Annotated in this window: 54 protein-coding genes and 1 tRNA gene (2 of these 55 running past the window's edge); 28 read left to right on the top strand and 27 right to left on the bottom strand. The window is 69.3% G+C overall.

The annotated features are described in order from the left end of the window. On the bottom strand, positions 1-315 hold the start of the coding sequence (secD, locus tag MHZ35_RS08610; RefSeq protein ID WP_239435225.1) for a protein translocase subunit SecD. Its footprint begins 1278 nt before the window's first position; the window shows 315 of its 1593 coding nt (coding positions 1-315); the start codon lies at positions 313-315; its stop codon lies beyond the left edge, outside the window. Continuing rightward, positions 315-656, bottom strand: coding sequence for a preprotein translocase subunit YajC (yajC, locus tag MHZ35_RS08615; RefSeq protein ID WP_129340154.1), 342 nt, complete (start codon positions 654-656; stop codon positions 315-317). The genes secD and yajC overlap by 1 nt, the downstream gene beginning before the upstream one ends. Before the next feature lie 144 nt (positions 657-800). Here yajC and MHZ35_RS08620 point away from each other — a divergent pair. Further along, positions 801-877, top strand: a tRNA-Pro gene (locus MHZ35_RS08620). Between the two features lie 129 nt (positions 878-1006). On the opposite strand, the gene MHZ35_RS08625 is transcribed toward MHZ35_RS08620, so the two are convergent. The 3 genes from MHZ35_RS08625 to MHZ35_RS08635 all read right to left on the bottom strand — a co-directional run bounded on the left by MHZ35_RS08625 (position 1007) and on the right by MHZ35_RS08635 (position 8289). Then, on the bottom strand, positions 1007-3895 hold the full coding sequence (locus MHZ35_RS08625; protein ID WP_239435226.1) for a PAS domain S-box protein: 2889 nt from the start codon (positions 3893-3895) through the stop codon (positions 1007-1009). 243 nt (positions 3896-4138) lie between these two features. Then, positions 4139-5452 carry a M20/M25/M40 family metallo-hydrolase gene (locus MHZ35_RS08630; protein ID WP_446741034.1) on the bottom strand — a complete coding sequence of 438 codons (1314 nt, stop codon included), beginning with the start codon at positions 5450-5452 and terminating at the stop codon, positions 4139-4141. 5 nt (positions 5453-5457) lie between these two features. Next, complete coding sequence (locus tag MHZ35_RS08635) at positions 5458-8289, bottom strand: TonB-dependent receptor (RefSeq protein ID WP_239435227.1); 2832 nt, start codon at positions 8287-8289, stop codon at positions 5458-5460. A 91-nt stretch (positions 8290-8380) separates the two neighbouring features. On the opposite strand from MHZ35_RS08635, the gene MHZ35_RS08640 reads away from it, so the two are divergent. Together MHZ35_RS08640 and MHZ35_RS08645 are read left to right on the top strand one after the other, a co-directional pair. After that, entirely contained in the window at positions 8381-9385 is a 1005-nt protein-coding gene (locus MHZ35_RS08640; RefSeq protein WP_239435228.1) for a cyanophycinase, read from the top strand. A gap of 2 nt (positions 9386-9387) precedes the next feature. Further along, positions 9388-9819 (top strand): Lrp/AsnC family transcriptional regulator, encoded by a 432-nt coding sequence (locus tag MHZ35_RS08645; RefSeq protein ID WP_125959929.1) that lies wholly within the window; start codon positions 9388-9390, stop codon positions 9817-9819. A gap of 1 nt (position 9820) precedes the next feature. On the opposite strand, the gene MHZ35_RS08650 is transcribed toward MHZ35_RS08645, so the two are convergent. Next, positions 9821-10732, bottom strand: coding sequence for a LysR substrate-binding domain-containing protein (locus tag MHZ35_RS08650; protein WP_239435229.1), 912 nt, complete (start codon positions 10730-10732; stop codon positions 9821-9823). A gap of 78 nt (positions 10733-10810) precedes the next feature. On the opposite strand from MHZ35_RS08650, the gene MHZ35_RS08655 reads away from it, so the two are divergent. The 7 genes from MHZ35_RS08655 to MHZ35_RS08685 all read left to right on the top strand — a co-directional run bounded on the left by MHZ35_RS08655 (position 10811) and on the right by MHZ35_RS08685 (position 19513). Beyond that, positions 10811-11830, top strand: a complete 1020-nt coding sequence (locus tag MHZ35_RS08655) for a 2-oxoadipate dioxygenase/decarboxylase family protein (protein WP_239435230.1) — start codon at positions 10811-10813, stop codon at positions 11828-11830. Further along, complete coding sequence (locus MHZ35_RS08660; RefSeq protein WP_239435231.1) at positions 11827-13251, top strand: FAD-binding oxidoreductase; 1425 nt, start codon at positions 11827-11829, stop codon at positions 13249-13251. Before MHZ35_RS08655 ends, MHZ35_RS08660 begins: the two co-directional genes overlap by 4 nt. Beyond that, positions 13248-14444 carry an aspartate aminotransferase family protein gene (locus tag MHZ35_RS08665; RefSeq protein ID WP_239435232.1) on the top strand — a complete coding sequence of 399 codons (1197 nt, stop codon included), beginning with the start codon at positions 13248-13250 and terminating at the stop codon, positions 14442-14444. Before MHZ35_RS08660 ends, MHZ35_RS08665 begins: the two co-directional genes overlap by 4 nt. Continuing rightward, positions 14444-15448 (top strand): arginine N-succinyltransferase, encoded by a 1005-nt coding sequence (locus MHZ35_RS08670; protein ID WP_239435233.1) that lies wholly within the window; start codon positions 14444-14446, stop codon positions 15446-15448. The genes MHZ35_RS08665 and MHZ35_RS08670 overlap by 1 nt, the downstream gene beginning before the upstream one ends. Beyond that, entirely contained in the window at positions 15448-16848 is a 1401-nt protein-coding gene (gene astD, locus MHZ35_RS08675) for a succinylglutamate-semialdehyde dehydrogenase (protein ID WP_239435234.1), read from the top strand. The genes MHZ35_RS08670 and astD overlap by 1 nt, the downstream gene beginning before the upstream one ends. Positions 16849-17124: 276 nt before the next feature. Next, entirely contained in the window at positions 17125-18093 is a 969-nt protein-coding gene (locus tag MHZ35_RS08680) for an alpha/beta hydrolase (protein WP_239435235.1), read from the top strand. A 112-nt stretch (positions 18094-18205) separates the two neighbouring features. Beyond that, the gene (locus tag MHZ35_RS08685) at positions 18206-19513 is read left to right on the top strand and encodes an Nramp family divalent metal transporter (RefSeq protein WP_239435236.1); all 1308 of its coding nucleotides are present in this window, start codon (positions 18206-18208) and stop codon (positions 19511-19513) included. Between the two features lie 7 nt (positions 19514-19520). Here the strand turns inward: MHZ35_RS08685 and MHZ35_RS08690 are convergent, their stop codons facing one another. Continuing rightward, positions 19521-20144: a DJ-1/PfpI family protein gene (locus MHZ35_RS08690; RefSeq protein WP_239435237.1), complete on the bottom strand. Its 624-nt coding sequence runs from the start codon at positions 20142-20144 to the stop codon at positions 19521-19523. A gap of 72 nt (positions 20145-20216) precedes the next feature. Continuing rightward, on the bottom strand, positions 20217-21056 hold the full coding sequence (locus tag MHZ35_RS08695) for an aspartyl protease family protein (RefSeq protein WP_239435238.1): 840 nt from the start codon (positions 21054-21056) through the stop codon (positions 20217-20219). A 254-nt stretch (positions 21057-21310) separates the two neighbouring features. On the opposite strand from MHZ35_RS08695, the gene MHZ35_RS08700 reads away from it, so the two are divergent. The 4 genes from MHZ35_RS08700 (at position 21311) to hslU (ending at position 24577) form a co-directional block, all read left to right on the top strand. Beyond that, positions 21311-21850, top strand: coding sequence for a glycoside hydrolase family 108 protein (locus MHZ35_RS08700; protein ID WP_239435239.1), 540 nt, complete (start codon positions 21311-21313; stop codon positions 21848-21850). Positions 21851-21895: 45 nt separating this feature from the next. Further along, the gene (locus tag MHZ35_RS08705) at positions 21896-22309 is read left to right on the top strand and encodes a holin family protein (protein WP_125961618.1); all 414 of its coding nucleotides are present in this window, start codon (positions 21896-21898) and stop codon (positions 22307-22309) included. 270 nt (positions 22310-22579) lie between these two features. Then, positions 22580-23128 (top strand): ATP-dependent protease subunit HslV, encoded by a 549-nt coding sequence (hslV, locus tag MHZ35_RS08710; protein ID WP_229360589.1) that lies wholly within the window; start codon positions 22580-22582, stop codon positions 23126-23128. 153 nt (positions 23129-23281) lie between these two features. Next, positions 23282-24577 carry an ATP-dependent protease ATPase subunit HslU gene (gene hslU / locus MHZ35_RS08715; protein WP_239435240.1) on the top strand — a complete coding sequence of 432 codons (1296 nt, stop codon included), beginning with the start codon at positions 23282-23284 and terminating at the stop codon, positions 24575-24577. Positions 24578-24613: 36 nt separating this feature from the next. Here the strand turns inward: hslU and MHZ35_RS08720 are convergent, their stop codons facing one another. The 3 genes from MHZ35_RS08720 to MHZ35_RS08730 are packed head-to-tail and all read right to left on the bottom strand — an operon-like array spanning position 24614 to position 26239. Then, positions 24614-25018, bottom strand: coding sequence for a hypothetical protein (locus MHZ35_RS08720; RefSeq protein ID WP_239435241.1), 405 nt, complete (start codon positions 25016-25018; stop codon positions 24614-24616). Between the two features lie 40 nt (positions 25019-25058). Continuing rightward, entirely contained in the window at positions 25059-25802 is a 744-nt protein-coding gene (gloB, locus tag MHZ35_RS08725; protein WP_239435242.1) for a hydroxyacylglutathione hydrolase, read from the bottom strand. Continuing rightward, positions 25802-26239 (bottom strand): VOC family protein, encoded by a 438-nt coding sequence (locus MHZ35_RS08730; RefSeq protein WP_239435243.1) that lies wholly within the window; start codon positions 26237-26239, stop codon positions 25802-25804. Before MHZ35_RS08730 ends, gloB begins: the two co-directional genes overlap by 1 nt. A gap of 86 nt (positions 26240-26325) precedes the next feature. Here MHZ35_RS08730 and MHZ35_RS08735 point away from each other — a divergent pair, with 86 nt between their 5' ends. Further along, positions 26326-27045 carry an SIMPL domain-containing protein gene (locus tag MHZ35_RS08735; protein WP_239435244.1) on the top strand — a complete coding sequence of 240 codons (720 nt, stop codon included), beginning with the start codon at positions 26326-26328 and terminating at the stop codon, positions 27043-27045. Here MHZ35_RS08735 and MHZ35_RS08740 read toward each other — a convergent pair. From MHZ35_RS08740 to MHZ35_RS08765, 6 genes are all read right to left on the bottom strand, one after another. Further along, positions 27033-27797: a tetratricopeptide repeat protein gene (locus MHZ35_RS08740; protein ID WP_239435245.1), complete on the bottom strand. Its 765-nt coding sequence runs from the start codon at positions 27795-27797 to the stop codon at positions 27033-27035. The genes MHZ35_RS08735 and MHZ35_RS08740 overlap by 13 nt on opposite strands. After that, positions 27797-28525, bottom strand: coding sequence for an alpha/beta fold hydrolase (locus tag MHZ35_RS08745; protein ID WP_239435246.1), 729 nt, complete (start codon positions 28523-28525; stop codon positions 27797-27799). Before MHZ35_RS08745 ends, MHZ35_RS08740 begins: the two co-directional genes overlap by 1 nt. Positions 28526-29164: 639 nt before the next feature. Next, positions 29165-30181, bottom strand: coding sequence for a hypothetical protein (locus MHZ35_RS08750; protein ID WP_239435247.1), 1017 nt, complete (start codon positions 30179-30181; stop codon positions 29165-29167). Between the two features lie 235 nt (positions 30182-30416). Next, entirely contained in the window at positions 30417-30626 is a 210-nt protein-coding gene (locus MHZ35_RS08755) for a helix-turn-helix transcriptional regulator (protein WP_132883082.1), read from the bottom strand. Further along, positions 30623-31039, bottom strand: coding sequence for a hypothetical protein (locus tag MHZ35_RS08760; protein WP_239435248.1), 417 nt, complete (start codon positions 31037-31039; stop codon positions 30623-30625). The genes MHZ35_RS08755 and MHZ35_RS08760 overlap by 4 nt, the downstream gene beginning before the upstream one ends. An 88-nt stretch (positions 31040-31127) precedes the next feature. Then, complete coding sequence (locus tag MHZ35_RS08765) at positions 31128-32525, bottom strand: glutamate ligase domain-containing protein (protein ID WP_239435249.1); 1398 nt, start codon at positions 32523-32525, stop codon at positions 31128-31130. Positions 32526-32610: 85 nt separating this feature from the next. Between MHZ35_RS08765 and MHZ35_RS08770 the strand changes: the two genes are divergently transcribed. Then, positions 32611-33423 carry an LD-carboxypeptidase gene (locus tag MHZ35_RS08770; RefSeq protein WP_239435250.1) on the top strand — a complete coding sequence of 271 codons (813 nt, stop codon included), beginning with the start codon at positions 32611-32613 and terminating at the stop codon, positions 33421-33423. Positions 33424-33528: 105 nt separating this feature from the next. On the opposite strand, the gene MHZ35_RS08775 is transcribed toward MHZ35_RS08770, so the two are convergent. Continuing rightward, a complete protein-coding gene (locus tag MHZ35_RS08775; protein WP_239435251.1) occupies positions 33529-34596 on the bottom strand; it encodes an NAD(P)-dependent alcohol dehydrogenase in 1068 nt (355 codons plus the stop codon). Positions 34597-34768: 172 nt separating this feature from the next. On the opposite strand from MHZ35_RS08775, the gene thrS reads away from it, so the two are divergent. The 3 genes from thrS to MHZ35_RS08790 all read left to right on the top strand — a co-directional run bounded on the left by thrS (position 34769) and on the right by MHZ35_RS08790 (position 38843). Beyond that, positions 34769-36781: a threonine--tRNA ligase gene (gene thrS / locus MHZ35_RS08780; protein WP_239435252.1), complete on the top strand. Its 2013-nt coding sequence runs from the start codon at positions 34769-34771 to the stop codon at positions 36779-36781. Between the two features lie 157 nt (positions 36782-36938). Next, positions 36939-37472, top strand: coding sequence for a translation initiation factor IF-3 (gene infC, locus MHZ35_RS08785; protein ID WP_125961602.1), 534 nt, complete (start codon positions 36939-36941; stop codon positions 37470-37472). Positions 37473-37709: 237 nt separating this feature from the next. Beyond that, entirely contained in the window at positions 37710-38843 is a 1134-nt protein-coding gene (locus MHZ35_RS08790; RefSeq protein ID WP_239435253.1) for a hypothetical protein, read from the top strand. 159 nt (positions 38844-39002) lie between these two features. On the opposite strand, the gene MHZ35_RS08795 is transcribed toward MHZ35_RS08790, so the two are convergent. The 4 genes from MHZ35_RS08795 to MHZ35_RS08810 form a co-directional block, all read right to left on the bottom strand. Further along, positions 39003-41777 (bottom strand): [protein-PII] uridylyltransferase, encoded by a 2775-nt coding sequence (locus MHZ35_RS08795; protein WP_239435254.1) that lies wholly within the window; start codon positions 41775-41777, stop codon positions 39003-39005. Between the two features lie 30 nt (positions 41778-41807). After that, a complete protein-coding gene (gene grpE / locus MHZ35_RS08800) occupies positions 41808-42365 on the bottom strand; it encodes a nucleotide exchange factor GrpE (protein ID WP_239435255.1) in 558 nt (185 codons plus the stop codon). A 16-nt stretch (positions 42366-42381) separates the two neighbouring features. After that, entirely contained in the window at positions 42382-43422 is a 1041-nt protein-coding gene (hrcA, locus tag MHZ35_RS08805) for a heat-inducible transcriptional repressor HrcA (RefSeq protein WP_125961640.1), read from the bottom strand. Between the two features lie 340 nt (positions 43423-43762). Next, positions 43763-44290, bottom strand: a complete 528-nt coding sequence (locus MHZ35_RS08810; RefSeq protein ID WP_239435256.1) for a DUF6438 domain-containing protein — start codon at positions 44288-44290, stop codon at positions 43763-43765. A gap of 84 nt (positions 44291-44374) precedes the next feature. Between MHZ35_RS08810 and rph the strand changes: the two genes are divergently transcribed. The 3 genes from rph to MHZ35_RS08825 all read left to right on the top strand — a co-directional run bounded on the left by rph (position 44375) and on the right by MHZ35_RS08825 (position 46480). Then, a complete protein-coding gene (gene rph / locus MHZ35_RS08815; RefSeq protein ID WP_239435257.1) occupies positions 44375-45091 on the top strand; it encodes a ribonuclease PH in 717 nt (238 codons plus the stop codon). Further along, positions 45088-45717 carry an RdgB/HAM1 family non-canonical purine NTP pyrophosphatase gene (gene rdgB, locus MHZ35_RS08820; protein ID WP_239435258.1) on the top strand — a complete coding sequence of 210 codons (630 nt, stop codon included), beginning with the start codon at positions 45088-45090 and terminating at the stop codon, positions 45715-45717. The genes rph and rdgB overlap by 4 nt, the downstream gene beginning before the upstream one ends. A gap of 292 nt (positions 45718-46009) precedes the next feature. After that, positions 46010-46480: a GAF domain-containing protein gene (locus MHZ35_RS08825; RefSeq protein WP_164521315.1), complete on the top strand. Its 471-nt coding sequence runs from the start codon at positions 46010-46012 to the stop codon at positions 46478-46480. Positions 46481-46501: 21 nt separating this feature from the next. Here MHZ35_RS08825 and MHZ35_RS08830 read toward each other — a convergent pair whose 3' ends face one another. The 3 genes from MHZ35_RS08830 to MHZ35_RS08840 form a co-directional block, all read right to left on the bottom strand. Continuing rightward, positions 46502-46900, bottom strand: coding sequence for a response regulator (locus tag MHZ35_RS08830; RefSeq protein WP_239435259.1), 399 nt, complete (start codon positions 46898-46900; stop codon positions 46502-46504). A 10-nt stretch (positions 46901-46910) separates the two neighbouring features. Further along, a complete protein-coding gene (locus MHZ35_RS08835; RefSeq protein WP_239435260.1) occupies positions 46911-48020 on the bottom strand; it encodes a histidine kinase dimerization/phosphoacceptor domain -containing protein in 1110 nt (369 codons plus the stop codon). A gap of 85 nt (positions 48021-48105) precedes the next feature. Further along, positions 48106-48669 (bottom strand): CAP domain-containing protein, encoded by a 564-nt coding sequence (locus MHZ35_RS08840; protein ID WP_239435261.1) that lies wholly within the window; start codon positions 48667-48669, stop codon positions 48106-48108. Positions 48670-48689: 20 nt separating this feature from the next. On the opposite strand from MHZ35_RS08840, the gene hemW reads away from it, so the two are divergent. Further along, the gene (gene hemW / locus MHZ35_RS08845) at positions 48690-49853 is read left to right on the top strand and encodes a radical SAM family heme chaperone HemW (protein ID WP_239435262.1); all 1164 of its coding nucleotides are present in this window, start codon (positions 48690-48692) and stop codon (positions 49851-49853) included. A 118-nt stretch (positions 49854-49971) separates the two neighbouring features. Here the strand turns inward: hemW and MHZ35_RS08850 are convergent, their stop codons facing one another. After that, positions 49972-51171: a penicillin-binding protein activator gene (locus MHZ35_RS08850; RefSeq protein ID WP_239435263.1), complete on the bottom strand. Its 1200-nt coding sequence runs from the start codon at positions 51169-51171 to the stop codon at positions 49972-49974. 12 nt (positions 51172-51183) lie between these two features. On the opposite strand from MHZ35_RS08850, the gene rsmI reads away from it, so the two are divergent. The 4 genes from rsmI (at position 51184) to MHZ35_RS08870 (ending at position 54217) form a co-directional block, all read left to right on the top strand. Beyond that, complete coding sequence (gene rsmI / locus MHZ35_RS08855; RefSeq protein WP_239435264.1) at positions 51184-52020, top strand: 16S rRNA (cytidine(1402)-2'-O)-methyltransferase; 837 nt, start codon at positions 51184-51186, stop codon at positions 52018-52020. After that, positions 52017-52370: a YraN family protein gene (locus MHZ35_RS08860; RefSeq protein ID WP_239435265.1), complete on the top strand. Its 354-nt coding sequence runs from the start codon at positions 52017-52019 to the stop codon at positions 52368-52370. The genes rsmI and MHZ35_RS08860 overlap by 4 nt, the downstream gene beginning before the upstream one ends. Positions 52371-52615: 245 nt before the next feature. Continuing rightward, positions 52616-53572, top strand: coding sequence for a glutathione synthase (gshB, locus tag MHZ35_RS08865; RefSeq protein WP_239435266.1), 957 nt, complete (start codon positions 52616-52618; stop codon positions 53570-53572). Between the two features lie 39 nt (positions 53573-53611). Beyond that, on the top strand, positions 53612-54217 hold the full coding sequence (locus tag MHZ35_RS08870; protein WP_239435267.1) for a DedA family protein: 606 nt from the start codon (positions 53612-53614) through the stop codon (positions 54215-54217). Positions 54218-54375: 158 nt separating this feature from the next. Here the strand turns inward: MHZ35_RS08870 and MHZ35_RS08875 are convergent, their stop codons facing one another. Next, positions 54376-55293, bottom strand: a complete 918-nt coding sequence (locus MHZ35_RS08875) for a tyrosine recombinase XerC (RefSeq protein ID WP_239435268.1) — start codon at positions 55291-55293, stop codon at positions 54376-54378. 57 nt (positions 55294-55350) lie between these two features. Here MHZ35_RS08875 and MHZ35_RS08880 point away from each other — a divergent pair, with 57 nt between their 5' ends. Beyond that, positions 55351-55537, top strand: partial view of a diguanylate cyclase domain-containing protein gene (locus tag MHZ35_RS08880; protein ID WP_239435269.1) — the 5' end (the start) only. Its footprint extends 1286 nt past the window's final position; 187 of the gene's 1473 nt are visible here — the first part of the coding sequence; its start codon is at positions 55351-55353; its stop codon lies beyond the right edge, outside the window.

A 55537-nucleotide genomic window follows, 5' to 3' on the forward strand; every position in this document is an offset into this window, starting at 1 on the left:
GCGCACCATGAACGACAGGCGCCCGCCGCGCGTAGAGATGTCGCCGATCTGGACGCGCGGGGCGCGCCGCATCTCGGTCGAAACCTGTTCCCGCATCTGCTCCAGCCGCGTGGTCGCGACGTCGGAGGTCTTGGCCTCCAGCAGGATGTAGCTGCCGCCGGCCAGGTCGAGACCCAGGTTGATCGTCGGCGTCGGCACCCAGCCCGGCAGCTGGGCGCGCGTGCGCTCCGGCAGCAGGCTCGGCACCGCGAGCAGCACCATGATGAGGACCCCGAGCCAGATGGCCCGGACCTTCCAGCGCGGGAAGTCGAGCATCAGTCGTTCGCGGGCTTGGCGCCGGCCGGCGGCGTCACCTCGGCGATGGTCGCCTTGACGACGCGCACGCGGGTGTTGGGCGCGATCTCGACCTCGACCACGGCGTCCTCGACGCGCGTCACGCGACCCAGCAGGCCGCCTGCCGTCACGACCTGGTCGCCCTTCTTCACGTTCGCGATCGCCGTCTGCAGCGTCTTCATCCGCTTCTGCTGCGGGCGAATCATCAGGAAGTAGAAGACCACGAAGATCAGGATCAGCGGCGCGATCGATACGAACGACGCAAGGGCACCGCCCTGGGCGGCCGATCCGGCGGACTGGGCAAAAGCTTTGGGAACGAGCATGGGTGCTTGGAAACCTGATGAAAAAAGGCCGCGGACGCCGGGCCGTTCAAGGGGCGCGCGCTATCATGCGCGTGCCTCTGTGGCAACCGGCCGTCCTTAGCGCTTGCAAGCGGCGCGCGACGCGCATAGAGGGCAGCGCTCGGTCGGGGCGTAGCGCAGCCTGGTAGCGCATCACACTGGGGGTGTGGGGGTCGCAGGTTCGAATCCTGTCGCCCCGACCAACAAGATCAAGCGGCGGGTCGAGTCTCTCCCCACCGCCGGCGGGCATCCCGCCCCACCCGCGACTTCACAGCATCGAAGATCCATGGGAACGTGCCGGCCCGCTGCCGGCAGGCGCGGCGACGCTCCCCTCAGCGTCGCCGGGAAACCTTCTGCAGGGCCCGCGACAGCGTATCGATCGAATAGGGCTTGTGCACGAGTTCGAAGCCGTGCGTTCCGTTCTGCGCCAGCACTTCGCTGTATCCGCTGGTCAGGACGACCGGCAGCGCCGGGTAGAGGCGGGCGATCTCCTGGCCAAGCTCGATGCCGGACATGCCCGGCATCATCACGTCGGAGAAGACGACGTCGAAGCGGCCGGCCTCGGCCGCCAGTTCCGCCAGCGCCTTGCGCCCGTCCATCGCCCACACCGTCTCATAGCCGAGCTCCGCCAGCGCCTGGGTCGCGAACATGCCGACTTCGGCATTGTCCTCGACCACCAGCACACAGGCCCCCTCGCCAAGCGGCAGGGAATTGTCGCCGGCTGCGGCCGGGACGCCCGCCGTTCCTTCGACCCGCGGCAGATACAGGGTGAAGGTCGCCCCCTCCCCTTCCTCGCTCGTGACGATGATGCCGCCGCCAGACTGTTTCACGAATCCGAACACCTGGCTCAGCCCCAGTCCGGTTCCCTCGCCCACCCCCTTGGTGGTGAAGAACGGCTCGAAGATGCGGTCGATGTTGTCGGCCGGGATACCGGGCCCGCTGTCGGTCAGCGAGACGGCCACGAACTCCCCTGGCGTCGCCGGATGTGCCCGGATGGCCGGCATCTCGGACGTGGTGCAAACCGACAGGATCAGCTCGCCCTCGCCCTTCATCGCGTCGCGCGCGTTGACGGCCATGTTGACGATCGCGGTGTCGAACTGGCTGCGGTCCGCGTCGATGTAGCAGGGTTCAGACGGCAGCCTCAGCGACACCTTCACCCTCGATCCCGTCAGCGTCCGCACCATGTCGCTGACGGTCCGAACGCTCTCGGTGACGTCGAAGACTTCGGGCTTCAGCGACTGGCGGCGCGCGAACGCGAGCAGCTGGTTGGTGAGCTTGGTCGCGCGATCGGCGGTGTCGGAGATCGCGTCGATGTAGCGCTGGCGCCGATCGTCGGAGAGGCCGGGGCGACGCAGCAGGTCGACCGACCCGCGGATGACGGTCAGCAGGTTGTTGAAATCATGCGCGACCCCGCCGGTAAGCTGCCCGATCGCCTCGACCTTCTGCGACTGGCGCAAGGCGTCCTCGGCCTCCACCAGGTCCGCCGTCCGTTGCGCGACCCGCTGCTCCAGCGTCTCGTTGAGCGCGCGCAGGTCCGCAAGCGCACGGTCGCGCTCCGCCTCGATGGTGCGCCGCTCCTGAACGTCGATCAGGACGCCCGGAAAGCTCAGCGGCGTCCCGTCGCGCCCATGCTCGACCCGTCCGTTCGCCTCGATCCAATAATAGCGGCCGTCGCACCGTCGCACGCGATACTGGTGGGCATAGGGACCGCCGCGTGCGATCACCTCGGCGATGGCCTCCTCCAGGCCCCGCCGGTCGTCCGGGTGAACCGTGGCCGTGATCTGCGCCAGCGGGATGCCCTTGCGGCCAAGCGCCGGGTCCAGGCCAAAGGTGCGCGCGAACGCGTCGTCGACGGTGAACTGGTCGCTCGGCAGATCCCAGTGCCAGGTGCCGATGATGGCGCCGGCCTCCAGGGCAAGCTGCACCCGCTCCGCATTCTCCCGCGCACTCGCCTCGCTGACCCGCAGGCGCTCCTCCGCCTCCCGCCGGGCGGTCACATCGTTGAAGATGATCGCGATCTGGCGGTCGGCAGGGTCGCCTACCCGCACCGCGCGCACATCGAACCAGCGCTGGAACGCCTCGGCATAATTTTCGAAGTTCGTCGGCTCTCCGGTCTTGGCCACATGCCCGTAGATCTGGAACCAGAACGGCTCCAGGTCCGGTGCATATTCGGTTACCCACTTGCCGCGCAGGTCCACGCCGGACTGACGCGCAAAGGCGGGATTCGCCTCGACGAAGCGATAGTTGATCGGCTCGTCATTCTCGTCGAACTTGACTTGGACGATGGCGAACGCCGCCTCCACCGTGTCGAAGATCGTCTGGAACCGCTCCTGCGCCTGGCGCAGCGCGATGCCGGCGAGGTGCTCCTCGGTGCGATCGCGCAGGATCTTCACGAAGCCGACATGCTGCCCGACCCGATCGCGCAGCGGAGACAGCTCGCCGCTCGCCCAGAATCGCGCGCCGCCCTTTCGCACGTGCCAGCGCTCGTCGATCGCCCGGCCTTCTTCCAGGGCGCACTGCATCTCGCGATCCGGCACCCCGGCTGCGCGATCCTCGTCGATGAAGAACAGCGATGCGCTCTGCCCCACCGCCTCGCGTTCCGACCAGCCGAGCACACGCTCCGCGCCGTAGCTCCACTCCACGATCGTGCCGTCCAGGTCCATGGCGATGATCGCAAAATCCTGGGCGCTGTCCACGATCGCCCCCTGGCGCGCCTCGGACGTCGCTGCGCGCTCGGTGGCAAGCCGTTGCTCCAGCTGCACCATGACCTGGCGGGCGAGAACGCGGATCGCGCGCTCCTGCACTCCGGTGAGGGTCCGGGGGCGAACGTCGAGCACGGACAGGGTGCCGATCGGCAGCCCTTCGGGCGACTTCAGGATCGCCCCCGCATAGAAGCGCAGGTGCGGCGCACCCGTGACCAGCGGGTTGCAGGCAAAGCGCGGGTCCGCGGCCGCGTCGGGAACAAGAAGGAAATCCTCCTCCAGGATCGCCTGGGCACAGAAGGATGTGTCCAGCGGCATCTCCCGCACGCCCAGGCCGACCTCGGCCTTGAAGAACTGGCGGCCGTCCGCGATCAGGTTCACGATCGCCATCGGCGCCTCGCAGATCGCGGCGGCCAGTTCGGCGATCTCGTCGAACGCCTCCTCGGGGGGCGTGTCCACGATCTTATATTGTGCAAGCGCAGCCAGCCGCTGCCCCTCGCGTCCAGAGAGATCCGTCATCGTCTTCCATGCTCAGGTATTGATCGCGCCTTTAGCACCGACGACGGCCGTCCCGCCACGGTCGCGTGCCAGTCGCGGGACGCGAATGCCCCCTTCCCGACCTGGCATGATACAGCTCTGCGCTGCCGCACGGCTGGAGGGCGACCGCGTCGGCTCGATCGTGTTTACGAATCGCGTGGCCGTTCCCTTGCGGCCGTGCAGCCACATCCCCCCCCCCCGGCCACGCGATTCGCCTCCGCTGGGCTAGCGTCCGGACCCCTCCCGTCCGTTCGCCAGCCGGGAGATCAGGATCGCCGCGCGCTTGGCCTGGCGGCGGATGCTCGCCAGGTCGACCGTTTCGCCGGGCGCATGGTCGCCGCTGCTGTCGGTCCCCAGCCCCGCCAGACTGTCGACGTCGTTTGCCACGAACGAGATGTCGCCCGCCCCGCGCTTGAGCGGATCGAGCGGCGGCATCTCGGGCAGCTTCAGGTCGCGGTTGACCGCATTGAGCGCCGCCAGCAGCGCCGTGTTCCCCGCGGTCGGGGCCATCGCCGGATAGCCCTCGCCGAACTCGATCTTGGCATCGGTGCCGGGCGCATGGGACGCGACGATCGCCTCCATCTTGCCGCGCACCCGCGCCGTCTGCTCCTCGCTCAGCGTGCGGAAGTCACCGGTCGCAACCGCCGTCCGCGCGATGATGTTGGTCTTGCCGGCGGCCACCGCATTGCCGCTCTCATCGATGCTCGCCGCCGCCCCGCCGGCGATCACGCCCGGGTTGAAGGTCAGGTTCGGCTCGGGCAGTTCCTCGCGGAACGCCGCCAGGATGCGGACCAGCTCGTGGATCGCCCCGTCGCCCAGATCGGGCGTGAAGATCAGCGAGGAGTGGCCGGTCTTCCCTGTGGCGGTAATCCGCCAGTCGGTGACCGAACGCCGGGCGATCGAACCCATGTCGTGCCCGCCCTCCGTCACCAGCCCCTCGAAGTCGAGCGCCACGTCGGCGCGCTTGCCGGCCGCGATCAGGTCCGCGCGGGAGATGCGGTGCGGGCTCCCGGCATCCTCCTCGTCGCCGGTCAGCACGATCTCGATGTTGGCGTCCTTCAGCGTGCCCGCCGCCTGCATCGCGCGCAGCGCCGCCACGATCACGACCATGCCGCCCTTGTCGTCACCCGCGCCCGGCCCCTCGGCCTTGTCGCCCTTGCGCACGAACTTCTGGAAGGGCGAGCTCGGCTCGAACACCGTGTCCAGGTGGCCGATCAGCAGGATGCGCTTGCCGCCCGGCTTGCCGGCATGCACCGCCACCAGATGGCCGGCGCGCTGCACCGCCGCCATCGGCTTCCACTGGACGGTGAAGCCCAGCGGCTCCAGCTCGGCGCGCATCATCGCGCCGACCTTAGTCACCCCTTCCAGGTTGAGCGTGCCGCTGTTCTGGTCCACCAGCCGGCCGAGCAGCGCCACCGAGCGCTCATATTCGGCGTCGACCGTCTGCCCCATCACCGTCTCGGCACGCGACAGCCCCTGGGCGAGGGCCGGCGCCGACACCGCCAGGAACAGCGCGCCGCCAAGCGCCATCGCCCGCATCCGCATCACAGCTTCGCACCCCCCATCTTGTAAGTCAGCTGTGCATAGAAGCTGCGGCCGACCGAATCGAACCACGAAATGTCGTAGTACGGATAGGCGCCATAAGTCGGGTCCTTGATCGGATCCTGGTCGAACAGGTTGTTGATCGTCCCCGACAGGCGCAGCCGGTCGGTGAAGCTGTACTGCGCCGACAGATTGAACAGGTAGCTCGCCTTGATGTACGCGTCCTGGTCGTAGTTGGGCAGCTTGCCCAGCCGCTGGCCCGTCAGCGTCGTCGAGAAGCGCTCGAGATCCCAGGTCAGGCTCGCCGTGCCCTTGTCGCGCGGGATGTCATAGTCGCTGTCATAGTCGAGCTTGCTGATCTTCGGATCGCCCGGATACTGCCGGATCGTGTGGTTGAACACATAGGTGTAGTTCACCCGCAGCGAGAAATTGCCTGCCTGTGCGGTCGGCACGCGGATGTGCGCGGCCACGTCGATGCCGTCGGTGGTCTCCTCCGCGACGTTGATCGGGTTGATGGTGACGCCCTGCAGCTGGCCATCGAGCGCGCCGCCCGAATAGCGCTCGACCCGCGCCAGGGCGTCGAGGCAGGTCGGCGAATTGCCGTCCACCGGCGATCCGGCCGCGGTCTGGCCGATCCGGCAGTCCGCCTCGTCGCGCAGCAGATTGTCGATGCTCATGTCGAGCACCTGGTTCTTCATCGCGACCCGGAAATAGTCGACGGACATGTCGAACCAGCGCCGCGGCTGCCACATCACGCCGGCGTTCAGCGACTTGGAGGTTTCGGGCTTCAGATTGCGATTGCCCGAACGGTGGGAAACGATGCCCTCGTCGGCATAGTCGCAGTCGGAGATCTCCTCCGGCTGGTCCGGGTCGGTCCGGCACAGATAATAATCGGTCGCCGACGGGTGGGTGTTGCCGGGTCCCCGGAACACATAGTTGAGGTCCGGCGCGCGGAAGCCGGTGCCATAGGCGCTGCGCAGCACCAGCGTGCTCGTCGGTCGCACCACCGCGCCCAGGTTGTAGGTGAACTTGCCGAAGCCGTTGCCCGCAAAGGAATAATGGTCGTAGCGGCCGGCAAGGTCGAGCTCCACGAACGACAGCACCGGCAGCCGCAGCTCGCCGCCCGTGCCCCAGTGGCTGCGCTTGCCCCGGCCGTCGGAATCCACCAGCCCGACGTAGTATTGGGTCAGCGCCAGCGGATCTGGGCGCAGGTTGTAGCCTTGGCTTCCGGCCTCCGCGGTGAACGCAAAGCCCGCGGCACCACCCGGCAGGCGGAACAGCTCGGTGGTGTTCACCGTCGTCGCGACGTTGGTCACCCAGGACTTCGGCCGATAGATCGAGTTTGCGGTGATCGAGCGATATTCGGCCGGCGTCAGCGGCGTGTAGAGCCGCGTCGGATCGGCATCGAACTCGGCATAGCCCGTCTCCGGGTCCACACCCACCTGCGGGCCCAGGAAGAAGGCGTTGGCCTTGTCGATCACCACCTGCGGGAACGACACGCGCGACTGATATTCGGCGTGGTTGACGCTGAACTCATAGCCCCATTTGTTGTCGGCGAACCGGCCCTTGATGCCCGGCGTCACGTTGAAGGTGGTGGAGCGGTTGCGCGTCATGCCGGCGCTCAGCCCGCCCATTTCCTCGGGCGTGAACTGGCGCGTCCAATTGTCCAGCTGCAGCCCGCTATAGGTCTGGTCGGGGCTCAGGTGGTTCGGGTTGAAGAAGGTGCCCTCCTCATTCCCGTCGGGCGCCACATAATACCAGTCGAGCACGTCGCGAAACAGGCTGAGCTTGGAATAGCTCGCCTGGAAATCCAGGAACAGCTCGGCTTCGTCGTTGAGCGTATAACCCATCGATCCATAGGCGCTGATCGAGCGCCGCTTGGACTGGATCGTGCCATAGCCGATCGAGGTATCGCTGCCGCAGAAATAGCCGTCGCCGTCGATCGTGTCCCGGCCCGGTCGCATGGCGTAGTAGGTGCTGCCGCCGTTCAGCCCCGACAGCCGGTCGCACGTCGCCTTGCCCGGATCGATGTAGTAGAGATATTCGTCGGCGCGCAGGAAGGTGCGGCGCGCGAGCGGCCCGGTGGGATCGTCCTGCGTCGAATCCTGGATCTTGCGATCGTATGCCCACAGCGGCTTCTGATCGAGCGCCTCGATCCCCAACACGCCGTGGAAGCCCCCCGTCTCCCAGCCGGTGGTCACGCTCAGGCGGTGCGAAGACCCGCCGCCGTGCTCGGTCGTCCCATAGCGATAGTCGATCCGCGTCCCGTCCGGCTTGGACTTGAGCTGGAAGTTCACCACGCCCGAGATCGCGTCCGAACCATAGATGGCCGACGCGCTGCCGCTCAGGATCTCGACCCGCTCGATCAACCCCACGGGGATGTTCGAGATGTCGGTGAAGTTGCTGTTGCCGTTGAACGGCAGCGGGAAGTCGGCGATGCGGCGGCCGTTCACCAGCACCAGCGTGTGGTTCGGTCCCAGCCCGCGCAGGTCGACCTGCTGCCCGCCCGGCGTGAAGTCCGCACCCGACGCGCTCTGCTGGCTCTGGGTCTCGCCGCCGTTCTGGGTGATCGCACGCAGTACGTCCGGCACGCTCTGGTAGCCGTTGCGCAGGATGTCCTCGGCGGTGATCGTCGTCACCGGCGCCGGCCCGTCCCCTGACACGCGCGGGATGCGCGATCCCAGCACCACCACTTCCCCCTCGGGCGCCGTGTCATCGGTCGCCGCCGGAAGGCTCTGCTCGCTCGTCATCGTCTGCGCCGACGCCATCCCCGGCAGCGCCCAGGCGCTTGCCCCCGCAAGCGCGAGCGCGATCCCCTTACGTGTACGCATCATTTGACCCCCCGTATTCCCGAAGACATATTGGCAGCAGAACCAGTCAAAATGGAACAATAAAAATGCAGTATGTTCGGCAGGAGCGAACGAATTGAAAAGCGGGGCGTGGGGGGCGTGGTTCCGGATCGCACTTGCGCTGCTGGCGCTGCTGCTGCCGGTGTCCGCCTGGGCGGCACCCGGCGGCTACAGCTATTATGAGATCGGCGACCGGTCGGCGAAGACGCCCGCGGCCACCGCGCCCGCGCTGATGCTGGTCGGCGGCGGCGACTGGGACTATCGCGCCTTCCGCTGGTTCGCCGAGCGCGCCGGCCACGGCCACATCGTCGTGCTGCGCGCCTCGGGAGAGGCGGAAGCCGGCGAGGAGATCTTCAACCAGGTCGGCGGCGTCGCCTCGGTCCAGACGCTCGTCTTCCGCAGCCGCGTCGCCGCCAGCGATGCGCGCGTGCTCGACATCCTGGCGCGCGCCGACGGCATCTTCATCGCAGGCGGAGACCAGGCCAACTACGTCCGCTTCTGGAAGGACACCCCCGTCGCCCGCGCACTCGACGCCCATGTCCGCAAGGGCCGCCCGATCGGCGGCACCAGCGCCGGCCTCGCGATCCTGGGCGGCACCGCCTATGGCGCGATGGACGGCGGCAGCATCGACAGCCACGAGGCGCTTACCGATCCCGCCGGCCCCGCCGTCACGCTGGTGACCGGCTTCCTCCACATGCCGCGCCTCGCCCATGTCGTCACCGACACCCACTTCGCCCGCCGCGACCGGCTGGGCCGCCTGTTCGCCTTCGTCGCCAAGGCACGGCAGAAGGACCCGAAAGCCGTCGGCCTCGGCGTCGACGAGGGCGCTGCGCTCTGCGTGGAGGCGGACGGTACCGCCCGCCTGCTGTCGCCCCCCGGCGGCCATGGCTGGCTGATCCAGCCGACCACCCGCCCCACGCTCCAGCCGGGCCAGCCGCTCGACTGGGCCGGCGTCCGCGTGACCGGCATCGGCCCCGACAGCGTGCTCGACCTCGACACGCTGCAGGTCACCGCCCCCGCCTTCGACGGCATCGCCCGCGTCGAGCGCGGCGTGCTGCGCGACGCACCCGGCCCGCGCTGACCATGCGGCCCGAGGAAATCGACCCGCAGCTCCTGGCACTCCTGCGCGAGGACGCCCGCCGCAACGTCTCCGAACTGGCGGCGGCGCTCGGCGTCTCGCGCACCGCCGTCTACAGCAGCATCGAGCGGCTGGAGCGGGAGGGCACGATCCTCGGCTACACCGTCCGCCTGGGCGAGGATTACGACCGCCGCCTGATCCGCGCCCATGTCATGATCAAGCTCTTCCCCAAGGCGACCCACGCCACCCAGGACCGGCTCGTCACCATGCCGGAGGTCGCCGGCCTCTACGCGATCTCGGGCGAATACGACCTGATCGCCATCGTCGAGGCGCCGCACGTCAACCGCCTCAACGACCTGCTCGACGCCATCGGCGAGCTGGAGGGTGTCGAGCGCACCACCTCCTCCGTCATCCTCGCCACCAAGCTCCAGCGTTGATTCACGCCGCGTCCGCCCCCCGCGCCTCCTCCACGATCCAGTCGCAGAACCGCTCCAGCGCCGGGTTCTCCACGCCTTCCGCCCGCACCAGATAATAGGCGTCGTCGCTGGTGAGCGGGATCGAGAGCGGGCACACCAGGCTGCCGCTTTCCAGCTCGGGCCCGATCAGGAAGCTCGGCACCAGCGCCGCGCCAGCCCCCGCCGCCGCCGCCTGCGCCAGCATCAGGAAATGCTCGAAGCTCGGTCCCGACGGCACCGGCGGCGCCTCCACCCCCGCCACCCGCAGCCACTGGTCCCACGCCCCGCGGCGTGAGGTCTGGAACAGCAGCGGCTTGCCCAGGAAGTCGGCCGGCTCGCGGATCGGGTTCTTCTCCAGCCACGCCGGCGCACACACCGGGATCGCCGCCTCGCGGAACAGCAGCTCGTGCACCATCCCCGGCCACGCCGGCCGACCGAAGTCGATCGCGGCGTCGAACCGCTCCTCGACCATCTCCAGCGGATAGGTGCGCGCCGCCAGGTTCACCACCAGCTCCGGATGGCGCGCGGTCAGCCGCGGCAGCCGCGGTGCCAGCCAGCGCATGCCGAAGCTCGGCAGCGTGGCGATGTCGAGCGTGTTGGTCGGCCGCCCGCCCGCAACCCGCGCCGTTGCCCGCCGGATGCGCTCCAGCGCCGGCGCGATCTCCGCGGCATAGGCGCGCCCCTGCGCGTTCAGCGTCACCCGCCGCCCCGCCCGGTCGAACAGCGGCGCCTGCACCCAGTCCTCCAGCAGCGCTACCTGCCGGCTGACCGCGCTCTGGGTCAGCCCCACCGCCTCGCCCGCGCGGGAGAAGCCGCCCAGCCGCGCCGCCGCCGCAAAGCTGTTCAGCGCGGCCATCGGCGGCAGCAGCCGGCGACCCTCATTCCCATCGCTCATCAGCACATGACTCCTTTGCGTTTGCGCTAGCACGGCTCCGGCGTAGAGGTGAACGCTTGGCTGGAGCGAGGAACGTTCATGCGCATTGAGAATGATAGCGTGCTGGCGCGGCTGGTCCGCAACGTGCTGGGCGATCGCACCGAGGCGGCGTTCGACGCCCTCGTCATCCCGGCCGAACTGGCCGAGGTCGCCGGCGATCGCGCGCCCCGCGCCGTCTTCGCCATGGCGCTCGCGACTGTGCTGTTCGACGACCTGCTCGCCCGCGTGCCGAGCGGCGCCCGCTATGTCGCGGACCGCCGCGCCGCCGGCGGGCACATCCTGTTCGACCATGGTGCGCTGCGCACCATCCGCTTCCCGCAAGGCCCGACCGGCGCGCTTCCCGCCGGCCAGGACGCCTTCGCCCGCATCCTCGAACCGCTCGGCTATGCCGTCGCCAGCCTCTACCCGCTGCCGGCGCTCAAGATGACCGGCCACGCCTATTGCCATCGCGACCTGCCCGAGGCGATCCCGCAGTATTTCGTGAGCGAACTCCACGTCGAGCGCTTCGACGACGCGTTCGCCGAGGCCGCCGCCCGCGTGTTCGGCACCTCCATCGATCCGCTCACCCCCGCCGATGTCGCCGTGCTCGACGGCTTCGCCCGCGATGGCGCGGTCGCCTATGCCGATGCCGAGCCCGCACTCCCGCGCATCGCCGCCGCCTTCGATCGCCAGCACGGGGACGTCACCGTCGCCGACTATGAAGCGCTGCTCGCCCAATCCGGCGAAGCCGCCTGGATCGCGACCGAGGGCAATGCCTTCAACCACGCGACCGACCGCGTCGCCGATGTCGAGGCGCTGTCCGATACGCTGCGCGACGGCGGCTGGCCGATCAAGGAGCGCGTCGAGATCTCCGCCAGCGGCCGCGTCCGCCAGACCGCGTTCCGTGCCGATCCCGTCGAGCGCCTGTTCGTAGATGCCGACGGCCAGCAAATCCGCCGCACCGTGCCGGGCTCCTTCTACGAGTTCATCACCCGCCACGCGAAGGACGACGGCAGCCTCGACCTCGCGTTCGACAGCGCCAACGCGACCGGCATCTTCGCCATGACCCGGGCCGCATGAACGACGCGCTCGCCCGGGCACTTCGCGACGCGGTCGGCCCCGCCCACCTGCTGACCGACCCGGGCGACCTCGCCGGCTATGCGAGCGACGGCCGCGGCGTGACCGGCCAGCCGCTCGGCGTAGTGCGTCCGGCCTCGGCGCAGGAGGTCGCGGCCGTGCTGCGCGCCGCCCATGCCGCGGGCGTACGGGTGGTGCCGCAGGGCGCCCGCACCGGCCTGGTCGCAGCCGGCATTCCGGGCGCGGACGCGGACCTGCTCGTCCTCAACCTCGATCGGCTCGCCCGCGCCCCCGCGATCGATCCCGTCAATCGTACGGCCGAGGTCGACGCCGGCGTGCGCCTCTCCGCGCTCAACGCCGCCGCCCTGCCGCATGGCCTGAGCTTCCCGATCGATCTCGGCGCGGATCCGTCGATCGGCGGCATGATCGGCGCCAACACCGGCGGCGCGCGGCTGCTCCGCTATGGCGACGTCCGCCGCAACCTGCTCGCGCTCGAGGTGGTGACGTCGGAAGCCGAGCCCCGCGTGCTCCAGCTCGGCGCACCCTTGTGGAAGAACAACACGGGCATCGACCTGAAGCAGCTGCTCGTCGGCAGCTCCGGCGCGCTCGGCGTCGTCACCCGCGCCACCCTCGCGCTCTCGCCGCTCGCCCCCACCCGCGTCACTGCGATGCTCGCGCTCGACCGCGACGAAACCGCCGTCGACCTGCTGCTCGCACTCGAAGCGAGCTTCGGCACGCTGCTGACCGCGTTCGAGGGCATTTCCGCCCCCGCGCTCGACGCCGCCCTCACTCATGTCCCGCGCCTGCGCGACCCGTTCGCCGGGCAGCGCCCTGCCTATGCCGTGCTGGTCGAGCTGTCCGCCGGTGCCGCTTTCGACGTCGAATGGCTGGAGGAGCGCCTCGGCGACACCCTCGCCCCCTGGATGGACCGCGGCGCGGTCATCGATGCGATGCTCGACCGCCGCGACGATCTCTGGGCGATCCGCCACGCCGTGCCGGAGGGGCTGCGCGCCTCGGGCAAGGTCGTCGCTTGCGACATCGCGCTGCGCCGTGGCGATGTCATGCGCTTCCGCCGTGACGTGGCCGCACGGGTGGAGGCGATCGCACCCCAGCTGCGCCTCCACGACTTCGGCCATGTCGGCGACGGCGGGCTGCACTTTAACCTGGTGTGGCCGCCGGAAGCCGGTCCCTTCGATCCCGCCGTGGCAGAGGCCGCCCGCGCCACCGTCTTCCGCGCCGTGGTTGGGGAATATGGCGGCAGCTTCAGCGCCGAACACGGCATCGGGCCCTCCAACGCCGCCTGGTACACCGAACTGGTGCCCGAACCGGTGCGCAGTCTTTCCGGCGCCGTCCAGCGCCTCCTCGCCCCCGTGCCCGTCGGCCGGGTGGACTTCCACGATCCCGTTCAAGGAGACAGGGCATGACCGACCACCTCATGGGCGTCTATAATCGCGCACCGCTCAGCGTCGCGCGCGGCCAGGGCGCCTGGCTGTGGGATACCGAGGGTCGCCAGTATCTCGATTGCGTCGCCGGCATCGCCACCAACGCGCTCGGCCATTGCCATCCCAAGCTCGTCGCTGCGCTCACCGAGCAGGCGAACACCCTCTGGCACGTCTCCAACATCTTTCGCGTGCCCGGCCAGGAAGCGCTCGCCGAGCGGCTGACCGCCGCCACCTTCGCCGACGTCGTCTTCTTCGCCAGCACCGGCACCGAGAGCGTCGAATGCGCGCTCAAGACCGCGCGCCGCTATCACTATGCCAAGGGCGCGCCGGAGCGGATCGATGTGATCGGCTTTGCCGGCTCCTTCCACGGCCGCACCTATGGCGCGATCAACGCCGCCGGAAACCCGTCCTATACCGAGGGCTTCGGCCCGCGCCTGCCGGGCTATGTCCAGCTCACCCTGGATGACGCGGCCGGTCTGGCCGAAGCCATCGCCCGCCCCACCACCGCCGCCGTGATCGTGGAGCCCGTGCAGGGCGAAGGCGGCGCCCGCGCGCTCACCGGCGAATGGCTAACCGAACTGCGCCGCCTGTGCACCGCCCACGGCGTGCTGCTCATCTATGACGAGGTGCAGAGCGGCATGGGCCGCACCGGCCGCCTGTTCGCCCACCAGTGGTTCGAGGGCGCCGAGCCCGACATCATGTGCGTCGCAAAGGCGCTGGGCGGCGGCTATCCCGTCGCTGCGTGCCTCGCCACCGCAGACGCCGCCAGCGGCATGGTCGCCGGCGTCCACGGCACCACTTTCGGCGGCAGCCCGCTCGCCATGGCCGTGGCGCTCGCCGCATTCGACGAGATTTCCAATCCCGGCACCCTCGCCCACGCCCGCGACGTGGCGGAGGCTCTGCGGCGCCAGCTGATCGACCTCGCCGGCCGCTACCCGGACGTGATCCAGGACGTGCGCGGCAAGGGGCTTCTCATCGGCCTGCGCATGATCCCCAACAATCGCGAGTTCATGGGGATTGCCCGCGACCACGGCCTGCTGGTCGCCGGCGGCGGCGAGAATTGCGTGCGCCTGCTGCCGCCGCTCACCCTCAGCCATGAAGAGGCGGCGGAGGCGGTGACCCGACTCGCGCTTGCCTGCGAGACCGTCCGTGCACAGGTGGCACAGGCGGCCTGATGCTGGTGGTACGACCCGCCGGACCGGCGGATTTGATTGCGTTGAAGGAACTCGCGGTCCTGTCCGGCCGCGGCTTCACCAGCCTGCCCGAAAATGACGACGTGCTCGCCGAGCGATTGGCGCTGGCGGAGGAGAGCTTCGCCGGCACCGTCGCCCCGGCCGAGGCCTGGTACACGCTGATGCTGGAGGAAAGCGACACGGGCGAGGTGCTCGGCGTCGCCGGCGTGCGTGCGGCCGTGGGGCTCACCCGCCCGCACTTCTCCTTCCGCATCGTCACCCTCGCGCAATATTCGCCGGCGGCACGCACCCGCTTCGATCACCAGGCGCTGGTGCTGGTCAACGAATGCGGCGGCTGGACCGAGGTCGGCTCGCTGTTCGTCCACCCGCGGCTGCGCGGCGACGGCGCCGGCAGCCTGCTCGCCCGCGCCCGCTACATGCTGATCGGCGCAGAGCCGATCCGCTTCTCGCACACGGTGATGGCGGAGCTGCGCGGCTGGTTCGACGCCGACGACACCTCGCCCTTCTGGGAGGGGGTCTCGAGCAAATTCTACCGCCTGCCGTTCGAACAGGCCGACCATATGGTCACCGCCACCGACGGCCAGTTCATCCTGGACCTGGCGCCCCGCCACCCCATCTATGTCGAGTTGATCGACCGCGCCGCCTCCGACGCCATCGGCCGCGTCCACCGCGACGGCGAAGCGGCGCTGGCGCTGCTGGAACGCGAGGGCTTCGAGCGGTCCGGCCTGGTCGACATCTTCGACGGCGGCCCGACCGTCACCTGCGCGCGCGACACGCTGGCGACGGTGCGCAGCGGCCGGACCTGCCGCGTGAAGTTCGGCGACGTCGGCAGCGCACCCGCAGCGCTGCTCTCGACCGCCACGATTGCCGATTTCCGCGCCACCCGCGCGGCCGCTCGCGTCGATGGCGACACGCTGGCGATCGCCCCTGCCACTGCCGACGCGCTCCGCCTGCGCGAAGGCGACCTGATCCGGATGAGTGCCTGATGACAACGTTCCGCTCGATCGATCCCGCTTCCGGTGCCACCGTCTGGGAAGGCGCCGCCGCCACGCCCGCGGAGTGCGCGGCCGCCGTCGCCCGCGCCCGCGCCGCGCTCCCCGCCTGGCGCAACGCGCCCCTTGAGGACCGCATCGCCGTCGTCCGCCGCTATGCCGAGGTGCTGGAGGCCGACCGCGAGGTCTTCGCCGCCCTCCTCTCCCGCGAGACCGGCAAGCTGCTGTGGGAAACCCGTGCCGAGGTCGGCTCGATGATCGGCAAGGTCGCCGTCTCGATTGCCGCCCAGGCCGAGCGTGCCGGCGAGCGCGCGAGCGAAACCGCCTTCGGCCGCGCCGTGCTGCGCCACCGCGCCCATGGCGTCATGGCGGTGCTCGGGCCGTACAACTTCCCCGGCCACCTTCCCAACGGCCACATCGTCCCCGCGCTGCTCGCGGGCAACACGATCGTGTTCAAGCCGTCCGAGGTCACCCCCGCCGTCGGCGCGCACATGGTCGCGCTGTGGGAGAAGGCCGGGCTACCAGCCGGCGTCCTCACCTGCGTCCAGGGCGCGCGCGAGACCGGCGAGGCGCTGGTCGCCTGCGACATCGACGGCCTCTTGTTCACCGGCTCGGCCGGTGCCGGCGCCGCGCTCAAGCGCGCGACCATCGACCGGCCGCACCTCATCCTCGCGCTCGAACTCGGCGGCAACAACCCGCTGATCGTCTGGGATTCGCCCGAGGAAGCCGCCTCGATCATCGTCCACTCCGCCTTTGTCACCACCGGCCAGCGCTGCTCCTGCGCCCGCCGCCTGATCGTGCCGCAGGGTACGATGGGCGACGCCATCGTCGACGCCCTCGACGCACTCACCGCCCGCATCCGCATCGCCGCCTGGGACGAGGAAGGCGACGCCTTCATGGGCCCGCTGGTCTCCGCCACCGCCGCCGCCGGCGCGCACGCCGCCGTCGACCGCCTCGTCGCCACCGGCGCCCGCACGATTCGCCCGTTCGAACGCGTGGAGGGTCGCAGCGACGCCTTTGTCACCCCCTCGATCCTCGACGTGACCGGCGTGGCCGTGCCCGATGCGGAGGTGTTCGCCCCCGTGCTCCAGGTCACCCGCGTGGCCGATTTCGGGGCCGCGATCGCCGCCGCCAACGCCACCGCCTTTGGCCTCTCCGCCGGGCTCGTCAGCAGCGACCCGGGCCAGTGGCAGGCGTTCCTCGACGCTTCGCGCGCGGGCATCGTCAACCGCAACCGGCCCACCACGGGCGCTGCCGCCAACATGCCGTTCGGCGGCCTCGGCGCCTCGGGCAACCACCGCCCCAGCGCCTATTACGCCGCCGACTATTGCGCCTACCCGATCGGCAGCTTCGAAGCGGACACCGTCCAGCCGCTCCCCGTCCCCGGCGCCTGACGCCCACGGCCTCACGGGCGGTTCGACAAAAGGAACCGCCCGCGACTTGGCATCACCCGTCTTGCCTGTACGATGCTCGGGACAAGTTCAGGAGCGAATCCGGGCGAGTACAGGCAAGTTCGTGGAAGTTGAGAAACAATCCCAACATCTACAATAAACAACTTAGTTTCGCATCAGAGTTCCGGCAGCGCCGCTGTTCTTCTCCAGATGCAACGCTGACCTGTCCCGCCCGGATGAAAGCTTGATCGCACGTCCAAAAACAGGGAGAGGGATGCCATGACGACGACAAGGAACACCCGTTGGGCGCGCGCCATCGGCCGCGCGTATCTGCGACCGGCCGCCGTGGCGCTCGCCGCCGCCTGCCTGCTCGCGGCGCCGGCCCAGGCGCAGGAGGACCGGATGACTCCGATCCCCATCCCGGCCCAGCCCAATGCGATCCCGCTCAAGACCGGCCCGCTGCCCGGCGCCAAGGCCAAGGAATCCTGGCACAGCCAGTACAACAGCGTCTTCGCCCGCAACGTGACGGAGGCGACGCTCACCCCCTTCCTCCCCGATCCGGCAAAGGCGACCGGTGCTGCCGTGATCGTGACCCCGGGCGGCGGCTTCCGCACCCTGTCGATGGAGAACGAGGGCTGGGACGTCGCCCGCGCGCTCGCCGCCCAGGGCGTCGCCGCCTTCGTCCTGAAGTATCGCCTCAACCAGACGCCGGCGGACATGCCCGCCTTCGAACGCTCGATGGCGGAGATGTTCTCGGCCACCGCCGCGCGTCCGCCCCGGCCGAACCCCGCGGACGCGATGGCCGCCCTCGCCCCGCAGATCGCCGATGCCCGCGCCGCCTTCGCCCTGATCCGCCAGCGCGCGCCCGAATGGCGCATCGACCGCGACCGGATCGGCATGGTCGGCTTTTCCGCCGGTGCGATGCTCACGCTCGCCACCACGCTTTCGGCGCAGGATACCAAGCCTGCCTTCATCGGCCTCATCTACGGCCCGCTCTCGCAAGTGACCGTCCCCGCCGACGCACCGCCGATGTTCGTGGCGCTCGCCGCCGACGATCCCTTCTTCGCCAACAGCGGCTTCGGCCTGATCGAAAGCTGGAAGGCCGCCAAGCGCCCGGTCGAGTTCCACCTCTATGAACAGGGGGGCCACGGCTTCGGCATGTACCAGAAGAGCACCACCAGCACCGGCTGGTTCTCCGCCTTCTCCAACTGGCTCGGCATGCACGGCATGCTCAAGCCGCGCGGCTGATGCCCACGCTGGGATCGGAGCGCCCCTCCGGTCCCGGCGCCTTTCTCGCCTCCCGCGGTGAACCGCGCCCGCGCTGAACGGTTGACGCTCGCCAGCCACTGACGAGCCGAACGTGATCGAACCCATCCGCGAACCTCTCGAAGCCGATACGCAGGTCCACGCCCCCCCGCCGCCCGCGGGCATGATGAAGCTGGTCGGCGCGGGCGTGGTGACCGGCGCCGCGGACGACGACCCTTCCGCTATCGGCACCTATGCGAGTGCCGGCGCGCGCTTCGGCCTGGGCTTCCTCTGGATCGCCCCGGTCCTGCTGCCGATGATGTACGTCGTCACCTATCTGTCGGCGAAGATCGGCCAGGTGTACGGCAAGGGCCTGTTCGCCTGCATCCGTGACCAGTTCCCCCGCTGGGTGCTCTACCCGATGGTGACGCTCGCCTTCCTGGGCAACATCATCGAGGCGGCGGCGGACCTGGGCGGCATCGGCGCCGCGCTCAACCTGCTCGTGCCCATCCCCGTGCCGCTCATCGTGCTGGGCGCGGCCGTCATCATCTTCGCCGTCCAGTATTTCGGCTCCTACACCCTGATCCGCCGGGTATTCCGCTGGCTGGCGCTGATCCTCTTCGCCTATGTCGCCGCCGCGATCCTGGCGCGGCCCGATCCGCTGGAGATCCTGCGCGCGACCTTCCTGCCCAGCATCACGTTCAGCGCCGAATTCATCGCGCTGGTGGTCGCCTGCATCGGCACCTCGCTCTCCGCCTATGTCTACACCTGGCAGTCGAACCAGGAGGTGGAAGAGCAGATCGCGATCGGCCGCCGCCGCCTGTGGCAGCGCAAGGGCGCGACCCGGCGCGAGATGAAGCGCACCAGCCGCGACGTGCTGGTCGGCATGATCTTCTCCAACCTGATCCTCTACTTCATCATCATGTCGACCGGCCTCACCCTGCATCCCGCCGGCCAGACCGAGATCGACAGCGCCGCCCAGGCCGCGGCCGCGCTGGAGCCGCTCGCGGGAGAGGGCGCGAAATATCTCTTCGCCGCCGGCGTCGTCGGCGTCGGCTTCCTGGCGGTGCCGATCATGACGACGGGCGCCGCCTATGACGTGGTGCAGGGCATCGGGCGCGAGGGCAGCCTCCACGACGCGCCCAGCCACAACAAGCTCTTCTACGCCATCATCGGCATCGTCACGGCCCTTGCCGTCGCGATGAACTTCCTCGGCCTCAATCCGATGAAGATGCTGGTCTGGTCGGGCATCGTCCAGGGGTTCTCCGTGCCCCCGCTCCTGCTGCTGATGATGCTGCTCACCAACAGCCGCAAAGTCGTGGGCGCCCGCACCAACGGCCGCTGGACCAACTTCCTCGGCTGGGCGACGACCCTCGTCACCTTCCTGTGCACGGTGACGCTGGTGGTGACCTGGTTCGCGTGAATCCTGGTCAGGCCGCGACGGCCTCCGGCGCCGCGCCCACGAACGGCGCCACCACCGCCAGCGCGCGCTCCACATAGGGCGCCTTCTCGCCCACCGGCGCGACATAATGGATCGCCGCCTCGGCATCGGCCAGCGAGGCGCCGCGCGCGATCATCCAGGCGGCGAGATATTGCGACGCGAGGCACCCGCCCGCAGTCGCCACGTTGCCGTGCGCCACGAACGGCGCATCGATCACCCGCACCCCTGCCTCGATCACCCAGGGCTTGGTGGTAAGGTCGGTGCACGCGGGCAGGTCGCCGACGAGCCCCAGCTTGGCCAGCAGCAACGTGCCCGAACATTGCGCCCCGATCAGCTGGCGGGCCGGGTCGAGCCGGATCTGGCCGAGCAGGTCGGCGTCCGCGGCGATCTCGCGCGTCCGGATGCCGCTGCCGATCAGCACCGCATCCGCTTCGGCCGCGAACGCCAGCGGCTTCTGGCGCTGGATGGTGACCCCGTTCATGGACGTGACCTGCTCGGTCGGGCAGGTGATGTGCGCTGCCCAGCCCCGTGCCTTCATCCGGTTCAGGATCGCGGCCGCGACGAACGAATCCAGTTCGTTGAACCCGTCGAACGTCAAAACCGCAATCTGCATGGCCGCCTCCCTGGCGATGTGTGGAAGCACCGCCTAGCCCATCCCGACCCGCGTGTCTTTCGCCGCCCGTCGCTACTGCGCCCCCTCGGGCGTCGCACCGGCCGGGAGCACCCAGTTGCGGTCCGCCGCCGCATCGATCACCAGCGTGACCTGGCGGATGATCGGCAAGCCGATGTTCGCCAGATCGCCCAGGAAGGACACGTCCGGGTTCTCCAGCGTCACCGGGCCGATCTTGATCGTTCCCCGCACCCGGCCGCCATAGACGGGGCCTTCGGTGTTGATCGACTTGAATCTGCCGACGATCTTCGCCGGCTCGAACAACGGCACCTTGTCCATCATCGAGGTGGGGAGGCTCAGCGCGGCGTTGTAGCCGGTGTCGAAATGCGCCGGCAGCGTGCTGCCATCGGGCAGGACGATCGCCGCCGTGGGGATGCCCTCCACATAGTCCGTCGGCGCTCCCGCCGAAGCCGGCGTACTGGTACGCGGCACCAGAAGCGCGCGATCGTTGGCGAGGTCCAGGTACAACAGGCTCCGGGTGAACATTTCGGACGAGAGGATCCCCATCGCGTCGTTGCGATCATAGGCGAATGCTGCCGCCTCGATCGCCCCCACCTTCAGCCCGCCGACCGTGGCATTCGGGATCGAGACCTCGGGTAGCAGCTCCGTCTTGCCCGTGGTCCCGTCGAGCGCCTGGACCTGGCCGATCTTCTTCATCCGAAGACGCTTGGCCAGATTGTGCTCGATCGTGGCGCCGTCCGAACCCGTATCGAAGACCATCGGGATCAGGTCCCCGTCGGCGACCCGCATCATGACGAGCACGCGGTCCGGCGACTGATAGAGGGTGATCTCGCCCGTCTCCGGCAGATCCGGCGTGGCGGCATCCTCACGAGCCCAGGCATCGGCCGGGGCCATGAGCAAGGACATCGCGGACAGCAGGACCCGTCCCAACGCATTTGACGCTCGCAACATGGCATCCCCTCCGTGCGGCCCCATCGCTCCGATGCGGAGCGTGTATCGAGCCGCACCATTGACTACAAATGTAGTTGATTTGTCAAGCTGCCCCTGCACCTCCCCTTTGAAGGCAAACCGCCGATCCAGATCGAGCCGACAAGCTTTCCTAATTCGAACCCATATGGTTCACCATCCTGCTTGCACAGGAGGATGTGATGACCATCGAAACGTTGATCGACGAAGTGATCGCGCGCGAGGGCGGGTTCGTGGACCACCCGGCCGATCGCGGCGGGCCGACCCGCTGGGGGCTGACGGAGGCGGTGGCGCGCCGCAACGGCTATGATGGGCCGATGCGTACGCTGCCACGCAGCGTCGCCGCCGACCTCTACCGCCGCCTCTATTGGGAGCGCCCGCGCTTCGCCGACGTCGCCGCCCGCGCGCCCGACCTCGCCGCCGAGCTCTTCGACACCGGCATCAACATGGGACCGAAAGTGGCGGCAGGCTTCCTCCAGCGCGCGCTGAACGCGCTCAACCGCGGTGCGACCGACTATGCCGACCTGCGCGTGGACGGCGCGACCGGCCCGGCGACACTGGCCGCCCTCGACGCCTTTCTCGCCAGCCGCGGGACGCTCGGCGAAGCGGTGCTGGTGAAGGCCTGCGACGCGCTCCAGGGCGCCCGCTACCTCGACCTCGCCGAGCAGCGCCCGGCCAACGAGGCGTTCCTCTACGGCTGGCTCGCCAACCGGCTCGGCTGATCGCCCCCTTCGACTTTCATCGTCCGACACCGAAAGGACAGGCACATGAGCATCATCGACGGCGTGATCGGCCCGATCGCAGGGCTGCTCGACCGCATCATTCCCGACGCCAAGGCCCGCGACGCGGCCAAGCTCGAACTGCTGAAGCTGGAGAACCTGCGCGAACTGGAGGCGACCCGCATCCAGCTCTCCGCCATCGTCGCGGAGGCGCAGTCCGACGATCCCTGGACCAGCCGCGCCCGGCCCAGCTTCCTCTACGTCATGTACGCGCTGCTGCTGTGGTCGATCCCGATGGGCATCCTCTCGGCCTTCCGCCCCGACCTCGCCGAAGCGGTCGCCCGCGGCATGACCGCCTATCTGCGCGGCATTCCGGAAGAGCTCTACGCCCTCTTCGGCACCGGCTACCTGGGCTACACCGCCGCGCGCGCCTGGGGAAAAGCCAAGGGGGTGGAACGCTGACCCCGCCCAATCCGACTCCCCGTACCCCGGCGAAGGCCGGGGTACCCGGGTGGAAGCGTCTTCCCTTCTTCGTACCCCGGCGAAGGCCGGGGCCCAGGGTACCACGCGCCACCGCTGCGGCTCTTTCGCCTCTGCCCGCCCAACCCGCAACAACCGTTCTTGGCCTAACCTTAGCCTAACCTTCCGCACCGCAGCACGACCAAAGCGCCCCCGAAACGATCTCCACCCGGCCCGATTGCAACCCCGCACCCCACCCCCCACATGCCGCCCATGAGCAAAGACATGGTGTGGCACGGCACCACAATCCTCTCCGTGCGCAAGAACGGCCGCGTCGTCATCGCAGGCGATGGCCAGGTATCCCAGGGCCCGACGGTGATGAAGCCCAACGCCCGCAAGGTGCGCCCGCTGGGCGACGGCAGCGTGATCGCAGGCTTTGCCGGTGCAACCGCCGACGCCTTCACCCTGTTCGAGCGGCTGGAAGCCAAGCTCGAGCGGCACCAGGGCCAGCTGCTGCGCGCCGCGGTCGAACTCGCCAAGGACTGGCGCACGGACAAGTTCCTGCGCAACCTGGAGGCGATGCTGATCGTCGCCGACAAGGAAGTGACGCTGGTGGTGACGGGCAACGGCGACGTGCTGGAGCCGGAAGGCGGCATCGCCGCGATCGGCTCGGGCGGCAACTTCGCCCTCGCCGCCGCGCGTGCGCTGGACGAGTATGAGCAGGATGCCGAGACGGTCTGCCGCAAGGCGATGAAGATCGCCGGCGAGCTGTGCGTCTACACCAACGACCGGCTGACCGTCGAAAGCCTGCCGACGGCATAACCCACCTCCCCTCCCTGCAAGGGAGGGGCCGGGGGTGGGTACGAGCCAAAGGCGAGCCCCGCCCTCACCGACACCGCACCGGCAGAGGCTTCGCGTCCTGCCCGGCGCACCAACCCACCCCCTCCCTTCAAGGAGGGGAAACGAAGCGAACCCATGAACGACAATCTCACCCCCAAGGCGATCGTCGCCGCGCTCGACGCGCACATCATCGGGCAAAAGGATGCCAAGCGCGCCGTCGCCGTCGCGATGCGCAATCGCTGGCGCCGCCAGCAGCTCGCGCCCGAGCTGCGCGACGAGGTTTCCCCGAAGAACATCCTGATGATCGGCCCGACCGGCTGCGGCAAGACCGAGATCAGCCGACGCCTGGCCAAGCTCGCTGACGCGCCCTTCGTGAAGGTCGAGGCAACCAAGTTCACCGAGGTCGGCTATGTCGGCCGCGACGTCGAGCAGATCGCCCGCGACCTCGTCGAGGAAGCGATCCGGCTCGAAAAGGAACGCCGCCGCCTGGCCGTGAAGGACAAGGCGGAGGAAGCCGCCATGTCGCGCCTGCTCGATGCCCTCACCGGCAAGGGCGCCAGCGAGGCGACGCGCGAGGCATTCCGCCAGCGCATGGCGGACGGCCATCTCAACGACAAGGAGATCGAGATCGAGCTGGAGGCCCAGCCCTCCATGCCGTTCGAGATCCCCGGCGGCGCGCCGCAGATGATCAACCTGTCCGAGATGATGGGCAAGGCATTCGGCGGCGGCCAGATGAAGCGCCGCAAGCTGACCGTACCGGCCGCCTGGGAAAAGCTCGTCGAGGAAGAGGCCGACAAGCGCCTCGACCAGGACGAGGTCAGCCGCACGGCGCTGGCGGATGCGGAAGCCAACGGCATCGTCTTCCTGGACGAGATCGACAAGATCGCGGTCTCGGACGTGCGCGGCGGCTCGGTCAGCCGTGAGGGCGTGCAGCGCGACCTCCTGCCGCTGATCGAGGGCACCACGGTCGCCACCAAGTACGGGCCGATGAAGACCGACCACATCCTCTTCATCGCCTCGGGCGCCTTCCATGTCGCCAAGCCCAGCGACCTGCTGCCCGAACTCCAGGGCCGCCTGCCGATCCGGGTGGAGCTGAAGGGCCTGACCGAAGACGACTTCGTCGCGATCCTCTCGGACACGACGGCATCGCTGCCGCAGCAGTACAAGGCGCTGATCGAGACCGAGGGCGTGACCGTCGACTTCACCCCCGACGCCATCCGCGCGATCGCCCGCATCGCGGCGGAAGTGAACGGCGAGGTCGAGAACATCGGCGCCCGCCGCCTGCAGACGGTCATGGAAAAGCTGCTGGAGGAAGTGAGCTTCGACGCCGAGGATCGCCGCGGCGAGACGCTGGTGGTCGACGCCGCCTATGTCGACAAGCAGCTCGCCGGCGTCGCCCGCAACACTGACCTCAGCCGCTACGTGCTGTAAGCGGGGCGCCGGTCCGCCTCCCCGGCGGACCGGCGCTCAGCGGTCCTTCTTATACTCGACGAACGGGCCGAAGCGGCAAGAGGCGGAGGGGATGCCGCCCCCGCCGCGCTGCACCAGCCGGAAGCGGTCGTTGCGGCAGATGCGCGAGCCATAGAGCTCCGCCACCACGACCTGGTCGCCGCGGAAGCCCGGGCAGTTGGGCGCCACCACGTTGCGGTACAGCGTGCCCCGGCTGGGGCGGTAGAGCAGCGAGTCGCCGACCAGCTGCGGTCCTCCCGCAAAGGTCGGGTCGATGCAGTCGAGCGTGCGTCCAGGCGTATAGCCTTCCAGCGCCTCGGCCAGTTCCCTGTCGCTCGCCGCCTGGCGCTTCGCCTCGTCCGCGGCGGTGGCGCAGCCTCCCAGCAGCGCGGTCGCTGCCAGCATCAACGTCCAACGGGTCATGCCCTGTCTCCTCTCCGCCCTGCCGCGAGTCTCCGGCGCGCTATCCGCGGAAGCTGTCCTTGGCCTGCCGGCGCTCGGCAAGCTCCTCGGGCGAGGACGCACGCAGGAAGGGATTGGTTGCACGCTCCAGGCCGATGGTGGTCGGCACCGTCGGCGCGCCCGCCGCACGCAATCGGTCGACCTCGACCATCCGCTCCGCAATCGCGGCGTTGCCCGGCTCGGCCGCCAGCGCATAGCGGCCGTTCGACTGGGTATATTCGTGCCCGCAGAACACCTGCGTGGCGTCCGGCAGCGCCTCGAACCGGCGCATGGCGGCATACATCTGCGCCGCCGTCCCCTCGAACAGCCGCCCCGCGCCCATCGCGAACAGCATGTCGCCGCTGAACAGCAGCGCATCGTCGGCAAAGTGGAAGGCGATGTGCCCCGCGGTATGCGCCGGCACCTCCAGCACGGTCGCGACATGGTCGCCGATCCGCAGCGTGTCGCCCTCGCGAAGCCCATGGTCGAGTGTCGGGATCTTCCCCGCCTCCGCCGCTGGGGCGAACACCGGCGCGCCGGTCGCCTCCTTCAGCCCGGCGTTCCCGCCGGTATGGTCACCATGCCAGTGGGTGTTCCAGATGGCCGTGAGCGTCCACCCACGCTCGGCGAGCGCTTCCAGCACCGGCGGCGCCTCCGCCGGGTCGACCACCACCGTCTCGCCCGAAGCGGGATCGTGGAGCAGCCAGACATAATTGTCCGACAGCGCCGGCAGCCGGACGACCTCGATCGGAGACGCCGCGGCCATTACCAGCGGCCCGTGTTCGGCATCGACGCCCAGGGCTCCGCCGGCGGCAGCGGGTCGCCCGCCTGCAGCAGCTCGATCGAGATGTTGTCGGGGGTGCGGATAAAGGCCATGTTGCCGTCCCGCGGCGGGCGGTTGATCGTCACGCCCGAGTCCATCAGCCGCTGGCACGTCTCGTAGATGTTCTCCACGCGATAGGCGAGGTGGCCGAAGTTGCGGCCCTCGCCATATTCCTCGGGATCCCAGTTGTAGGTCAGCTCCACCTCGGCCTCGGCGCGCTTGCCCGGGCCGTTGCTGTCCTCGTCGGCGGCGAGGAAGATCAGCGTGAAGCGGCCCTGCTCATTCTCGATGCGGCGGGTTTCCGTGAGCCCCAGCACGTTGAAGAAGCGGATCGTCGCATCCGGGTCGGTCACGCGGATCATGGTGTGCAGATACTTCATTGGCAGGAGCTTCCCGTTCGTCATCAGCAGTTGTGTATCGTGCCGCCGGCACGATAGGCTTCGGCTATATGGGGGAGGAACCCGCAATGGAAACCGGCAGGACCCAGGATCGCGGCACGGCGCTGCTCGTCGCAGCGGCAATCCTGGCACTGGGCATGATCCTGGGCGGCTATCTGCTCGGCAACGGGCTGGTGCGCGCACACCATGCCGACCGATCGGTGACGGTCCGCGGCCTCGCCGAACGCAACGTCACCGCCGACCTGGCGGTGTGGACGCTCAACTATTCCAAGCAGGGCCTGGACCTTGCCGAGGTGCAGGCGGACATCGACCGCGACACCCAGAGCATCCGCCGCTTCTTCGCGAGCCTCGGATTCCCGGCCGAGGCGCTCGCCCCCGCGGGCGCCGGCGTCAGCCAATCCTACATGAACGGCGTGCAGACGGTGACGGTCAGCCAGCGGCTGCAACTGCGCACGACCGACATCGCCCGCGCCCGCCGCGCGGTCGCCCGCCAGTTCGATCTCGTCCGCCAGGGCGTCGTCCTCCAGGAAGGCTCGGGCATCAGCTACAGCTTCACCAAGCTCAACGACATCAAGCCCGCGATGGTGGCCGAGGCGACCCGCGACGCCCGCGCCGCCGCCGAGCAGTTCGCCAAGGACAGCGATACCGGCGTCGGCGGCATCAAGAGCGCGACCCAGGGCTATTTCTCGGTCGAGGCCCGCGACGGCGAGCAGGCCGGCTATGGCGTCGCCGACACGCCCTTCAAGAAGGTGCGCGTGGTGACGACAGTCGACTTCTACCTCGACTGAGCGCCGCCGCCCAGAGCCGCCAGGGCATCGGCCGCCGCCTGGGCTGGGCCGGTGCCGGGCGCGACCCGCACCGCTGCCTCCCAGGCGTTGCGCGCCGCTGTCTCATTGCCCTCCACCGCCGCGATGTTGCCCGCCTCCAGCTGGACCGAGGCATCGTCCGGGGAGAGCGCCAGCGCCCGGCCGATGTCCTTGCGCGCGCGCAGCAGGTCGCCGGTGCGCCGCGCCAGCGTCGCCGACAGCAGCCAGGCGAGCGGATCGTCGCCGGCGAGCGCCAGCGCGCGGTCGAGGTCGGCCCGCGCCTCGCCCTGCCGGCCGGCCGCGACCAGCGTGCGTGCGCGGTCGAGATGCGCCTCCCCCAGGTCGAGGCCGGTGAGCGTGCCGCCGATCAGCGCGGCGTCGAGCGCCGTCTGCGCCTTGGCCGGGTCGCCCGCCGCCAGCCAGGCATTGCCCGCCTGCGCCCAGAAGCTGCCCGAGCGCGGGTCCCTGGCGACATCCGCCGCACGCGCCGCGCCCTCGAAGGCGGCCGCCGCCGCGTCCCAGCGCTGCTGGGTGGTATGGGCGATCCCCAGGCATTGCTGCGCCAGGAAGCCGCCGCCCGCCTGCTGCCACGCCGTGGCGCCGCGCACGGCCGCGGCGGGATCGCGCCGCGCCTGATCGATGCACTCGGCATAGCGATCGCCGCGCCGGCGCGTCGGCGGGCCCGCGGCCGGAGCGGGTGCGGTCTGGGCGAGGAGCAGCAGCGGGAGGAGCATCAGGCGGGGGTCACATCTTCAATCGCGCGCAGGATCAGGGCGATGTCCTGCGGGCGGGACAGGCGGTGGTCGCCATCCTTGACGAGCAGCGTCTGCACGTCGGCTGAACGCAACAGGCTGGCCAGGTGCACGGTGCGTTCGAACGGCACGTCCTTGTCCTGCTGCCCCTGGATCAGCCGCACCGGCACGTCGACGGGCACGATGCCGTGCATCAGCCGGTTGGCCTCCCCCGAGCTCCAGAAGGCGCGGGTGGTGACGGTCGGCTGGTCCGAATAGGGCGACGGCTTCTCCAGCCGCCCTTGCGTCAGCATCGTCATCTTCTCCTCCGGGGTGAAGCCCCAGTCGGTGAAGTCGGGTGCGGGCGCGATGCCGACCAGCCCGACGACTCGCTCCGCCCGGTCGCGCGCGGCAAGCAGCATGATCCACCCGCCCATCGACGATCCGACCAGCACCACCGGGCCTTCCACCGCATGGTCGATGATGGCGAGCGCATCGTCGCGCCACAACGCCAGCGTCTGCTCCTCGAAGCTGCCGGGGCTTTGCCCGCAGCCGCCATAGTCGAAGCGGACGAACGCCCGCCCCTCCGCCTTCGCCCAGGCCTCGATCGCCAGCGCCTTGCTGCCGGTCATGTCGGACCCATAGCCCGGCAGGAACACGATCGTGGGCCCCGTGCCGGCCGTGTGGTGAAAGGCGAGCGGACGCTCACCGGCAGGAGCAGCTTCAGTCATGGTGCACCGCGGAAGTTGAGGAAGTTGAGGCTCGGAATAGGATTCTGGCGGCCGCGCCCGGCGCCGCAGGAGCGGCGGCGGGAGAACGGCGGAAGATGCGCGAGAATGCCATCCCCACCTCATGCCACGGCGGCAGGGTCGTAGGACAGCCCTTGCGGGAGGCGATTGCGAGCGTACGGAGATACGCGGGAAGATCGCGAGCACTGCCCAACCGCTTCCTTTCAGACGTGGTCGAGGGGCTTAGCCCAAGGCGTTCATGCAGCCTTCCCGGTCGGAAGCCAGGTTGACGGCGGGACCTGGATGGCGGCTGGCGCCGATGCCGCCCTTTGCGCAGATCGACGCGGCTTGCCCTTCCGAAAAGCCGCGGGAGGCGCGTTCCTCCATGTCTAGAGCCAGATGAAATCAGGTTAGACCCGTTTGTGCTGAGTAGGGGCTGAGCTTGTCGAAGCCCCGTATCGAAGCATGGGTGGCGGTCCTTCGATACGCCGTTTCGACTTCGCTCAACGGCTACTCAGGACGAACGGGCACACTCAATCTCATCATGGTTAGCAGGCCGTCCGGGGAGAAGGCGCCTCTCACCTGAGGATGACGGAAGCTGTAGGGGCTATCCCGTCCCATCCTCGTTTGCGGGAACGCTGCTTATCTGAAACGCTGACCCAATCGCCAGTGGAGCAACCGCATGAACGGCTCCGGATCGTCCAAGCGGAACGCGACACGGAGTACCGGCGCCCGCTTCCTCAGAAGCGAGCGACGGTGCAGCGGACGGTTCAACCGCAGCATGATGTTCGGCCAGGCGAGCAGCGCCGCGTTGAGGGTGGCTGGGTCGCGCACCTCCTCCCCGGTAAAGCTCCCTTCGACGGCAGTGATCGCGTCAAGTGGAACGAGTTGGTCGATCAAGAAACCAGCCCGCACGCGCACGCTGTCGGGGGTCAGCAACACCGGCCTGAACCGGAACGACTTGATGAGGCCGACCAGATACACGAACCCCACGTCGCTTAGAACGAACAGGACAATCGCGGCGGTCCGGCTCCAATGCCCGAGTAGCAGATGATAAACCGCGATCTCGATCGCCGACAGGATCAGCAGTGTGGCGCACATCGGCGTCAGATGTTTGTGATAGGCGAAGGCGCGGGCATTCGCCGGCACATCGGCCGGGCCACGCCAGCAGAACAAGGCCATGTGAACTACCGTCAGCTCCGCCACGGCCAACCGGACCCATGCGGGAGGAAGAAACTCCGATGCGGCAGCTACCCACCGCGCCGTGCGATCCACGCCGGTGCCGTTCACTGCCCGGCTCGCCCTCGCCGTGGCCCAAGCGACATGGCCCAGAACGACGGCCACCATCATCAGCGCGAGGATCGGCGTTTCCAGGAGTACGCCCCGCAGCACCGGAGGCGAACCTAGCCAGACAGTGAAGCTCGCTCCGGCCAGGGCACCCAGAACGGCGCTCCGATCCGGCTTACCCGAGGATTGGGCGACCAGCGCAAGCATCAGCGTGTCCGCGACAACCCAAAGGAACAGGAGCAGCGCCGCCAAAGGATGGGCGGCTGCCGGCGGCGTTCGTACCGCCATCCCCGCCAGAGCGACGACGATGATGGGTGCAATCGTCGCTGCGATCTGCCGGCGATCAACCCCGGTGTCGGCCTGGGCTAACATGCAACCCCCGTTCGCCCGCACGCACGACCCGATGGTGGTCAGGCGCAGCGTCAGCCCTGCTCATAGCGCCACTTCCTACGCGATGACCAGCATCGCTATCCCTCGAGACATCCGTGAGGGTGCGTTGTGAAAAGCGCCGGCTTTGCTCGTTCTCCATCACCTTCGGAACGGCAGCATCGCCACTTGCCGCGCGCGAGCAGCCATCGAGTTCCGGGACCGCAATGCGACCCTGGTCTCAGTCCGCCGTTTCCAGCGCAGGGTTCACGAAGATCTGCTCGATCGAAAGCTCGAACAGGTCGGCGATGCGGAAGGCGAGCGGGAGCGAGGGGTCGTAGCGGCCGGTCTCGATCGCGTTGACGCTCTGGCGGGAAACCTCCAGCCGCTCGGCCAGGTCGCCCTGGCTCCAGCCGCGCTCGGCGCGCAGCACGCGCAGGCGGTTCTTCATGCAGGCTGGCCCGCAAACCGGTCGCGCAGGCCGAGAAAGGCCTGCGCCGCGAACCAGCCCATCGCCCACACCGGGAAGATCCACAGCCGCGGCATCGGATCAATCGCACCGCTGCCCGACAGGAAGTTATAGACCGTGCCGACGGCCAGCAGCACCCCGGTGCCGAACAACATGCAGGTCACCAGACGCTGGCGCAGATACTCGTCGCGTTCCTCGACCAGGTAGCGGCCGATGATCGCGACCACGGCGATGATCGGCAGCGCCGGAACGACGGACAGCGCGATCAGAACGCCGCCCTGCAAATGATAGTGGTTGTCGATGCTGTTCGCGCCGAACAGCGCGACAACATAGGCGGCGAACGCCCAGAGCATCCGGCGGTTGTAGCGCTTCATGGCTGGCGTGGACGCATTCATGGCAAGGCTCCCTTCCTGTTTGTAAAGGAAGCATGACAGGGGCCTCGGCGCCTGTCAATGGAGCTTGTCATTCCGACAAGGTAGCTTTTCAGCTCCTGCCCAGCCAAGCCACCATGTCCGCGGCCAGCAGGCTGAGCGTGTCGTCGCGCGCGCCCATGATGATGATGCGGTCACCGGGCCTGGCCTCCGCCACCAGGTGCGCGGCGGCGGCCACGCGGTCCGGGATATGGCGGGCGTCGATGCCGGCCACGGCCAGGTCGGCGATGATGTCGGCGCTGGTCACCTCCCGCGCGACGGTGCCGCCCTGATAGACCGGGTCGGGCAGCACCAGCCGGTCGCCAGGCGCGAGCTTGCTGAGAAACATCGCCACCAGTTCGCGCCGCATCACCTTCAACGGGCCATAGCCGTGCGGCTGGAACAGCAGCAGCAGCCGGCCGGGAAAGTCGTGCAGCGTGTCGAGGGTGGCGCCGATCTTGTCCGGGTTGTGGCCGAAGTCGTCGAGCACCGCGACGCCGTTCGCCTCCCCCACCAGCTCGAACCGGCGCTTGAGGCCGGCGAAGCCCTCGATCGCGGCGGCGGCTTCGTCGCGGTCGACACCGGCCGCCACCGCCGCCCCGATCGCGGCGAGCGCGTTGGCGACATTGTGGCGGCCGGGGACGCCAAGCCGCACGCGGCGACGGGTGCCGCCCGCGACGAGGTCGAAGGCGATGCCGAAGGGCTCGGGCGCCAGCGCCTCGGCCGACAGATCAGCCGGGGCCTCGACCGCGAAGCTCAGCAGCTTGGGCGAGGGGATCGCGGCGGCGAGCGCGGCCGACTCCGCATCGCCGACGTTCACGACCGCCCTCTGCGCGCGGTCGGCAAAGCCGCCGAACAGGCTGCGCAGTTCCTCCAGCGTCTTGTGGTCGAGGCTGACGTTGTTGAGCACCGCCACGCGCGGGCGGTAGAAGGCGATCGAGCCGTCGCTCTCGTCCACTTCGCTCACGAAGGCGTCGCCCTCGCCGACCAGCGCGCTGGCGAAGGGCGCGTCGGGGCGCACGAAATTCTTCATCACCGCGCCGTTCATCACCGTGGGGTCACGGCCGGTGGCGTGGAGAATCCAGGCGATCATGCCGGTGACGGTCGACTTGCCGCTGGTACCGGCGACGCCGATCCCCAGGGGGCTGGCGTTGAACAGCTCGGCCAGCAGCTGCGGGCGGGTCATGCGCGGGGCGCCCACCCGGTCGGCCGCCACCATGTCGGCGACCGTCGCCTCGACGGCGGCGGAGGCGACCACGGCCTGCTCGGCCGAGGTGATGCCGCTGCCGTCCTGCGGGAACAGCGCGATCCCCTGCCGACGCAGCGCCGCGAACTTGGGGCCGAGCGCCGGATTGTCGAGCGCCCGGTCGGAGCCTGCGACCGTGGCGCCGCGCCGCGCGAGGATGGTCGCGAGCGGGAGCATGCCGCTGCCGCCGATGCCGACGAGGAAGAAGGATTTGCCGTGTTCCATTTCCCCGCGCTATCGGCGGGGCGGCCGGGGGGCAAGCCGCTGGCGCGTCGCCGGCGGGCAGGCCGGCCTATGCGAAAGGCAGTTCATGCGCATCGGTATCGTCGCCCCCGCCCGTGCGATTACGCCGGAGGCGGCTGCGCGGGTGCAGGCATTTGCGGCGATCACCTTCCCGCAGGTCGACGTGGTGGTGCATCCGCAATGCTTCCTGGAGGCCGGGCATTTCGCCGGCACCGATGCGGAGCGGGGGGCGGCGTTCCTGGAATTCGCCAACGACCCCGGCTTCGACGCGATCTGGTTCGCGCGCGGCGGCTATGGATCGAACCGCATCCTGGGCACGGTGCTGCCGCAGCTCAATCGGGCGGCGGCTGCCAAGACCTACCTCGGCTATTCCGACATGGGGTTCCTGCTGGGCGCGCTCTATGCGCGGCGGATCGGCCGGCAGGTGCACGGGCCGATGCCGATCGACGTGGGCCGCTCCGATGGCGGCGCCTCGGTCGGGCGCGCGCTCGCGTGGCTGGTGAACCGCGACGCCCATGTGCTGGAGCCGAACCTGGACGGGCGCCCGGCGGCGGCGTTCAACCTCGCCATCCTGGAGGCGCTGGTGGGCACGCCCTGGCTGCCCGACCTCACCGACCATGTCCTCTATGTCGAGGAGGTGTCGGAGGCGATCTACCGCATCGACCGGATGATGTTCACCGTGGGCAACGCCACCCAGCTGCACGGGCTCGCCGGCATCCGGCTGGGCCAGGTCACCGACGTGCCGGAGAACGGCGAGTTCGGCGAGACGCTGGAAGCGATCATGACCCGCTGGGCGGGCGTGCTGGGCGTGCCCTATCTGGGGCGGGCAGAGATCGGCCATGCGGCCGGCAACATGGTGGTGCCGTTCGGGGCGGGTTGAGGGCCCTACTTCGCCGGGATGACGGATGATTGGAGTCGTGCGGGTTCAGGGGGGACGGGAGAAAGAAGAAGGACGAGGTGCGCTCGGCACCCCGCCCTTCCCGGATCACGCCGCCTGCTTGAGCGACTCCATGTCGATCACGAAGCGGTACTTCACGTCGCTCTTCACCATCCGCTCATAGGCGGTGTTGATGTCCTGGATGTCGATCATCTCGATGTCGGCGGTCAGGCCATGCTCGGCGCAGAAGTCGAGCATCTCCTGCGTCTCGGCGATGCCGCCGATCAGCGAGCCGGCAAGCGAACGGCGGCGGAACACCAGGTTGCCGACCGACGGCGAGGGATGCGGCTCCTCCGGCACGCCCACCAGCGTCATGGTGCCGTCGCGCTTCAGCAGCGTCAGGAACTGGTCGAGGTTGTGGCTCGCCGCGACGGTGTTCAGGATGAAGTCGAAGCTGCCGGCGTGCTCGGCCATGGCGTCGGCGTCCTTGGACACGATCAGGTCCCGGGCGCCCAGGCGCTTGGCATCCTCACGCTTGTTGGGCGAGGTGCTGAACACATAGACGTCGGCGCCCATCGCCGCGGCGATCTTGACGCCCATGTGGCCGAGGCCACCCAGGCCGACGATGCCGACCTTCTGGCCGGGGCCGACCTTCCAGTGCTTGAGCGGCGAATAGGTGGTGATGCCGGCGCACAGCAGCGGGGCGACCGCTGCCAGGTCGCCGGCCTCGTGGCCGACCCTCAGCACGAAGCCCTCGTCGACGACGATATGGTCCGAATAGCCGCCGAAGGTGTGCCCACCCAGCACGGGATCGGGGCCGTTGTAGGTGCCGACGAAGCCGGTCGTCTCGCAATATTGCTCCTCGCCCTCGCGGCAGGAGTGGCACTCGCCGCAGCTGTCGACCATGCAGCCGACGCCGGCGATGTCGCCGACCTGGAATTTGGTGACGTCGCTGCCCACGGCGGTCACGCGGCCGACGATCTCATGACCCGGAACGCACGGGTAGAGCGTGCCTTCCCACTCGCCGCGCGCGGTGTGGAGGTCGGAGTGGCAGACGCCGCAGAACAGGATGTCGATGGCCACGTCGCGCGGACCGGGATCGCGGCGCTCGAAGCTGAACGGGGCCAGCGGGGACTCGGGGCTCTGCGCCGCGAAGGCATTGGCGTTGCTGGGCATGGAGGTTCCTTGCAGTTCGAGAAATTCGGGTGCGGGAGGGCCGCACCGCGCCCATATGGGACGCGCGCGGCCGTGTTCCACCCGCATAGGTGACCAACGCGCGCGACTTGTCTAAAGGACCCCTGCCACGACATTGACCGTGGTTCCTCCAATCAGCCGAGAAGTGATCCCCATGTCCGCATTGTTCCGCATCACGCTGCCCGACGGTTCCGTCCGCGAGGTAGCGCCGGGGACTACCCCCGCGGACGTGGCACAAGCGATCGGGCCGGGGCTGCGCAAGGCGGCGATCGCCGCGCGCGTCGACGGCGAGTTGCGCGACCTGCAGCGCCCGTTCGAAGGCGACGCTAACCTAGCGCTGCTGACGAGCAAGGACGAGGCCGACGCGCTGGAGCTCGCGCGCCACGACTATGCGCACGTGCTGGCCGAAGCGGTGCAGAACCTGTTCCCGGGCACGCAGATCACCTTCGGCCCCGCGACCGACGACGGCTTCTACTACGACTTCGCGCCCAAGGATCGGCCCTTCACCGAGGAGGACCTGCCCGCGATCGAGGAGGAGATGCGCCGCGTCATCGCCCAGAACGAGCCGCTGATCCGCGAGGTGTGGACCCGCGAGGCGCTGATCGCGCGCTGGCGCGAGAAGGGCGAGACGTTCAAGGCGGAATGGGCCGCCGAGCTTCCCGATGGCGAGGAGCTGACCGTCTATCGCGCCGGCAAGGCCGAGGACGCCTGGCTCGACATGTGCCGCGGCCCGCACCTGGAATCGACCGGCAAGCTCGATCCGCAGGCGTTCAAGCTGACGCGGGTCTCGGGCGCCTATTGGCGCGGCGACCAGAAGAACGCGATGCTGAGCCGCATCTACGGCACCGGCTGGCTCAACAAGAAGCAGCTCGACCAGCACCTCACCCGGCTGGAGGAAGCGGCCAAGCGCGACCACCGCAAGATCGGCGCGGAGATGGACCTGTTCCACCTCCAGTCGGAAGCGCAGGGCTCGGTGTTCTGGCACCCCAAGGGCTACATCATGTGGCGGCAGCTGGAGGCGTACATGCGCCGCCGGCTGGATGCGGCCGGCTATGACGAGGTCAAGACGCCGCAGCTGATGGACGCGCGCCAGTGGGAGCAGTCCGGCCACTGGGGCAAGTATCGCGAAAACATGTTCGTCGTCCCCGACGAGGTACCCAACACCGAGGACGAGGGCGCGGTGATCTCCGGCGACGCCGATCTGATGGCGTTGAAGCCCATGAACTGCCCGGCGCACGTCCTGATCTTCCGCCAGGGGATCAAGTCCTACCGCGACCTGCCCATCCGCATGGCCGAGTTCGGCTGCTGCCACCGCAACGAGCCGCACGGCGCGCTGCACGGCATCATGCGCGTGCGCCAGTTCACCCAGGACGACGCGCACATCTTCGTGCGCGAGGACCAGCTGGTCGACGAGGTCCGCAAGTTCTGCGAGCTGCTCGACAGCGTCTACCGCGACCTGGGCTTCGAGGATTACGCCGTCAAGCTGGCGCTGCGCCCGGAGAAGCGCTTCGGCAGCGACGCGATGTGGGACCTGGCCGAGGACGAGCTGCGCCGCGCGGTGCTCGAGTCGGGCCTGTCGGACCAGATCAAGGCGAACTTCGAGGAGCTGGAGGGTGAAGGTGCCTTCTACGCGCCCAAGCTGGAGTTCCACCTGACCGACGCGATCGGCCGCACCTGGCAGGTCGGCACCATCCAGTCGGACCGCGTACTGCCGGAGCGACTCGACGCGAGCTATGTCGGCGAGGACGGCAATCGCCATCGCCCCGTCATGCTCCATCGCGCGATCCTGGGCACGTTCGAGCGCTTCCTGGGCATCCTGATCGAGCATCACGCCGGCCGCTTCCCGCTGTGGCTGGCGCCGGTGCAGGCGGTGGTCGCGACCATCGTGTCGGACGCCGACGACTATGCGCAGCAGGTCGTCGAGAAGCTCAAGGCCGCCGGCCTGCGAGTCGAGACCGACCTTCGCAACGAGAAGATCAACTACAAGGTGCGCGAGCATTCGCTGGCCAAGGTCCCCAACCTGCTGGTGGTGGGCAAGCGCGAGGCCGAGGAAGGCACCGTCGCGCTGCGCCGCCTGGGCAGCCAGGGGCAGCAGATGCTGACGCTGGACGAGGCGGTGGCGATGCTGACGGCTGAGGCGGTCGCCCCCGATCTGCGCCGCAACTGACCGCGACGCCGCGCCCAACGGCGCTGCCAGGGTTCTTTCGCGCGGGATTCGGCTCCTTTTGGAGCGAGTTCCGCGCGACTGAACTTTTCATGGGCGCCTGCGTCCACTACATAGAGACTCGAAACAACCTCAAGGAGCTACACCTATCCGTCCGCCCATGATGCGCCGTCCCATGGCGCCCCCGCCGATGAACGGCCCGCGTTTCAACGAATTCATCCAGTCGCCCAAGGTCCGCGTGATCGACCAGGACGGCGAGAATCTGGGTGTGATGTACACGCGGGAGGCGATCGAGCAGGCCGCGGAGGTCGGGCTCGACCTGGTCGAGGTGTCGCCCAACGCGGACCCGCCCGTCGCCAAGTTCCTGGACGTCGGCAAGTTCAAGTACGAGGCGCAGAAGAAGGCGAACATCGCCCGCAAGACCCAGAAGACGCAGGAGATCAAGGAGATCAAAATGCGTCCGAACATCGACGATCATGACTATGATACGAAGATGAAGAAGATCCACGACTTCCTGGGCGAAGGCGACAAGGTCAAGGTCACGCTGCGCTTCCGCGGCCGCGAGCTCTCGCACGGCCAGCTCGGCATGCAGCTGCTCCAGCGCGTGCAGCAGGACGTGATCGAGATCGGCAAGGTCGAAGCCTATCCGCGCATGGAAGGCCGCCAGATGCTGATGGTGCTCGCACCGAAGTAAGCGGCGCGTCTGCGAAGAGCGACAAGCGGGCGGCGATTTCGTCGCCCGCTTTCGTTTGTGGTGGCGCGTACGGGTACCTCCTCCAACATCCCGGCGAAGGTATAGCCTGCACCCGATTACCCGTGCTCCTGCGCAGGCAGGAGCCCAGAGCCCCAGGCGCGCAGGTCGAAGGAGTACCGCACCAGCGTCATGGAACCGTCATTCCCGCAGCGCATCCACGCGTGAGGGGGGACGGAGATGGTGCGCTTTTTCACAACTGTTGCCGCATGTGTGGTTGTCGCATGCGCCGGGCCGGTCGCGGCTGAAGAGATCAAGGGCCAGGCGGTCATTGCCGGCGTCCCGAGCATCATCGCACTCGACATCGACGACGATCTCGCGACGCTTCGGCATCGACCTGCCGACAACTCCGCAGGCTGGAGCCGCTACGTCGTTCATGGACCACGTCAGGCACTGGCGCTGCTCGCGGACGAGCGACTGGCATTTCTCTGGCCCGCCCTCGAACGCATGGGCGGCGACGATATGTCGAAGCTGCGGGATCAGAGCCTCGAGAGAACGCGCCGGGGCTGGCAAGAAGGTCGGCTGACCGCTCCCAACGACGAGATGGCGAACGTTGGCCTGAGCCGCCGTGCGCGTGCCCTGGGACAATATGTCGATGCCCTGATGGACGCCGGCCAGTGGGAAGCCGCGCTCGAACTGCTCACGTCGGAGCGGAAGCGGGAACGGGGCACCAGCACTCTGGATCACCTCGAACTCCAGGCCATCATACGAGACACCGCGCAAGTCCTTGAAGGTCTGAAACAGACCGAGCGGGAGCTGGATGTATGGCGTCAGGGCATCCAGCTGCTTGGCGACAGCCCGTTCGGCTTGAACCTGCGTCTTTCGTTGGCGGCGCGGCTGGCGGAGACCGGATACTATGCGGAATCGCTCGAGTTGTCGGAAGCGGCGCGCGCCACGTTCCTCAAGACTGCTCCTGCAAATCAGGTCCCGAACGCCCTGCCGCAGTTCGACTGGATTCGCGCATGCGCCCTCAAGGGACTGGGGCGTGCCGATGAGGCCGGTGCGATCATGGCAGGAGTGGCTGACGCCGAACAGGTCGAAAGCCGTCGGATACACCTCCCGCGCATTCGAGATCACGAACAACGCGCCTATCAGTGCCTACGCGATCCGCAGGGATTGGCTGGCGTGTGGTCACGGGATCTGACGCAGGGTCCGGCGATCGGGTCCGAGACGTTCCTGCTTGCCCAAGCCTCTGCCGAGACTGACGTCCTGCACCGTCCGACGGTGGATGCCGCACACGCCATGTTCACGGCAGCGCCACCGCTCAGGATGCTTCCGGACCGCTATTCGGCAGCGCAGCGCGCGTGGCGCTAGGGCTTTCCGAAGCGGCGACCCGACAGGCAGGTTCTCCTGCCGCCGCTTCGGTCATGGCGCAGCGGCATCGGGGGAAAGCCCTTGCGTCTGCCGCGAGAGCCACGGGCGTCACGCTCCACCACCCTGGGCTCCTGCCTGCGCAGGAGCACGTCGGGGGTGCTACGCCGCCGCCTGCTCCGCCGATCCCCCCGCCGCCTCCAGCAGCCGCGCCTCCAGCGCGCGGATGCGGGCGGAGGCGGTGATGCGGTCGCCGGTCAGGTCGGTGAGGTAGAAGGTGTCCACCGCCCGCTCGCCAAAGGTCGCGACATGGGCGGAGTGGATCGTCACCTTGGACTGGAACAGCGCGTGCGCCAGGTGGTGGAGCAGCGCCGGGCGGTCGCGGGCGTTGACCTCCACCACGGTGAAGCGGTTCGACGCCTGGTTGTCGATCAGCACGTTGGGCGTGATCGAAAAGGCGCCGGCCCGCGGGTGCGGCAGCGGCTTGGCGGACAGACGCTCGGTCAGGCGGGCACGATTGGCCAGCGCGTCCGCGATGCCGGTACGCAGCCGCTCCAGCTGGCCTTCGTCGTCGAAGCGGCCCCCTTGCGGGTTCTGGACCAGGAAATTGTCGAGCGCCATGCCGGCGCGCGTCGTGTGGATGCGCGCGTCGATGATGTTGCCGCCCGCCGCATGGATGGCGCCGGCGATTCGGTAGAACAGGCCTGGATGGTCGGCCGCGTGCACCGTCACCAGCGTCGCATCGCGCTCCGGGTCGGCGACCGTATCGATCGCGAGCGGTGCGTCCCCCGCCCCGTCGATCAGCCGCGCGTTACGGACCAGCACGTCGCTCGGCTCCGCCACCCAATAGGCTTCGGGCAGCTGGCCGATGAAGCTCGCCAGCCGCTCCGCATCCCAGCCGAGCGCCTGCTGCAGCGCCTCCTGCTTGGCGGCGATGCGTTCGCCGCGCCCGCGCTGCTTGTGGCCTAGCCGCAGCACCTCCTCGGCCGAGTCGAACAGGGTGGCGAGCAGCTGGCGCTTCCACCCGTTCCAGATGCCCGGCCCCACCGCGCGGATGTCGACCACGGTCAGGATCAGCAGCATGCGCAGCCGCTGCGGGCTCTGCACCACCTCGGCGAAGTCGAGGATGGTCTTGAAGTCGGACAGGTCGCGCTTGAACGCGGTCGCGGACATCAGCAGGTGGTGGCGGACCAGCCAGGCGACGGTCTCCGTCTCGGCCGCGGTCAGGCCGAAGCGCGGGCACAGCCGCTCGGCGACCGCCGCGCCCAGGATCGAATGGTCGCCGTCGCGCCCCTTGGCGATGTCGTGCAGGAACACCGCCACATAGAGCGCACGCCGCTGAACGACGCCCGGAAACAGCGCCGACGACAGCGGATGGTCCTGGATCAGCTCGCCGCGCTCGATCTGGTTGAGCAGGCCGATCGCGCGGATGGTGTGCTCGTCCACCGTATAATGGTGGTACATGTCGAACTGCATCTGCGCAACGACACGGCCGAAGTCCGGCACCAGCCGCCCGAGCACCCCTGCCTCGCTCATCCAGCGCAGCACCTTTTCCGGGGTGCGCGGAGAGGTCAGCACGTCCAGGAACAGGGCGTTGGCACGCGGATCGCGGCGATAATCGGTGATCAGGTGCGCATCGCGCGCGGCCGCCCGCATCGCCAGCGGATGCACCTCCACCGCGTGCAGGTCCGCGAGCGCAAAGATCTCGACCAGCCGCACCGGGTCCTCGGCAAAGAAGCGGTCGTGCGGCAGCGCGAGCCGACCGCGATCGAGCACGAAGCCCTTGAGCCGGCTCGGCCGGCGGCGCAGCTGCGGCAGGCCGAAGCGGCGCCCGCGCCCGGCGAACTTCTCGTCCAAGTGCGCCAGGAACAGCCCGCTCAGGTAGCCGACGCGCTTCGCCTGCAGGAAATAGAACTGCATGAAGCGCTCGACCTTGGGCTTGCCCGGCCGGTCGGCGTAGCGCATCCGCTCCGCGATCTGGCGCTGCACGTCGAAGGTCAGCCGCTCCTCGGCACGGCCGGCGATCAGGTGCAGGTGGCAGCGCACCGCCCAGAGGAAGTTCTCGGCGCGCTGGAACTGGCGATATTCCTGCGGCGTGAACAGGCCGCGGTCCACCAGCTCGGCCGCGCGGCGGACGCCATAAGCGAACTTGCCGATCCAGAAGAGCGCGTGGAGGTCCCTGAGGCCGCCCTTGCCCTCCTTGACGTTGGGCTCGACGACGTAGCGGCTGTCACCCATCTTGAGGTGGCGCGCTTCCCGCTCAGCGAGCTTCTCGGCGACGAACTGGCGGGCGCCGTCCGCCTGCACCTCGCTCATGAAGCGGGCGGCGGCCTCGTCGTACAGCGCGGAATCGCCCCACAGGAATCGACCCTCCAGCAGGGCCGTGCGCACCGTATGGTCGGCGCGCGCCTGGCGGATCATCTCGTCCAACGAGCGGGACGAATGGCCGACCTTCAGCCCGATGTCCCACAGCGCATAGAGCACCGACTCGATCACCTGCTCGCACCAGGCCGGCTGTTTCCAGGGCGTGAGAAAGCCGATGTCGACGTCCGAGAAGGGCGCCATCTCGCCCCGGCCATAGCCGCCGACCGCGATCATGGTCATCCGCTCGGCCGCGGTCGGGTTAGGATTGGGATGGAGGCGCGTGACGATGAAATCGAGCAACAGCCGCAGGATCCCGTCCGTCAGGTAGGCGCCGGCGGCGGCGGTCTGGAGGCCCTGGGTGGGCTTTTCCAGGAAGCGGCGCGCGATTTCGGCGCGGCCGCGGTCGAGCGCGTCGCGCAGCAACAGGCTGGCCGCGCGCCGCAGCGCCGCCGTGTCCGGTGCTTCGAGCGCAGCAAGCTGCTCCGCCACCGCCCCGCGATCGATGATCGCGCGGCGGTTGGCGAGATGTTCGAAGGGCGGGAGGTTTAGCGCACTGGGCGCGCCTGGGCTCATGACCGCGTCGCCGCGTGCGCCGCCGGTCCGTCAGGCGTCCGGCTTCTTCGCGACACCCACCAGCGCCGGGCGCAGCAGCCGGTCCTTGATCATGTAGCCGGTCTGGATCTCCTGCACGATCGTGCCCGGCTCCGCATCGTTGCTGGGGATTTCCAGCATCGCCTGGTGGCGGTTGGGATCGAGCGCCTCGCCCTGGGCGACGATGCGCGAGATGCCGTGGCGCGCGAACACGCTGTCGAGCTCGCGGCCGGTCGCTTCCAGGCCGGTGATCAGGCCCTTCATCTTATCGTCCTCGCGCAGTTCGGCCGGGATCGCCGACAGCGCGCGCGACAGATTGTCGGCGACCGAGAGGATGTCGCGGGCAAAGCCCGTCGCGGCATAGGCGCGCGCATCGGCCACTTCCTTTTCGGCGCGGCGGCGCACGTTCTGGATGTCGGCCCGGGCATAGAGCAACTGCGCCTTGGTCTCGGCGAGCTCCGCCTCCAGTTCGCCTGCGCGGTCGTGCTCGGCAACCTCCGGCGCCTCCTGTGCGGTTTCCTCGCGCAGGTCTTCGGGGGTCGCGTTCGGGGTGTTCTCTTCCTGGGTCATTCTCTTCTCTCGAGCATCAGGCCAGCAGACGCGTGAGCGTTGCGGCAGTGAAGTCCACCATGGGCACGACTCGCGCGTAGTTCAACCGCACAGGGCCGATCACCCCGACGACACCGACCACCCGACCATCGAGCGCGCGCACCGGCTTGGCGATCACCGACGAGCCCGACAGCGCGAACAGCTTGTTTTCGGAACCGATGAAGATGCGCGCGGCATCGCCTTCGCTCGCCGAGGCGAGCAGGCGGGCGATCTCCTCCTTGCCCTCCAGCTCGTCGAGCAGCTGGCGCACGCGGTCGAGATCGGCGGCGGCGGACGGATCGAGCAGCCGCGCCTGGCCGCGCACGATCAGCACCGGGCGGCGATCGCCGTCCTCGCTCCACAGCGCGAGGCCGCGCGACACAAGCGTCCGCGCCGCCTCGTCGAGGGCGGCACGCTCGGCCTGGATCTCCTGCTCGATGCCGGTGCGCGCCTCGGCCAGCGTCTGGCCGCCCAGCCGCGCGGTGAGATAGTTGGACGCCTCCACCAGCGCAGAAGCGGTCATGCCGGGCGGCAGCTCGACCACCCGGTTCTCGATCGAGCCGTCCGAGCCGACCAGCACCGCGAGCGCGCGGTCGTGGCCCAGCGGCGCGAAGCTGAACTGGCGCATCACCACGTCGCGCTTGGGCACCATCACCATGCCCGCGCACGCCGACAGGCCGGAAAGCGTGGCGGTGGTGCCGGCCAGCGCCTCCTCGATCGAACCGGCGATGCTCGCCTGCGCCTCAATCGCGGCGCGCTCCTGCGCGGAGGGCTCCATCACGTGCATCATGCCGTCGACGAACAGGCGCAGCCCCTGGTCGGTCGGCATGCGCCCGGCGCTGGTGTGCGGTGCGGCGAGCAACCCCGCCTCCTCCAGATCCTGCATGACGTTACGGATCGACGCCGGCGACAGGTTCAGCCCGGACATCCGCGCGATGGTGCGCGAACCGACGGGCATGCCGGACTCCAGGTAGGATTCCACCACCTGGCGGAACACGTCGCGCGCGCGGTCGGTCAGCTCGGTGATCGGCGGGTTCATGGGTGTCATGTAGGGGCTGCCGTGCGCCTGCTCCAGAAGTGAAATGCCGGTGCCGGGTTCCGTTGGCGGGTATCGGGCCCCTCCCCACCCGCCACCGTGCTCCTGCGCAGGCAGGAGCCCAGAGCCACAAGCGCGGCACTTCGATAACCCTGGGCTCCTGCCTGCGCAGGAGCACGGACTTGACCCGCCCTCCCTTCTTCGTACCCCGGCGGAGGCCGGGGTCCAGTTGGGAAAGCCTGTGGAAGGGCCAGCACCCCTCACACAAGGCGTCCCAACTGGGCCCCGGCCTTCGCCGGGGTACGGTATGTGGGGCTGGCGCTTCCCCGTGGAGGGGGAGCCCTCAGCGCCCGACCGGCCGCTCGCCGAGGAACGCCGCGATCGGCAGCAGCTCGGGTGCGGTGCGCAGCGCCGTACGGGTGTCTCGGTCATCCTCGCCGACGCAGCCGAGATACTGGTGGAGATGCCGCGTGCCCCCCGCCCCGCCGGACCAGGTCACGTCCACCGAGGACATGTCGGTCGCATGGTTGGGGCACAGCGGCGAGCCCGGCTCGACCCGCCGCTCCGGCTCTTCCGAGCGGAACGCGGCCAGTCGATCGACAAAGGCGCGATATTGGGCCGGCGTCAGCGTGAAATCGCGCGCGCCGGTAACCGCGGTGAACTGCTGCCCCTCGAACGTGCCGGTGCCATCGGGCCGCACGGTCACGCTGTAGACCGGGCAGGTGCCGAAGCAGCGATCGGTGGCGAAGCGGATCGTCTCGGCCGCCGCGGTCGCAGCCTCGCTGCCCGCCGACGCCGCGCCGCCGCCGTTGGGGGTGCACGCCGCCAGCGCCAGTGCCGCGCCCGCCATCATCATCGTCAACCGGATCAAGCCTCGTCTCCCTGTTTCGTCGGACTGGCGGAACGCCCGTCGGCGGTCTAGGTGCCGCCAACGATCTTGCAGGAGACTGAACCCATGCGCCCATCCGGCCGCGCCCCCGACGAGATGCGCGCCATCTCCATCCAGCCCAACTTCACCCGTCACGCCGAAGGTTCGGTGCTGATCGGCTTCGGCGAGACCAAGGTGCTGGTCACCGCCTCCGTCGAAGAGCGCGTGCCGCCGTTCCTGCGCGGCAAGGGCGAAGGCTGGGTGACGGCCGAATACGGCATGCTCCCGCGCGCCACCCACACCCGCGGCAACCGTGAGGCGGCCAAGGGCAAGCAGTCCGGCCGCACCCAGGAAATCCAGCGGCTGATCGGCCGCTCCTTGCGCGCCGTCTGCGACCTCAAGGCGTTGGGCGAGCGCCAGATCACGATCGACTGCGACGTGATCCAGGCCGACGGCGGCACCCGCACCGCCTCCATCTCCGGCGCCTGGGTGGCGTTGCGGCTGGCGGTCGATGGCCTGATGGCGGCGGGCAAGCTCACCGCCGACCCGATCACCCGCCAGGTCGCCGCCGTCAGCTGCGGCATCTACGAAGGCACGCCGGTGCTCGACCTCGACTACCCTGAGGACTCCGCCGCCGACGCCGACGCCAATTTCGTGCTGACCAGCGACGGCAACATCGCCGAGGTCCAAGCGACCGCCGAGGGCGCCTGCTACGACGAGGAAGCGCTGCTCCGCCTGCTCCGCCTCGCCCGCATCGGCTGCGGCGAGATCTTCGCCGCCCAGCTCAAGGCCGCCGGCCGGTGAGCGGCGAAGGCCCCGAGCCCCAGGCGATCCGCAAGCTCTCGCCGGGCAAGCTGGTGATCGCCAGCCACAATCCGGGCAAGGTGCGTGAGATCGCCGAGCTGCTCGGCCCCTATGGGATCGAGCCGATCTCGGCGGGCGCGCTCGACCTGCCCGAGCCCGAGGAGACCGGCACCACCTTCGTCGCCAATGCCGAGCTGAAGGCGCGCCAGGCCGCCGACTTGTCGGGCATGCCGGCGCTGGCCGACGACAGCGGGCTGTGCGTCGATGCGCTGGGTGGCGAGCCCGGCATCTTTTCCGCGCGCTGGGGCGGCGAGGCCAAGGACTTCGACCTCGCCATGCGCCTGGTCGAGGACCGGCTGGCAGCGCTCGGCCCGGACGTCAGCCGCGACGCGCATTTCGTGTGCGCGCTGGCGCTCGCCTGGCCGGACGGCCATGTCGAGTGGTTCGAGGGCCGCGTAGACGGCACGCTGGTGTGGCCGCCGCGCGGAAAGCTCGGCTTCGGCTATGATCCCATGTTCATCGCCAACGGCATGGACCAGAGCTTCGGCGAGATCGACCCGCAGGAAAAGCACGCGATCAGCCACCGCGCCGACGCCTTCCGTCAGCTGGTGGCCACGGTTCTCTGATCCGGCACGGGCGGCGGGCGCCTCGGCACCCGCCGCCCGGCTCAGTCGAGCGCCGAGATCGATTGCTCCATTTCGGGACGAACGCACGGACCGGCAAAGTCTCCCTCAGCATAAGTGCCGACGAACACCCGTATTTTCCCTGACCTCGCCGGATCCGAACGGCTCTTTACTGTGCGAGCGGCTCGCAATATTGACGAAATCCCGGCGGGTACGCGCAAGGCGTGCCGACATCCGAGTCCCGGATGTTGGGGGCGATCGGGGGAGGCGTCCAGTGCAGCATATGAGCGCATGGATGAGCGCTTTCGACAAGGAGCGGAAGCGACAGGGGGCCGTCGACGAGAGCGGCGCGCTTGCCCTGCACGGCCATCCCGAGTTGAAGCGGATCGTCGACCTGACCGCCGCCCATTACGGCACCGCCTTCGCGGCCGTCTCCATCATCCACAAGCGCACGCAGGTCCTGCTCGCCGAGCATGGGCTGAACACCCGCGAGACGAGCCGCGACACCGCGATCTGCGCGACCACGATCCACACGCCCGGTGAGCCGCTGATCGTGCCGGACACGCGGGCGGATCCCCGCTTCGTCCATTATGAGACCGTGCAGGCCGAACCCTTCCTGCGCTTCTATGCCGGGGTGCCGGTGCTCGACGGCAACGGCCATGCGCTGGGCGCGCTCTGCGTCGCCGACAGCACGCCCCGCACCACGCCCTTTGACCCGACCCTGCTCACGATCATGGCGCGCGAGGCGGAGCGGCATCTGCAATAGCGCTGCCGCGCGGAAGAATGGTCAGCGGTACAGCGTCAGCGCGGGCGGGACGGCGACCGGCTCGTCGGCCTTCGCGATCTGGCAGGCCGCCAGCACCGTCGCGTGGAGTGCGGCGACCGGCACCGGCTTGTTGACGCAGCCGATCACCAGCGGGTGCGGCGCGTCTGCGGGGCAGTTGCCGCTCACATAGACGACCGGGATGCCTTGCTGCGCCAGTTGCGTCGCGACCTCGACGCCGCTGTCGCCGTTCGCGAGGCGCACGTCGCACAGCGCCAGGTCGATCGCATGCGCGCCGGCGAGATCGAGCGCGGACGGAAGCGTATCCGCCACACCGACCACCCGGTGCCCGCGGGAGATCAGCGCGTCCTCCATCATCATCGCGATCAGCGCTTCGTCTTCGACGATCAGCAGATTGAACATCGGAACGTCTTCAGCTCTTGTTGGCAGTCGAGATGCGGATCGTGAGGCCGTCCGCCCCGGGTTCGACGACGCCGTTCAACTGCCGCAGCAGCGCCCGCGCGAGTCGCCCGGAGAGGGCGTCCGCCCCCGTGCGCACGCCCGCCAGCGTCACGTCCATCCCGGTCCCGCCCGGCTGCTCCGCGATTTCCACCGACGCGGGCTGATCCGGCGCGCCGCCTTCCGCAAAGGCCGTGTGGACGAGAAGCGCCAGGGCCACGCCCTGCTCGATCGGCAGCTTCGCACCGGCCCCGTCCTTTACGGTCAGGGGTCCGTCGATCGAACCACCGCCGGCTGCCGTCAGAAGGTCGGCAACGGCGACGGTGCTCGGATCGTCCGAGGCATAGAGCGGGCGATGGGCCGACGCGATCACCTCGATCCGGTCGGCAGCCCGCAGCAGCGCGTCGGAGAAGGCGCGATCCTCGGCCGAGGTCACTTCCAGGCGCACCACGCTGACGGCGAGCTGCAAGGCGTTGCGCACGCGGTGGTTGAGCTCGCCCAGCAGCTTGTCCCGCTGCTCGATCCCCGCCCGTAGCTCCTGCTCGACCATCAGCCGGTACTTCGCGAGCGCGACGAAATGGCACAGCGTGTGCAGGAAGCTGAGCTCGTCGTCGGTGAAGCGATCGGCCCATTTCCGCCCGAAGCCCAGCGTCCCGATCAGCCGGTCCCCGTGCAGCAGCGGCGTGCACGCATAGGCGTCCAGGCCCACGTCCCGGACGAACGCGACCAGCGGGTCCTCGGACTGCTGCACGCCCGTCACATGGAAGCGCTGCCGGTCGCGGGCGGCGCACCCGCAGACGGCCTGCCCCAGATCCAGCTCGGCGCCCGCGGCCGCCTGTTCCGGCGTCAATCCGCCATGCGCCTCGAGCACCAGCCGGCCGGCTTCCAGGCGGTAGTTGAAGAACACGTCCAGCCGCAGCTCCGACTGGATCAGGCCGAACAGTTCGTCGACCATGCGCGCAGGATCCTCCGCCGCCAGCAGCCCCTCTGCCGCTTCGGCGACCAGGGCCAGGCGCCGCTGGGGAAGCTCGGGATCGACGATCTGGCCACCCAACGGGATTTCGACGTGCTGCTGAAGCGCCATGCCCGCGGTTTGAACCATGCGAGCGCCAGCGGCAATGGCTTCGGTCTTTACCTAGGTTGCAGCGCCGCTTCCCCGCGACGAGGGGCTAATAGACGCGCACGCCGACCAGATTGCCCGGCGGATCGTAGCGGCACACCAGATAATCGTCGCGCTTGCTGCTCGCGAGCGCGCAGCCGTAGCGCAGCGTCCGGCGCGACACCAACTGGCCGTAGTGCGCCACGTCCTGCCAGCGGCCGGTGCGCGAGAAGTTCGGCACCGGCTGGTGGAGATAGTCGCGCTTCTCGCCGCGCCAGTGCCCGATCATCTCCTCATAGCGATAGGCGCCGCGCGTGCCGGTCCAGAGGTTCTCGCCGATGCGGTTCGCCGCCTGCGACTCCGGCGAATGCTCGAAGCGCCCGGTCCGCGCGAGCGTCTGCGCATAGGCGCGCGCCCCTTCGGCAAGCTGGTCGGACCAGACGAGTGGCGGCAGGCCGACCTCGGCGCGCGCGGCATCATGCCCCTGCTGCATCGCCTGGCGCAGCAGCGTCGCCCCGCGCGGCGCGGTGCCCTTGAACGTGCGCGCCTCGACCACGCGATCTGCCCCTTCCGGGGACGAACAAGCGGCCAGCATCGCCAGCATCGCCCACAGGATGTTTTGCCTCGCTCGCATGCGCACCATATGGGGCGGCGATGTCCCCGGAACAAACCTCCTCGGGCGCCCCGCTGGCGCTCTACGTCCATTGGCCGTTCTGCGTCTCCAAATGCCCCTATTGCGACTTCAACAGCCATGTGCGCGACGTGGTGGACCAGCAGGCATGGCGCGACGCGCTGCTCGCCGATCTCGCCTATGAGGCGGAACGCCTGCCCGGGCGACAGCTCGCCTCGATCTTCTTCGGCGGCGGCACGCCCTCGCTGATGCCGCCGGCAACGGTCGCCGCCGTCATCGAGGCGGCGACGAGCGTTTGGCCCGCCGAGCCCGGCATCGAGATCACGCTGGAGGCCAACCCCTCGTCGGTGGAGGCAGCGCGCTTCGCGGATCTCGCCGCGGCCGGCGTCAACCGCGTCTCCCTGGGGCTCCAGGCGCTGGACGACGAGGCGCTCGCCTTTCTCGGCCGCGCGCATGGCGTGGACGAGGGCCTCGCCGCGCTCGCGACCGCACAGCGCCATTTCGGGCGGGTGAGCTTCGACCTCATCTATGCGCGGCCGGGCCAGAGCCTTGCCGCATGGGGGGCGGAGCTGGACCGCGCGCTCGGCTTCGGGACCGAGCATCTGTCGCTCTACCAGCTGACGATCGAGCCGGGCACGCGCTTCGCCACGCTCGCGGCCAAGGGCGCGCTGACGCTGCCGGACGAGGACTTGGCGGCGGACCTGTGGGAGACCACCCAGGCACGCACCGCTGCCGCCGGGCTACCGCTCTACGAGGTGTCGAACCACGCGCGGCCGGGGGCGGAGAGCCGCCACAACCTCACCTACTGGCGCTATCGCGACTATGCGGGCGTCGGCCCCGGCGCCCACGGGCGCCGCGAGGGCATCGCGACCTTCCGCCGCAAGAAGCCGGAGAACTGGCTGTCCGCCGTCGCGCGCAACGGCCACGGCGCGGAGAGCGAAGTCGCGCTCGCCCCGGCCGAACGCGTGACGGAGGCGCTGGTGATGGGGCTGCGGATGCGCGAGGGCATCGACCTGGCCCGCGTCGCGACCCTCGGCGGCACAACCATCGACCAGGTGGTCGACCTGAAGGCGGTCGAACGCCTCGCAACCCAGGGCCTGGTGTCGCACGACGGCGACTGGCTGGCGCTCACCCCCGCAGGCATGCCGCTGCTCGACGCGGTGCTGCGGGAAGTGGCGCGAGGCTAGCTACCGCCACCCCGTACCCCGGCGAAGGCCGGGGCCCAGGTGGGAAGGCGGTCGCGAGGTTCGGGACCTCGTCTACGTGGGCCCCGGCCTTCGCCGGGGTACAAGAAAGGGTGTCGCCCTACTCGAAAGAACGCGGTGCCGGAGAGACCGTGGCGGTGGTGCCGCCCCGCACTTCCTGCACCTCCAGCGCACGCTCGGCGATGCCGTCGCGGCCGAAGCGGAAGGCACCGTCCAGCCCGGCAAAGCCACCGCTGTCGGTCAGCTTGGCTTCGGGGAAGCGGTCGCCCACCTTCCACTCGCGCGCGATGCGGATGGTGAGCAGCACCGAGTCGTAGCCGAGGCTCGACAGGCGGTACGGCGCGTTGCCGAAGCGCGCCCGGTACTTGGTGGCGTACTGGCGATAGAGCCCGTCGGAGACGCTCGCGAACCAGGCGCCGTTGAGCGCCGCGTTGCTGCCCACCGCGGAATCGGTGTTCCACAGCTCCGTGCCCAGTACCCGCGCGGTTGCCGCCTCGCGGCGCAGCAGCGGCACCGCGGTCGCGGCCGTGCCGGCGGCATCGGCGATCAGCACCGCCTGATAGGGCGAGTTCTTGGGCAGGCGCGTGACCGCCGCGGCAATGCCGCCGTTGCCGCGGTTGTAGGTCTGGAGCGACACGACCTGCCCGCCCGCGCTTTCCACCGCGCGCAGGAAGGCGGTGGAGGCGCGCTGGCCATAGACGCCGGTCGGCACCAGCCCTGCAAAGCTGGTGATGCCGGTCTGCTTGGCATAGTCCACGACGCGGCTGATCGACTGCGAGGGCGAATAGCCCATCACATAGGCGCCGTTGCCCGCAACGGTGATGTCGTTGGAGTAGCTCAGCACCGGCACGCCCGCGCGCTTGGCGATCGGCGCCACCGCGCGCACGTCCTCGGACAAGAGCGGCCCCAGGATCAGGCGATTGCCCTCCGCAAGCGCGCGCTGCGCCGCCGCCGCCGCGCCGGTCGCGGTGTCATAGGTGGTGATCCGCACCTGCTCGCTGCGCGAATCGAGCAGCGCGAGCTGGGTGGCGTTGGCGAGGCTCTGGCCCACGCCGGCATTGGGGCCGGTGAGCGGCACCAGCAGCGCGACGCGGTGGCGCTGCTTGTCCTCCGGGATCCCCGGCTGGACCGTTTCCGGGCCGGTGCCCTGCGTCGGCTGCTCCTTGGGCGGCGGCGGCGCGCGGTCCGGCACCCCCCGCGGTACCAGCGTCTGGCACCCCGCCAGCAGCAGCGCTCCCGCGACGGCCGCCGTGCGGATCAATCGACGCGTCCATTGCGGTACGGTTGCCGCCTCTGCCATGACATTCCCCTGATGAACGCACCACTATCCCCCGGCCTCTACATCGTCGCGACCCCGATCGGCAATCTCGGCGACCTTTCCCCCCGCGCGACGGCGGTGCTGTCGGCCGCCGACGTGATCGCGGTGGAGGACAGCCGCGTCACCGCCGGCCTGCTCCGCCACATCGGCACCAAGCGGCCGATGGTGCCGTATCACGACCACAACGCCGAAGGGGTCCGGCCCGGGCTGGTCGCGCGCATGGGGCACGAGGCGGTCGCCCTGGTGTCCGACGCGGGCACGCCGCTGATCTCCGATCCCGGCTACAAGCTGGTGCGCGACGCGCGTGCGGCGGGGCATCTGGTGGTGACGGTGCCGGGGCCGTGCGCGGCGATCTCCGCGCTGACGCTCGCCGGCCTTCCGACCGACCGTTTCTTCTACCTGGGCTTCCTGCCGCCCAAGCAGCACGCCCGTGCCGAGGCGATCGCCGAGATCGCGGCGGTGCGTGCGACGCTCGTGCTCTACGAAAGCGGCCCCCGCCTCGCCGCAACCCTCGCGGCCCTCGCCGAGGGACTCGGCGACCGCGAAGCCGCAGTCGCGCGCGAGATCACCAAGAAGTTCGAGGAATGCGTGACCGGCACGCTCTCCCAACTCGCAGAGCGCTATGCCGAAGCCCCGCCCAAGGGGGAGATCGTGATCGTCGTGGCACCGCCCGGCGAGGCACCCCCGGCCGACGCGGACACCGCCGATGCCGCGCTCCTCGAAGCCCTCGCGCGCCTCCCCGTCTCCAAGGCGGCGGGCGAAGTCGCCAAGAAGCTCGGGCTCGACCGCAAGCTACTCTACGCCCGCGCGATGGAACTGAAGGGCCAATGAGGGATCGCCGCGCGGCCGAGGCGCAGGGCCGCGCGGGCGAGCGCTGGGCGGCCTGGTACCTGCGGCTCAAGGGCTGGCGCATCCTCGATCGGCGAGTGCGCACGCGCGCCGGCGAGGTCGACCTGGTGGCGCGACGCGGATCGGTAATCGCGTTCGTGGAGGTCAAGGCACGCGGGAACGCAGCGGCGCTGGACCTCGCCATCGACGAGCGGCGGTTGCAGCGCGTCGCGGCGGCGGCGGAGATGCTGATGCCCCGCTATGCCGGGCCGGACGACGACATCCGCATCGACGTGGTGCTGGTCGCCCGCGGGGTGCCGGTGCGGCATATCGAGAACGCTTGGATCGGCTGAGGTGCCTCCCCCTCTTCGTCCCACAACACCCCGTTTGCCTCGAGTAGCCGTCGAGCTTGTCGAGACGGCGTATCGAGAGGTCGGCGCGCGTGGCTCTCTCGATACGGGCTCTCGACAAGCTCGATCCCTACTCGAGACAAACGGGTTTGGGAGGGGCGCGAACAGTTCGGACCGGATCCGCGCCTCCCACCCGTGACAATCCCCGCCCCCGCGCCTACCTCCCGCGGGCAACAAGGAGTTCCCGCATGCCGCTGACCGTCGCCGTCCAGATGGATCCGCTCCATTCGATCAACATCGCAGGCGACTCGAGCTTCGCGCTGATGCTGGCGGCACAGGCGCGCGGGCACCGGCTGTTCCACTATGCAGCAGAGGACCTGAACTACCAGGCCGGCCGCGTCTGGACGCGCGCGCATCCGGTGACGGTGCAGCGGGTGGAGGGCAACCACTTCAGCTTCGGCGATCCGGGGAAGCTCGACCTGGGCGAAGACACGGACGTGGTGCTGATGCGCCAGGACCCGCCGTTCGACCTCGGCTACATCACCGCCACCCACCTGCTCGACCGCATCACCGATCGCACGCTGGTGGTGAACGATCCCGCCAACGTCCGCAACGCGCCCGAAAAGCTGTTCGTGCTCGACTATGCGCACTTCATGCCGCCGACGCTGGTCACGCGATCGGTCGAGGAAGCGCGGCTGTTCCTCGCCGAACATCGCTCGATCGTGGTCAAGCCGCTCCACGGCAACGGCGGCAAGGCGATCTTCAAGATCGACGAAGACGGGCAGAACCTCTCCTCGCTGATCGAGGTGTTCAACACCGCCTATCGCGAGCCGCACATGGTGCAGGCGTTCCTCCCGGAGATCGTGGAAGGCGACAAGCGCATCGTGCTGGTCGACGGCGAGGTCGCAGGCGCGATCAACCGCATGCCGGGTGAGGGCGAGATCCGCTCCAACCTGGCGGTCGGCGGCTCCGCGGCCAAGACGGAGCTCACCGAGCGCGAGCACGAGATCTGCGCGGAGCTCGGCCCGGAGCTCCGGCGCCGCGGGCTGCTGTTCGTCGGCATCGACGTGATCGGCGGCAAGTGGCTGACCGAGATCAACGTCACCTCCCCCACCGGCATCGTCGCGATCGACCGCTTCAACGGCACCGACACCGGCGCGATGATCTGGGACGCGATCGAGCGGCGGGTAGCGGAACGCGGCTGAGCTTGGCCCCCGCCCCGCATCTAGCGCGTTAGCCTCGTCATGACCGACTTCATCCTCGATGCGATCGCCTGGGGCGGGTACCTCGGCATCGCCCTCTTGATGGCGCTCGAAAACGTCGTCCCGCCGGTCCCTTCCGAAGTGATCATGGGGCTGGGCGGCATGGCCGTCGCGCGCGGCACCATGTCGATGGCGCCGCTGGTGCTGTGGGGCACGGTGGGATCGGTAGCGGGCAACTATTTCTGGTACGCGCTCGGCCGGCGCTTCGGCTACCTCGGCCTCAAGCCCTTCGTCGACCGCTGGGGCCGCTGGCTGACGCTGGAGTGGGAGGATGTGGAGAAGCTCCAGCGCTTCTTTTACGCGCGCGGCGCCTGGGTGGTGTTCGTGTTCCGCTTCCTGCCCACCTTCCGCACCATGGTGTCGCTGCCCGCCGGCATGGCCTGCATGCCGCACTGGCGCTTCATCCTGGCGACCTTCACCGGCAGCGCGATCTGGAACGCGGTGCTCGCCTGGGCGGGGCTCTACTTCGGCTCCAACTTCCGCGAGCTGGAGCAATATGTCGGCCCGGTCACCATTGGCCTCTCGATCATCATCGTGGTCGGCTACGTCTATCGCGTCGTCACCTGGAAGCCGCGCGCGGAGCGGTGATGCGGTCCTGGTTCGACGGGGCGGAGGCGCGCGGAGCCGCCAAAAGCTGCCGTTCGTGCTGAGTAGGGGCTGAGCCTGTCGAAGCACCGTATCGAAGCACCAGCGGCGATCCTTCGATACGCCATTTCGACTTCGCTCGATGGCTACTCAGGACACCCTCACGCCCGCGGGTGGGCGTTGCGATAGACGTCGAGCAGATGTGCGGCATCCACCGCGGTATAGACCTGGGTCGAACTGAGGCTCGCGTGTCCCAACAACTCCTGCAGCGCGCGCAGGTCCGCGCCGCGGCCGAGCAGATGGGTGGCAAAGCTGTGCCGCAGCGCATGCGGCGTGGTGCGGTCGCCCAGCCCCAGCCGCACCCGCGCCGCCCGCACCGACCGGCGCACGACGCCCGCCGCCAGCGGCCCGCCTTTGGCGCCGCGGAACAGCTCGGCATCGCGCGCCGTGCCCCAGGGATTGAGCCGCACATAGGCGTCGATCGCGTCGCGCACCGGCGGCAGCAGCGGCACCATCCGCGTCTTGGCGCGCTTTCCGGTCACCGCGATCGCCTCGCCCAGCGGCAGCACCGCCCCGGTCAGCCCCAGCGCCTCGCCGATGCGCAGGCCGGCGCCGTACAGCAGCAGCAGCACCGCCCAGTCGCGCGCCGCGATCCACGGCTCGGCCGCGTCCTCCGACACGTCCTCTGCCAGGGCGATCGCCTCGTCGGGTGAGATCGGGCGCGGCACGCCCTTCTTCACGCGCGGGCCCTTCACCCGCGGCAGCGACGCGCCCTCCCCGCCCACCCAGGCGAGAAAGCCGCGCACCGCCGACAGCTCGCGCGCGGCCGAGGCGTTGCCGAGTCCCTCGCCCCGGCGATGCGCCAGGAACGCACGCAGGTCGGTCGCGGACAGCGCCTTCAGCTCCGCCTCGCCAACCGGCCCGCCCAGGTGGCCGCGCAGGAACGCCAGCAGCCGCTCGGCCGTGGCCTGGTACGCGCGCACCGTATGGGCGGAGCGGCGGCGATCCCGCGCCAGGTGGCGTCCGTAGCGCAGCGGCAGCGGCAGCGGCTCGGCGCCCGTCTCTTCCCCCGCTTCCACCTGCCAACCCCCAAGAAAAGTTACGGAAAATCAACTCCGCCGCGCTAGCCGTGGCGAATGCCGGAGCGTTTGTACAATGCTGCGCGCGAAATCGCGATCTCGCCGGCGGAGCTCCAGACGCTGCTTGCCGCAGCGCCGGACGCCGCCTTCGAAATGGTCGCGAAGGTCGCCCGGGAACTGATCGCCGCCCCCATCGCCGCGGTGAACCTGATCGAGGGCGACCGCTTCTGGGTGAAGGCAGGCT

The organism is Sphingomonas sp. ACRSK (genome assembly GCF_022346685.1).
In the GTDB taxonomy this organism is placed as follows: domain Bacteria; phylum Pseudomonadota; class Alphaproteobacteria; order Sphingomonadales; family Sphingomonadaceae; genus Sphingomonas; species Sphingomonas molluscorum.

Coding starts and splice junctions, on each gene's coding strand:
- infC (WP_125961602.1), top strand. CDS start 36,939: ATGATGCGCCGTCCCATGGCGCCCCCGCCGATGAACGGCCCGCGTTTC.
- MHZ35_RS08825 (WP_164521315.1), top strand. CDS start 46,010: ATGAGCGCTTTCGACAAGGAGCGGAAGCGACAGGGGGCCGTCGACGAG.
- yajC (WP_129340154.1), bottom strand. CDS start 656: ATGCTCGTTCCCAAAGCTTTTGCCCAGTCCGCCGGATCGGCCGCCCAG.
- MHZ35_RS08650 (WP_239435229.1), bottom strand. CDS start 10,732: ATGAGCGATGGGAATGAGGGTCGCCGGCTGCTGCCGCCGATGGCCGCG.
- MHZ35_RS08750 (WP_239435247.1), bottom strand. CDS start 30,181: ATGTTAGCCCAGGCCGACACCGGGGTTGATCGCCGGCAGATCGCAGCG.
- MHZ35_RS08735 (WP_239435244.1), top strand. CDS start 26,326: ATGGAAACCGGCAGGACCCAGGATCGCGGCACGGCGCTGCTCGTCGCA.
- MHZ35_RS08840 (WP_239435261.1), bottom strand. CDS start 48,669: ATGCGAGCGAGGCAAAACATCCTGTGGGCGATGCTGGCGATGCTGGCC.
- MHZ35_RS08740 (WP_239435245.1), bottom strand. CDS start 27,797: ATGCTCCTCCCGCTGCTGCTCCTCGCCCAGACCGCACCCGCTCCGGCC.
- gshB (WP_239435266.1), top strand. CDS start 52,616: ATGCCGCTGACCGTCGCCGTCCAGATGGATCCGCTCCATTCGATCAAC.
- hslU (WP_239435240.1), top strand. CDS start 23,282: ATGAACGACAATCTCACCCCCAAGGCGATCGTCGCCGCGCTCGACGCG.
- MHZ35_RS08660 (WP_239435231.1), top strand. CDS start 11,827: ATGAACGACGCGCTCGCCCGGGCACTTCGCGACGCGGTCGGCCCCGCC.
- MHZ35_RS08630 (WP_446741034.1), bottom strand. CDS start 5,452: ATGCGGGCGATGGCGCTTGGCGGCGCGCTGTTCCTGGCGGTGTCGGCG.
- MHZ35_RS08635 (WP_239435227.1), bottom strand. CDS start 8,289: ATGATGCGTACACGTAAGGGGATCGCGCTCGCGCTTGCGGGGGCAAGC.
- thrS (WP_239435252.1), top strand. CDS start 34,769: ATGTCCGCATTGTTCCGCATCACGCTGCCCGACGGTTCCGTCCGCGAG.
- MHZ35_RS08665 (WP_239435232.1), top strand. CDS start 13,248: ATGACCGACCACCTCATGGGCGTCTATAATCGCGCACCGCTCAGCGTC.
- hemW (WP_239435262.1), top strand. CDS start 48,690: ATGTCCCCGGAACAAACCTCCTCGGGCGCCCCGCTGGCGCTCTACGTC.
- MHZ35_RS08745 (WP_239435246.1), bottom strand. CDS start 28,525: ATGACTGAAGCTGCTCCTGCCGGTGAGCGTCCGCTCGCCTTTCACCAC.
- MHZ35_RS08720 (WP_239435241.1), bottom strand. CDS start 25,018: ATGACCCGTTGGACGTTGATGCTGGCAGCGACCGCGCTGCTGGGAGGC.
- MHZ35_RS08625 (WP_239435226.1), bottom strand. CDS start 3,895: ATGACGGATCTCTCTGGACGCGAGGGGCAGCGGCTGGCTGCGCTTGCA.
- MHZ35_RS08775 (WP_239435251.1), bottom strand. CDS start 34,596: ATGCCCAGCAACGCCAATGCCTTCGCGGCGCAGAGCCCCGAGTCCCCG.
- MHZ35_RS08655 (WP_239435230.1), top strand. CDS start 10,811: ATGCGCATTGAGAATGATAGCGTGCTGGCGCGGCTGGTCCGCAACGTG.
- astD (WP_239435234.1), top strand. CDS start 15,448: ATGACAACGTTCCGCTCGATCGATCCCGCTTCCGGTGCCACCGTCTGG.
- MHZ35_RS08790 (WP_239435253.1), top strand. CDS start 37,710: ATGGTGCGCTTTTTCACAACTGTTGCCGCATGTGTGGTTGTCGCATGC.
- MHZ35_RS08755 (WP_132883082.1), bottom strand. CDS start 30,626: ATGAAGAACCGCCTGCGCGTGCTGCGCGCCGAGCGCGGCTGGAGCCAG.
- hrcA (WP_125961640.1), bottom strand. CDS start 43,422: ATGAACCCGCCGATCACCGAGCTGACCGACCGCGCGCGCGACGTGTTC.
- MHZ35_RS08860 (WP_239435265.1), top strand. CDS start 52,017: ATGAGGGATCGCCGCGCGGCCGAGGCGCAGGGCCGCGCGGGCGAGCGC.
- hslV (WP_229360589.1), top strand. CDS start 22,580: ATGAGCAAAGACATGGTGTGGCACGGCACCACAATCCTCTCCGTGCGC.
- MHZ35_RS08835 (WP_239435260.1), bottom strand. CDS start 48,020: ATGGCGCTTCAGCAGCACGTCGAAATCCCGTTGGGTGGCCAGATCGTC.
- MHZ35_RS08690 (WP_239435237.1), bottom strand. CDS start 20,144: ATGCAGATTGCGGTTTTGACGTTCGACGGGTTCAACGAACTGGATTCG.
- MHZ35_RS08795 (WP_239435254.1), bottom strand. CDS start 41,777: ATGAGCCCAGGCGCGCCCAGTGCGCTAAACCTCCCGCCCTTCGAACAT.
- MHZ35_RS08695 (WP_239435238.1), bottom strand. CDS start 21,056: ATGGCCCCGGCCGATGCCTGGGCTCGTGAGGATGCCGCCACGCCGGAT.
- MHZ35_RS08670 (WP_239435233.1), top strand. CDS start 14,444: ATGCTGGTGGTACGACCCGCCGGACCGGCGGATTTGATTGCGTTGAAG.
- MHZ35_RS08705 (WP_125961618.1), top strand. CDS start 21,896: ATGAGCATCATCGACGGCGTGATCGGCCCGATCGCAGGGCTGCTCGAC.
- MHZ35_RS08680 (WP_239435235.1), top strand. CDS start 17,125: ATGACGACGACAAGGAACACCCGTTGGGCGCGCGCCATCGGCCGCGCG.
- MHZ35_RS08760 (WP_239435248.1), bottom strand. CDS start 31,039: ATGAATGCGTCCACGCCAGCCATGAAGCGCTACAACCGCCGGATGCTC.
- MHZ35_RS08870 (WP_239435267.1), top strand. CDS start 53,612: ATGACCGACTTCATCCTCGATGCGATCGCCTGGGGCGGGTACCTCGGC.
- MHZ35_RS08765 (WP_239435249.1), bottom strand. CDS start 32,525: ATGGAACACGGCAAATCCTTCTTCCTCGTCGGCATCGGCGGCAGCGGC.
- grpE (WP_239435255.1), bottom strand. CDS start 42,365: ATGACCCAGGAAGAGAACACCCCGAACGCGACCCCCGAAGACCTGCGC.
- MHZ35_RS08850 (WP_239435263.1), bottom strand. CDS start 51,171: ATGGCAGAGGCGGCAACCGTACCGCAATGGACGCGTCGATTGATCCGC.
- MHZ35_RS08770 (WP_239435250.1), top strand. CDS start 32,611: ATGCGCATCGGTATCGTCGCCCCCGCCCGTGCGATTACGCCGGAGGCG.
- MHZ35_RS08830 (WP_239435259.1), bottom strand. CDS start 46,900: ATGTTCAATCTGCTGATCGTCGAAGACGAAGCGCTGATCGCGATGATG.
- gloB (WP_239435242.1), bottom strand. CDS start 25,802: ATGGCCGCGGCGTCTCCGATCGAGGTCGTCCGGCTGCCGGCGCTGTCG.
- MHZ35_RS08700 (WP_239435239.1), top strand. CDS start 21,311: ATGACCATCGAAACGTTGATCGACGAAGTGATCGCGCGCGAGGGCGGG.
- rsmI (WP_239435264.1), top strand. CDS start 51,184: ATGAACGCACCACTATCCCCCGGCCTCTACATCGTCGCGACCCCGATC.
- MHZ35_RS08730 (WP_239435243.1), bottom strand. CDS start 26,239: ATGAAGTATCTGCACACCATGATCCGCGTGACCGACCCGGATGCGACG.
- rph (WP_239435257.1), top strand. CDS start 44,375: ATGCGCCCATCCGGCCGCGCCCCCGACGAGATGCGCGCCATCTCCATC.
- MHZ35_RS08645 (WP_125959929.1), top strand. CDS start 9,388: ATGCGGCCCGAGGAAATCGACCCGCAGCTCCTGGCACTCCTGCGCGAG.